This window comes from Paenibacillus profundus, assembly GCF_021369635.1.
Lineage (GTDB): Bacteria > Bacillota > Bacilli > Paenibacillales > Paenibacillaceae > Paenibacillus_B > Paenibacillus_B profundus.
Window position 1 is genome coordinate 57,672 of record NZ_JAJNBZ010000023.1, and the last position, 41,817, is coordinate 99,488.

At 46.7% G+C, this 41,817-nt stretch carries 35 protein-coding genes and 2 pseudogenes (1 of these 37 cut by a window edge); 35 read left to right on the top strand and 2 right to left on the bottom strand.

Translation table 11 applies throughout. The features are described from left to right. From LQV63_RS22115 to LQV63_RS22270, 33 genes and pseudogenes are all read left to right on the top strand, one after another. Positions 1 to 553 carry the 3' portion of a 3D domain-containing protein gene (locus LQV63_RS22115; RefSeq protein ID WP_407672949.1) on the top strand. 320 nt of this gene lie to the left of the window's left edge, so 553 of the gene's 873 nt are visible here — the last part of the coding sequence; its start codon lies off the left edge, out of view; the stop codon is at positions 551 to 553. Between the two features lie 142 nt (positions 554 to 695). Beyond that, positions 696 to 938 carry a hypothetical protein gene (locus tag LQV63_RS22120; RefSeq protein WP_233698332.1) on the top strand — a complete coding sequence of 81 codons (243 nt, stop codon included), beginning with the start codon at positions 696 to 698 and terminating at the stop codon, positions 936 to 938. Positions 939 to 1,130: 192 nt separating this feature from the next. Beyond that, complete coding sequence (locus LQV63_RS22125) at positions 1,131 to 3,005, top strand: IS1182 family transposase (protein WP_233698333.1); 1,875 nt, start codon at positions 1,131 to 1,133, stop codon at positions 3,003 to 3,005. Positions 3,006 to 3,072: 67 nt separating this feature from the next. Next, on the top strand, positions 3,073 to 4,110 hold the full coding sequence (liaF, locus tag LQV63_RS22130; protein ID WP_233698334.1) for a cell wall-active antibiotics response protein LiaF: 1,038 nt from the start codon (positions 3,073 to 3,075) through the stop codon (positions 4,108 to 4,110). Between the two features lie 7 nt (positions 4,111 to 4,117). Then, complete coding sequence (locus LQV63_RS22135) at positions 4,118 to 5,212, top strand: HAMP domain-containing sensor histidine kinase (protein ID WP_233698335.1); 1,095 nt, start codon at positions 4,118 to 4,120, stop codon at positions 5,210 to 5,212. Between the two features lie 27 nt (positions 5,213 to 5,239). Then, positions 5,240 to 5,905, top strand: a complete 666-nt coding sequence (locus LQV63_RS22140) for a response regulator transcription factor (protein WP_325175910.1) — start codon at positions 5,240 to 5,242, stop codon at positions 5,903 to 5,905. A gap of 35 nt (positions 5,906 to 5,940) precedes the next feature. Beyond that, the gene (locus LQV63_RS22145; protein WP_233698336.1) at positions 5,941 to 6,357 is read left to right on the top strand and encodes a YugN family protein; all 417 of its coding nucleotides are present in this window, start codon (positions 5,941 to 5,943) and stop codon (positions 6,355 to 6,357) included. Between the two features lie 498 nt (positions 6,358 to 6,855). Beyond that, on the top strand, positions 6,856 to 8,517 hold the full coding sequence (locus tag LQV63_RS22150; protein WP_233698337.1) for a S1C family serine protease: 1,662 nt from the start codon (positions 6,856 to 6,858) through the stop codon (positions 8,515 to 8,517). A gap of 164 nt (positions 8,518 to 8,681) precedes the next feature. Continuing rightward, the gene (locus LQV63_RS22155; RefSeq protein WP_019421812.1) at positions 8,682 to 9,368 is read left to right on the top strand and encodes a response regulator transcription factor; all 687 of its coding nucleotides are present in this window, start codon (positions 8,682 to 8,684) and stop codon (positions 9,366 to 9,368) included. A 3-nt stretch (positions 9,369 to 9,371) separates the two neighbouring features. After that, positions 9,372 to 10,850: a sensor histidine kinase gene (locus LQV63_RS22160; RefSeq protein WP_233698338.1), complete on the top strand. Its 1,479-nt coding sequence runs from the start codon at positions 9,372 to 9,374 to the stop codon at positions 10,848 to 10,850. Between the two features lie 44 nt (positions 10,851 to 10,894). Continuing rightward, entirely contained in the window at positions 10,895 to 11,845 is a 951-nt protein-coding gene (locus tag LQV63_RS22165; protein WP_233698339.1) for a 4-hydroxy-3-methylbut-2-enyl diphosphate reductase, read from the top strand. A gap of 57 nt (positions 11,846 to 11,902) precedes the next feature. Further along, positions 11,903 to 12,373: a DUF2062 domain-containing protein gene (locus LQV63_RS22170; protein WP_019421815.1), complete on the top strand. Its 471-nt coding sequence runs from the start codon at positions 11,903 to 11,905 to the stop codon at positions 12,371 to 12,373. Between the two features lie 301 nt (positions 12,374 to 12,674). Continuing rightward, positions 12,675 to 13,736, top strand: coding sequence for a 3-deoxy-7-phosphoheptulonate synthase (gene aroF, locus LQV63_RS22175; protein ID WP_233698340.1), 1,062 nt, complete (start codon positions 12,675 to 12,677; stop codon positions 13,734 to 13,736). Between the two features lie 394 nt (positions 13,737 to 14,130). Beyond that, positions 14,131 to 15,555, top strand: coding sequence for a type I glutamate--ammonia ligase (glnA, locus tag LQV63_RS22180; RefSeq protein WP_233698341.1), 1,425 nt, complete (start codon positions 14,131 to 14,133; stop codon positions 15,553 to 15,555). 196 nt (positions 15,556 to 15,751) lie between these two features. Beyond that, a complete protein-coding gene (locus LQV63_RS22185; protein ID WP_233698342.1) occupies positions 15,752 to 17,047 on the top strand; it encodes a sugar ABC transporter substrate-binding protein in 1,296 nt (431 codons plus the stop codon). Between the two features lie 102 nt (positions 17,048 to 17,149). After that, positions 17,150 to 18,466, top strand: coding sequence for a sugar ABC transporter permease (locus LQV63_RS22190; protein WP_019421819.1), 1,317 nt, complete (start codon positions 17,150 to 17,152; stop codon positions 18,464 to 18,466). Next, entirely contained in the window at positions 18,467 to 19,300 is an 834-nt protein-coding gene (locus LQV63_RS22195) for a sugar ABC transporter permease (RefSeq protein WP_233698343.1), read from the top strand. It abuts the gene before it with no gap. An 18-nt stretch (positions 19,301 to 19,318) separates the two neighbouring features. Beyond that, complete coding sequence (locus LQV63_RS22200) at positions 19,319 to 21,055, top strand: alpha-glycosidase (protein WP_407672950.1); 1,737 nt, start codon at positions 19,319 to 19,321, stop codon at positions 21,053 to 21,055. 86 nt (positions 21,056 to 21,141) lie between these two features. After that, positions 21,142 to 22,056 (top strand): LacI family DNA-binding transcriptional regulator, encoded by a 915-nt coding sequence (locus LQV63_RS22205; RefSeq protein ID WP_233698344.1) that lies wholly within the window; start codon positions 21,142 to 21,144, stop codon positions 22,054 to 22,056. Between the two features lie 25 nt (positions 22,057 to 22,081). Next, positions 22,082 to 23,434, top strand: coding sequence for an alpha/beta hydrolase (locus tag LQV63_RS22210; protein WP_233698345.1), 1,353 nt, complete (start codon positions 22,082 to 22,084; stop codon positions 23,432 to 23,434). Then, on the top strand, positions 23,424 to 24,755 hold the full coding sequence (locus LQV63_RS22215; protein ID WP_233698346.1) for an alpha/beta hydrolase: 1,332 nt from the start codon (positions 23,424 to 23,426) through the stop codon (positions 24,753 to 24,755). Before LQV63_RS22210 ends, LQV63_RS22215 begins: the two co-directional genes overlap by 11 nt. Positions 24,756 to 24,797: 42 nt before the next feature. Beyond that, positions 24,798 to 25,511, top strand: a complete 714-nt coding sequence (locus LQV63_RS22220; protein WP_233698347.1) for a stalk domain-containing protein — start codon at positions 24,798 to 24,800, stop codon at positions 25,509 to 25,511. Between the two features lie 240 nt (positions 25,512 to 25,751). Beyond that, positions 25,752 to 30,314, top strand: a complete 4,563-nt coding sequence (locus tag LQV63_RS22225; RefSeq protein ID WP_233698348.1) for a discoidin domain-containing protein — start codon at positions 25,752 to 25,754, stop codon at positions 30,312 to 30,314. Between the two features lie 434 nt (positions 30,315 to 30,748). Continuing rightward, the gene (locus LQV63_RS22230; protein ID WP_233698349.1) at positions 30,749 to 32,032 is read left to right on the top strand and encodes a helix-turn-helix domain-containing protein; all 1,284 of its coding nucleotides are present in this window, start codon (positions 30,749 to 30,751) and stop codon (positions 32,030 to 32,032) included. Positions 32,033 to 32,349: 317 nt separating this feature from the next. Continuing rightward, positions 32,350 to 32,505: a hypothetical protein gene (locus LQV63_RS22235; protein ID WP_233698350.1), complete on the top strand. Its 156-nt coding sequence runs from the start codon at positions 32,350 to 32,352 to the stop codon at positions 32,503 to 32,505. A 421-nt stretch (positions 32,506 to 32,926) separates the two neighbouring features. Next, positions 32,927 to 33,067, top strand: a pseudogene (locus tag LQV63_RS32125) (MBL fold metallo-hydrolase); the annotation flags it as partial. Positions 33,068 to 33,475: 408 nt separating this feature from the next. Beyond that, a complete protein-coding gene (locus LQV63_RS22240) occupies positions 33,476 to 33,883 on the top strand; it encodes a BlaI/MecI/CopY family transcriptional regulator (RefSeq protein WP_233698351.1) in 408 nt (135 codons plus the stop codon). Further along, on the top strand, positions 33,883 to 35,757 hold the full coding sequence (locus tag LQV63_RS22245; RefSeq protein WP_233698352.1) for a M56 family metallopeptidase: 1,875 nt from the start codon (positions 33,883 to 33,885) through the stop codon (positions 35,755 to 35,757). Before LQV63_RS22240 ends, LQV63_RS22245 begins: the two co-directional genes overlap by 1 nt. Before the next feature lie 227 nt (positions 35,758 to 35,984). Further along, the gene (locus tag LQV63_RS22250) at positions 35,985 to 36,797 is read left to right on the top strand and encodes a hypothetical protein (protein WP_233698353.1); all 813 of its coding nucleotides are present in this window, start codon (positions 35,985 to 35,987) and stop codon (positions 36,795 to 36,797) included. A gap of 124 nt (positions 36,798 to 36,921) precedes the next feature. Then, positions 36,922 to 37,707 (top strand): hypothetical protein, encoded by a 786-nt coding sequence (locus LQV63_RS22255; protein ID WP_233698354.1) that lies wholly within the window; start codon positions 36,922 to 36,924, stop codon positions 37,705 to 37,707. Between the two features lie 174 nt (positions 37,708 to 37,881). Further along, on the top strand, positions 37,882 to 38,046 hold the full coding sequence (locus tag LQV63_RS22260) for a hypothetical protein (protein ID WP_233698355.1): 165 nt from the start codon (positions 37,882 to 37,884) through the stop codon (positions 38,044 to 38,046). 140 nt (positions 38,047 to 38,186) lie between these two features. Beyond that, positions 38,187 to 38,372, top strand: coding sequence for a hypothetical protein (locus LQV63_RS22265; RefSeq protein WP_233698356.1), 186 nt, complete (start codon positions 38,187 to 38,189; stop codon positions 38,370 to 38,372). Between the two features lie 161 nt (positions 38,373 to 38,533). After that, entirely contained in the window at positions 38,534 to 38,692 is a 159-nt protein-coding gene (locus LQV63_RS22270; RefSeq protein ID WP_233698357.1) for a hypothetical protein, read from the top strand. Between the two features lie 191 nt (positions 38,693 to 38,883). Here the strand turns inward: LQV63_RS22270 and LQV63_RS32360 are convergent. After that, positions 38,884 to 39,129, bottom strand: a pseudogene (locus LQV63_RS32360) (helix-turn-helix domain-containing protein); the annotation flags it as partial. Between the two features lie 145 nt (positions 39,130 to 39,274). Here LQV63_RS32360 and LQV63_RS22280 point away from each other — a divergent pair. Beyond that, a complete protein-coding gene (locus LQV63_RS22280) occupies positions 39,275 to 40,036 on the top strand; it encodes a kanamycin nucleotidyltransferase C-terminal domain-containing protein (protein ID WP_233698358.1) in 762 nt (253 codons plus the stop codon). A 241-nt stretch (positions 40,037 to 40,277) separates the two neighbouring features. Here LQV63_RS22280 and LQV63_RS31840 read toward each other — a convergent pair whose 3' ends face one another. Then, positions 40,278 to 40,604, bottom strand: a complete 327-nt coding sequence (locus tag LQV63_RS31840; RefSeq protein WP_407672951.1) for a transposase — start codon at positions 40,602 to 40,604, stop codon at positions 40,278 to 40,280. Positions 40,605 to 40,894: 290 nt separating this feature from the next. On the opposite strand from LQV63_RS31840, the gene LQV63_RS22290 reads away from it, so the two are divergent. Beyond that, the gene (locus LQV63_RS22290; protein WP_233698359.1) at positions 40,895 to 41,779 is read left to right on the top strand and encodes a hypothetical protein; all 885 of its coding nucleotides are present in this window, start codon (positions 40,895 to 40,897) and stop codon (positions 41,777 to 41,779) included. Positions 41,780 to 41,817 lie beyond the last annotated feature (38 nt).

Below are 41,817 nucleotides of genomic sequence, written 5' to 3' on the forward strand. Positions count from 1 at the left end.
AACCAATCAGATTGCATCACCACTTGCACTTGTGTTCGTCGAACCGCCATTGAAAAAGCCATCGGCAAAGCAGCCGCAATCAGCGGTGCCGGTCTCTTCGGCGCAAATGTCGTTTACGGATTCGAATCTGGCTCCGCAGCAGCAGCAAGTGATTAAGAGCCTGAAGGTTGTTGCGACAGGGTATACGGCTGGTGTAGAGTCGACTGGAAAAAAACCGGGACATCCAGAGTACGGCATTACGTATTCGGGAGTGAAGGTGCGCAGAGATTACGTCTCGACCATTGCGGCCGATTTATCGGTCTTCCCTTTAGGAAGTATATTGTATATTCCTGGATACGGATACGGCATCGTGTCGGATATCGGTTCCAAAATAAAAGGGAAGAAAATCGATCTGTACTTCGACACCACGAAGCAAGTATACAGTCAGTGGGGCAAAAAAGAAGTGGAAGTGCAGTTGATCAAGCAAGGAAGCGGTAAAATATCGGAGAAAACGTTAAACGAATTAAATGAAGCGGTATTTAAGAACGGAAACATACCAAAATCAATGCTGTAGCTGTTGCAGAAGAACCTGACAAGTTGCATGTGCCGCCCCGCCGAATAAAGGGGAAGCTGTCATCGCATAATACTTCTTGGGGAAACGATGGTTTCCTTGACATGTCCGTGAATCCAGCGGAAACTTCAGGAGGTGAATAACGATGGTAAAAAACAACAAAGCAAACCGCATGAATCCTGCTAATGCGAAATACAATTCGGAATTCGGATCAGAATCTGTAGCGTCAGATACTGAGTTCGGAGTAGAATCTGTAGCGTCAGATACTGAGTTCGGAGCAGAATCTGTAACCGCAGATACTGAATTTGGCGCTGACTCAGTAGGAAATGCTGGAGCAATCAACAATAATGATGCAATGAAAAATATTGTGAAAAAAACGAAAAAATAGGTACATTCGCATGGATGTTATCTATAACGGAATCAAAAAGGGGCTGTCCAGAAAGTCGGTGAAAGCTGACTGATGGACGCCCCGTTTTTGTTGAATGTTAAAAAGTTGAATGTTAAAAATAGGAACAAAAAAATCACCAATTCCTGTAGAATGGAAGTTACCAGACAACCTACTCAGGAAAGGGCGATTTTTTTGCGTAATCTAACGACTACTACCGAACAGTATACCATGCAACAAAAACTTTCTCTAGAGGATATCGAATGGAAGACCGTTGCCAAACGAGACCTTGCTCCTACCTTCAAAGCATACGACAACAAACAAGCTCAGATGATTCTGGATTTGGAGATGTATATCCCGGCCCATCATGTGGCCCGTGTCATTGATGAGATGATTGAAGCAATCCCTGACCAGCAGTTATTTGCCCACTACACAGGCGGAGGCCGCAGTTCCTACCATCCCAAAATGATGCTCAAGGTGATCCTTTACGGCTACTCACAAAAAGTATATTCTTGTCGCGGCATTGAAAAGTTGCTGCGCGAAAACATCCCAGCGATGTGGCTGGCGGCGATGCAGCAGCCGGACTTCCGCACCTTGAACGACTTCCGCGGAGTGCGCCTGAAATCACTCATGGACGAGCTGTTTGAAACGATGATCCAAAAGCTCATTGCGGACCATTACATCACGATGGAGAACTACTTTCTCGATGGCACGAAGATTGAAGCGAACGCGGGCAAGTATTCCTTTGTGTGGAAAAAATCCACGCTGCGCTTCGAAGAAAAGCTCAAGGAAAAGGTACAGGCGACCCTTGCGCATATTCATACGCTCACGCAGCAAGAAGCTAGCGAATACGCGGCGGCAGAACCAGACGAGTTCCCTGCCAAGCTCGAAAAAGCAGCGGTCGTGTTGGAGGAAAAGGTCGAAGAATTAACGGAACAAATAGCGGCGGCAACTGGCAGCGAAGAGCGGAAAAGCTTACGTAAGGAACGCAGTGTCTTGAAGCAACCGCTGAAACAGATTCGAGAGGATTTTCTTCCCCGGTTCACCAAGTATGAGCAACAGAAGGCCTGCTTTGGCGACCGCAACAGCTATTCCAAAACGGATTCGGATGCGACGTTTATGCGTATGAAGGAAGATCATATGAAGAACGGGCAATTGAAACCGGGCTACAATGTACAGATGGCGACAGAAAACCAGTTCATTTTGTTTTACAGCCTTCACCAGCGCCCCACAGATACGCGCTGCTTCATTCCGCATATGGAGCAATTGGCAGCGTCTTCTTTACCGTTTCCAAAAACCGTGGTTGCGGATGCGGACTATGGAAGCGAAGAGAACTATTTGTATGCGATGGGCGAAGAAAAGGAGCCGCGTTTTGATTTTCTCATTCCCTATGGCAACTATATGAAAGAGAAGACGCGTCGTTACAAGAAGGACATCCGGCACGCTTCCAACTGGACGTATGACGAGCACGATGACCGCTTTATTTGCCCAAATGGCCGGTATGTGCGGTTTAAGAAATACCAAATGAAAAAGAACGCTTCTGGCCTGGAGCAAAGCTTTAAGATCTATGAATGTGAAGATTGCAGCGGTTGTCCATTCAAGGCAAGCTGCACGAAGGCAAAGGGGAATCGCAAGGTACATTGGAATACAGTCTGGGAAGAGCTAAAAGCTAAGGCCAAAAAAGCCCTTGAGGATGACGAGAAGTCCGCGATCTATGCGCTGCGTAAAGTAGAGGTAGAAAGCGTATTTGGTCACATCAAGGGCAATCGCTCGTTCCGTCGGTTCTCCTTACGAGGGCAAGATAAGGTTCACACGGAGTTTGGGATTGTGGCTTTAGCCCACAATCTACTAAAAGTGGCGGGCATCCGCCTCACTGCTTTCTTGAAAAAGCGACAACACAAAAAAAGTTGGGCGGAAAACATTACACTTTTCCACCCAACTTTTTATTTTGGGGACTTATTGGACAGCCCCTTTTTTCTTGGTTGCCGGTATAGTTCGATGTGTGAGCAGTCAGACAATTCCAGCGCCTCCGCCTCGAGACCGAGATCAACTTCCACCCCCCGCCGCTAGCGCAAGGACGAGACTTCGCGTACACTGAAGTTACAAGGTTGAAGTATAACGGAAACGAGGGGTAACTATGGGTGATCAACATCGCGGACGGTGGATAGGAGGGCTTGTTCTCATTGCCATCGGTGTCTTTTTCATGCTGAATCAGCTAGGTTTCATCGATATGAATATCGGAGAGCTTTTTCGTACCTACTGGCCGCTTATCTTAATTGTTACGGGGCTGAACGCATTGCTCCATGGCGGATTCTGGGGACTGATTTTGCTAGGTATCGGCGGCTATTTCCAACTGACCAACTTGGGTTACTTGTACATGTCACCCGGTGAATTTTTCAAGCTTTTATTCCCGCTTATTATTGTTCTCGTCGGAGTAAGCATGCTCTTCAAGCCGAGAAAACATGTGGATAAATGGAAGAACAAGCAGAAGAAGAAGGGCGACTGGAACGACGGCAACTGGGGTGGGGGTTATGACCCGCATTACAGTGAACCGCAGCCGTTGGATGATGATTTCGACAAGAAGTTCAACAAAGAGTTCAATAAGGATTTTGACAAGGATTTTAACAACAATGATTTCAACAAAGGCTTTAACAAAGGCTTTAACAAAGACTTTAACAAAGACTTCAACAAAGACTATGATAAGAATATGGACTATGATCCGTCTATGAAGGGAGAACCCTCGTACTCGGGGTCAATTCCTCCACCGCCTATGGGCTCATCTGGAGGCAAACGGCGAACGGTGAATAAATCCGGATTTATCGGAGATATTCATCTGGGCAGCGACTATTGGGAACTGGAACCGATGAACATTTCTCACTTTATTGGCGACACTGTGCTTGATCTGACGAAGGCGCAGGTGCCGTACGGAGAAACGAAGGTGAATGTCTCCTCTTTCATCGGCGACGTTAAGGTGTATGTGCCCAATGATATGGATTTGGGTGTCGTCGTCACATCGAGCTCTTTCTTGGGTGATGTGAAAGTATTTGGCCGCGAGAAGGATGGTTTTATTAACAATTTGCAGGTGGAGACGCCGTACTTCTATGAAGCTGGGAAAAAAGTCCGTATCGTCGTCAGCACGTTCATCGGCGATGTGAAGGTGATGAGAGTGGGGTAACGCAATCATGCTGTCACGGTGGTTCCGAAGTTCAAAAAGTGTAAAATGGGAGCTGCTCCTTACCTTTGTCATCTCGGGCTGCATTATTATGAGCGTTTTCTGGATTGGACTCGTATACGGCGGCACGTGGTATCAAGGCATGAACTGGTGGCTGTTCGGAATTTCGACTGTCATTATCGTGTCAATCATTATGGGGTATGTGGCAGGAGTGCGGCTGCAGCGGCGCTTGGATGTGCTTCACATCAGCATGATGCAGGTATTGAAAGGGAACTGGTCTGAACGGATTCCGCTTGGGGACGATGCGTCATTCGATCGTCTGTATGAGGATTTTAATACGATGGTGGGGGCCATGGAGCAGAAGCTTCGCATTTTGCAAAAGCTGTCCGAGCAGCAAGTGATGGATCGGGAGCGGGAATGCGAAGCGGTCGTATTGGAGGAGCGCCGGCGGCTGGCGAGGGATTTGCATGATACAGTCAGCCAGCAGCTCTTCGCGCTGCATATGGCCTCCTCTTCATTGCCCAAAGTGATGGAAATGGACATGGATCGGGCGCGTCAAGTGGTGGAACATCTGATTCAGATGTCGCATACGGCTCAAAGGCAAATGCGCGGCTTAATCGCTCAGCTGCGCCCGCTTGAGTTGGATGGCCGCACACTGCAGGAGGCGCTTGAGCGTTGGTTCCCTGATTATTGCCGGCAGAATGGGCTGCAGGGCAAGATTGATATTGAACTGAATTATGAATTGTCTGAAGCGAAGGAGCATCAATGCTTCCTTATGATCCAGGAAGCGATGGCGAATGTCGTGAAGCATGCGCAGGCGAAGCAGGTTACGCTGACGCTGCAGGAGACGCCGAATCAAGTGATTTTATCGGTCGGAGATGATGGCAAGGGCTTCGATCAGAAGAGCGCATCTTTTAAAGCCGGGAGCTATGGATTGACGACAATGCGTGAACGGGTCGACAAGCTGGGCGGCCATATGGATTTGATAAGCCGGCCTGGTGCGGGAACGACGATTCGGGTGCATATTCCGATATTCGAACATGAGGAGACCAAGGAAGCGCAGGAGCAATCCGAGGATTCTTCTTCTGCAGCGGACCGTGCATAGATGGTAGAAGAGACGGGGGGACAGCCGATGGGAGACCGGATGACGGTATTTCTCGTGGACGATCATGAGATGGTAAGACTGGGGCTTAGAACGTATTTAATGCTGGATCCGAGTATTGACGTATTGGGCGAGGCCAGTGGAGGCGTTGAAGCGATTCAAGCCATACAAGCGATGGCTGCCCGCGAGGAGCCGGTGCCTGATTTGGTCTTGATGGACTTAATGATGCCGGATATGAACGGAGTAGAAGCGACGCGGGAGTTGATTGCTTCATTTCCGGAATTGAAGATTGTTATGCTGACGAGCTTTATGGAAGATGAGCAGGTCGTCGAAGCGATTCAAGCCGGTGCCGTCAGCTATGTGTTGAAGACGGTATCTGCTGAGGAGCTCGTTTACGCGCTTCGCGGGGCTTCGAAGGGAATGCCTGTGATGAGCGGAGAAGTGTCACAAGCGCTGACCCGCGGATTACGTAAACGCGCTGCACAGCCGGACGATGAGGGCTTGACCGAACGGGAGAAGGAAGTGCTGCTTCTTATTGCAGACGGAAAGGCGAACAAAGATATTTCCGAGGAACTTCATATTAGCATCAAGACGGTGAAGACGCACGTATCCAATCTATTAATGAAATGCGAGCTGCAGGATCGCACTCAGCTTGCCGTCTTCGCCCACCGCAACGGATGGGTTAAAAGTGGATGACTTCGTCTATCCTATGTAACAGAGGGGGTAATGCCATGCAGCTGTTACAGGGGAAGATGACAGGACGAAAATATGATACGAATGAACTTGTGAGGGAACTGGGGCCGCTTGGCTTCAGCATCGGCGGCAATTGGGATTATGCAGGCGGCAGCTTCGACTGCGCGCTGAACGACGAGCAAACGGTGTGGCTCAGGCTGCCTTTCCATGCGGTGAATGGCACTTTCGATGCTGACTCCGCTGAAACGGTCCTTGTCCAATTAGAGCGGCCGTATGTGTTGAAGCATCAGTATCAGACTGGAAATGATCCATCGGCGGATGCGCAGTTGTTCGGCAGTCTCGTTAACCAGTTTCAATCGCCGACAGATAAGGATGCTTCGCTGCAGGAAGAGGAGTTGAAGCTTGCCCGAGCAAAGCTTGACGAAGCCGAGGATAAGCTGGACACGAACAAGTAACGTGCGGAAGCGACAGCATAATTTTATTGATATATACAATAGGGCATCAATCGGTTAAAACAGGTCTGGGGGCCTGTTTTTTTTATAAAAAATCTGATGGAAGATGTCTTTCACCTTAGAGTTGTCATGTTGCTCTTCCCGAAGAAGATATGCCTGTTCCTATCTCTTGTCTCACTCTCCCCATCATTCAGACAGGAAATCCCGCCTCGCCTCCTGAAGGATGGGGAGAATGAAGCAAAGAGGCTGATGAAGCGAATCACCGTCAGTCTGAACGCACCACTGCACGAACGGAACATTTCGTTAATTATGAAGAGTCAGTGCCTTATTATTCTCATCAAGAAAAGCGTGACATCCTGTGTTAAACAGTCCCTAGGGAACGGCTCTTTATCTTTTATCGTGTTTTATAATGATTTTAAGCTAAGTTTAAGGTTCATCATCCATTATATTAATATATCAACACGATACTTTGATACGAGTTAACTCTAGGAGGTAAGCACTATGGATGAACAACGACGCAAGTTTTTTTCAACATCCGATAAGGATTCTAATACATCATCTTCTACAGAGTCTATGAACAGACAGACTGCAGCTTATGAGGACCACGGCCGTGAGGATGAGACAGAACGCAAATCGCAAGAAGGCAGCCCTTATTATTACGCATATGGCCCTTACCAATCGGTGAAAAATACGGACTCGGCATCGACGACATCCGTGGATCCTAAGGGGCGGATGAGCGACGTGCAAGTTACCCCGCCGAATCCAGTCAAGCCGATGCCTTTCTCTAGCGTAACGCAACACGAAGCAAGCCTAGGCGGCTATGCAGGCGGGGGAGCCGGCGGTGCTGGCGGTATGCCTCCTCAGGGGGCTCAAGGCAATTGGCAGTTCAATGAATCAAAGCGCAAGCGCGGAACATCATTCTTGACGATTTTCGCTTCTTTCATGGCGGGCGTGCTTGTCGTTGGTTCACTCATGTTCGCAGCAGATAAAACAAACCTGTTTACAGGCGACCAAGCGCTCGCCGGGAATGGAACCGCCGCAAGCGAGGCGCCGAACGCCGTCGTCACGAACGGTCCAGGCACGCCGTTCCCTGATGGAGCGAGCAGCGTAGCCGAAGTTGTCAAGCAGGCAAGTCCGGCTGTCGTTAAGATTGAAACGTATGCGAGAAGCGGTGGAGGCAGCCAAGGCAGCAACCCGTGGGCGGACGATCCGTTCTTCCGCCAGTTTTTTGGGGATTCTTACGGCAGCAATGGCAACTCCAGACAAGATGCGCAGCAGCAGCTGCAGCCGCTCGGTGTCGGTACTGGCTTTATCTTTGATAAATCTGGATATATTTTAACAAATCAACACGTCGTTGAAGGCGGGGAAATGATTCAGGTGACGGTCGAAGGCTATAAGAAGCCGCTCAAGGCGGAGCTGCTTGGTCACAGCAAGGATTTGGACTTGGCCGTGTTGAAAATTACGGGCGAGGGTGACTTCCCGATCGTTCCGCTCGGCAATTCCGATGCGACGCAAGTCGGCGACTGGATGGTAGCTATCGGGAACCCTTCCGGCTTCGACCATTCGGTGACGGTTGGCGTGCTTAGCGCGCGCGAGCGTTCCATCGATGTCAATGATAACGGCAGCGCACGGAAGTACGAGCATCTGCTGCAGACGGACGCTTCCATTAACCCAGGGAACTCCGGCGGTCCGCTCCTGAACATGAAGGGCGAAGTCATCGGCATGAATGTGGCTGTCAGCAAGCAGGCGCAAGGGATTGGCTTTGCGATTCCGTCGAATATTATGAACAAAGTTGTGGATGACTTGAAGGCGAACAAGGAAATTGCGAAGGAGCCGGTTCCGTTCATCGGAGCTACACTGCAAACCATGACAGAGGACTTTGCCAAGCAAATGGGCATTTCTAATATAGATGGCTCGCTCGTCAGGAACGTCCTGTTCGGTTCGCCTGCTTATGAGGCAGACCTGCGTGCTTATGACATCATTACAGGTATGGACGGCAAGAAGTTCGCGGCCAAAGAGGATTTGATCGAAGAAATAGGGAAAAAGAAAGTTGGCGATACCGTAACGCTGCAGATCACCCGCAATGGCAAAAATGCAGATGTGCAGGTTAAGATTGGTGACCGAAATAAATTTGAGAACCAATTGCAACAGCAGCAGCCTTAAGTGTGCCATTGCGGCAGCAGCGGTAAGGGTTGATTTTCCCGCTTATGCGTGACAACATAGGAAGCACAGAACTGCGACATGCAGTTCTTGGCTTCCTTTTCGTATGGAAACAGGGTGAATGAACCTCTGCAGCCCTATATTATAAAAAAGAGAGGACTTACACGATGCGTTCTAACATATTGGTTGTGGATGATGACGAGAAGATTACATCAATGCTTCGCCGGGGGCTCGTATTCGAAGGCTATGAAGTGCGCACAGCGTCGAACGGCACGGAAGGACTGCGGGAGATTATGATGCAGGAGCCAGAATTGGTCATTCTTGACGTCATGATGCCAGAGGTAGACGGATGGGAGGTGTGCCGCCGCATACGTGAAGCGGGCAGCGCCGTGCCGGTGCTTATGCTGACGGCAAAGGATGAAGTGCAGGATCGGGTACGCGGATTGGACAATGGGGCCGATGATTATTTGGTCAAGCCGTTCGCTCTGGAGGAACTGCTCGCCCGCGTGCGCGCGCTTTTGCGCCGCCGTTCGGATAGTGAAGGGAGCTCCCATCGCCTGACCTTCGAAGATATCGTGCTCGATCTGCATACAAGGGAAGTGCAGCGGGACGGCAAGTCGGTCGAGCTGACGGCGAAGGAATTCGAGCTGCTGCATCTATTCATGCAGAACCCGAAGCGGGTGCTGCCGCGCGACATGATTATGGAGAAAATATGGGGCTACGATTACAGCGGCGAATCGAACGTGCTTGAGGTATACATTGCGATGCTGCGGCAGAAGACGGAGGAGCATGGGGGGAAACGCATCATACAGACGATCCGGGGAACGGGTTATGTGTTGAGAGGGGACAACTAGAGCATGTCGATTCGTCTTCGCCTGACCGTATGGTATTCCGTTCTGCTGGCGTTTACGCTCTTTTTGTTCGGAATCTCGATTTATACGTTCGTCGATTATAATTTGTATGATGATATTAAGAAGCGGGTAAAAAGTGAGTTCGACCGTATGTCGCTCGAACCGACGCTTGATTGGTTTAACGGAATCGATTTTGACGTGAATGAATCCGATGTGGCCCGGTTGATGAATCAAGATTTGTACATCCAAACGATTAATTTTCGCAATCAGAAGACGATCAAATCGACTAAATTGGACCGCCTCGGCTTGAAGCTGCCTTTGCCTTTGAAGCCAAACCAAATTCGGCAAGGATACCGGAAAGTTGAAGTTCAAGGGCTTGAATTTCTAGTATATGAAAATGCGATTGTATTGAGGAACGGATCGACGATTGGCGCGTTGCAGGTTGCCGCCTTTACCGGGCATGAAGCCAGATTCACCAATGAGCTGCGCAGTATTCTCGTTACTGCATCGATGGTCACCCTTGTGCTTGCCTTTTCACTAGGGCTGTTCCTGGCGCAGAAGTCGCTCAGGCCGATCGGGAATATCATTCGGGCAACGAACCGCATTCAGAAGGGTGCGGACTTGAGCGTCCGCATTCCGCGCGAAGGACCGCCAGAGGATGAGATCGGTCAGTTGACGGACACGATCAACAGCATGCTCGGCCGCATGGAGACGTTCTATAACGAGTTGGATGATGCATATCTGGCGCAGCGGCGCTTTGTGTCTGACGCTTCTCATGAACTGCGGACGCCGCTGACGACTATTCGCGGGAACGTCGATTTGCTAGAAAAAATGTGGATTAATGAGGTCGCTTCTCCAGAGACGCTCCCATTGAGTGAACGGGAACGGGAGCAGATGTCTTTGGAAGCTCTGCGCGATATTGCGGATGAATCGCGCCGCATGAGCCGGTTGATCAATGATATGCTATCGCTCGCCCGTGCGGATGCGGGTTACAATATGGACAAATCGCTCACCGAACTGAAGCCTTTAGTGGAGGAAGTCGTGCGCAGAGCTCAGTTTTTGCCGCGCAAAGCAGGGTGGGAGCTCGGTGATATTTCTGCATTGGACGATACGGTCGTCTATGGAAATAAAGATTATTTGCAGCAAATGCTGTTCATTTTCATCGAAAATGCATTCAAATATACAGATGAAGGATGCGTGCGCTTGGATGCGATTCGTCAGGATGAACAGATCGGGTTGAAAGTGAAAGATACGGGCATGGGCATGAACGAGCAGGAGGTTCCGCATATATTCGAGCGCTTCTACCGTGCAGACGTATCCCGTGGAGTCACCTCAGGAACCGGTCTAGGCTTGTCGATTGCGAAATGGATTATCGACGAGCATCACGGCTCGGTTGAAGTGGTCACGAAGCCTGGGAAAGGAACAACATTCATTGTATGGCTGCCGTTAGCATCGGTCGACGAGGAAGCTTCACTTCCGGTATAATAGAAAGGCAAGCTGAAGTGAAATCTAAGAAAGCAGGTGTACCGATGGAAGTCGTGAAAATAACACCGCGAGGCTATTGCTACGGCGTTGTCGATGCGATGGTGCTGGCCCAACAGACGGCACGCAATCTGGATCTGCCTCGTCCGATTTATATATTAGGCATGATTGTTCATAACAGCCATGTGACAGATGCGTTCAATGAAGAGGGCATTATTACGCTGGACGGAAACAATCGTTTGGACATCCTCGATCAAGTGGAGTCTGGGACGATCATCTTCACGGCGCACGGCGTGTCGCCGGAAGTCCGGCGCAAGGCGCGGGAGAAAGGGCTGACGACTGTTGACGCCACTTGTCCCGATGTAACCCGAACGCACGATTTGATTCGGGAGAAGACTGCCGAAGGCTATGAAATTATTTATATCGGCAAGAAGGGCCATCCGGAGCCGGAGGGCGCAATCGGTGTTGCACCGGACAAGGTGCATCTGATTGAGAAGGAAGAAGAGATCGAATCGCTGTCCTTGACGGCGGAGCGCATAATCATTACGAATCAGACGACGATGAGCCAATGGGATATCAAGCACATCATGAACCGTTTGATCGCTAAGTATCCCAAGGCTGAGATTCATAACGAAATATGCATGGCAACGCAGGAACGGCAGCATGCCGTAGCCGATCAGGCGAAGGGCTGCGACCTTCTTATCGTCGTCGGAGATCCGAGAAGCAACAACTCCAACCGTCTTGCGCAAGTGTCCGAGGAGATCGCCGGTGTGCGTGCGTACCGGATTGCAGACTTATCGGAGCTGGATCGGGAATGGCTGGACGGCGTGCAGGTCGTCGGGATCACATCTGGCGCTTCCACGCCGACGCCAATTACGAGAGAAGTTGCCAATTACTTAGAGCAGTACGACGAGAACAATCCGGACACATGGGAGAAGAAGCGCACCGTCAACATGCGCAAGCTTCTGCCGACCGTGAGAACGAAGTCTACAAAGTAATTTTTTATCTGGTATCTACATTAATAGGCAATCGCTGCCGGGAGAGGGAACGTGGAGATGGCCGTGAAGAGATGGTTTAAGTATCAGGCGTTGAAGCTCCTCAGAACACACGGTGGGGCTGCTCAGGTGGCCAAAGGATTCTGCATCGGACTGTTCATAGAAATGTTCACGCTGCCTACAGCCGGCTTGGCGTTCTTGCTTCTCTTCCCGTTGGTATACATGGTGCGGGGCCGGGTGGCGGCTGCTTTCATTGGCTTCGTGTTGGGAAAGGTAATCTACATTCCCGTCGCTGTCTTGAATGAAAGGGTAGGGCATTGGCTGTTGCCTTCGCATTGGACCGTGCACTTCTCCATGTTGCCGGAGTGGCTGAACCATGTGCTTACGATCAATATGTATTTAATCGTCGGCGGCATCATTGACGGCGCCATTCTCGGTATTATGCTATATTTTCCGGTAAAGCAAGGCCTTCGGTTCATGCAGGAACGCCGCAGGCAGAAGCGCCGTTGGCGTCGTGCGGAAAGCCAATAGTTAAGAAGAGCTCTCTTCCATCTCAGCTCACCTCGCAAAGGGGGAATCGAGAATCGAAGAGGGCTTTTTTTATGGCGGGATGTTATCTTTTTCACATGGTAAGAAATTGGCTTAGATAGAGGGTTGACGATTTCCTTTCGTTTCGATATAGTTACTTTAATGATTAAAAGCTTAAAAGCGTATAAGCGTTGTAGCGGGAAAGAAGTGCGAGGATACTTCGTTCGGCACTGCTAATAATGTATATGAATACTGCTTGCGCGGATAGCATTATCGAAACGATATATGGAAGGATGAATTTGTCATGATCGTAATTGTATCCAATCATACGCCGGAAGAACGAATCGCGGATCTGGTCCGCGTAATCGAGAACGCCGGCAATCAGGCTCACATATCCCGAGGTACAGAACGTACCGTCATCGGTATCGTAGGGCAAGCGGAACCAAAATTAGCAGAACAACTTAGACAGATGAAAGGCGTAGAGAACGTGGTGAAAATAACGAAATCATATAAATTGGCAAGCCGCGACTTCCATCCGGAGGATACCGTCATTGACATTCGCGGCGTTAAAATCGGCGGAGGCAATCTGGCCGTAATGGGCGGTCCGTGTGCCGTAGAATCTCCAGCTCAAATCGATGAAATCGCACGCCTCGTGAAGGCTGCTGGCGGGCAAATATTGCGTGGGGGCGCATTCAAGCCGCGCACCGGTCCTTACAGCTTCCAAGGCGTCGGCGTAGAAGGGCTCGTCATGATGGCAGAAGCGGGACGCAAGCATGACCTGCTCACGATTACGGAGGTCATGACGCCGGATTATGTAGATATTTGTGCGGAATATGCGGATATTTTGCAGGTGGGCACGCGCAACATGCAGAACTTTGATTTGCTGCGCAAGCTAGGGGAATGCGGCAAGCCGGTATTGCTTAAGCGCGGCTTCAGCGCAACCTATGATGAGTGGTTAAATGCGGCGGAATATATTTTAGCGGGAGGCAATCCGAACGTCATGCTGTGCGAACGGGGCATCCGCACGTTTGAAACGTATACGCGCAATACGTTGGATCTGACCGCAATTCCGGTCATGAAGCAATTGAGCCATCTGCCGGTCATCTCGGATCCGAGCCATGGGACAGGCCGCCGCGAGCTGGTGGAGACGATGTCGAAGGCGTCGGTCGCCGCAGGTGCGGACGGACTTATCATCGAGATGCACACCGATCCGGATCACTCCATGACAGGCGACGGGGTGCAATCGCTATTCCCTGATCAATTCGCGAACTTGCTGCGTGAATTGGAACAACTCGCGCCGCTGTGCGGCAAGACGTTCGATACGGAGAAGAAGGAGCCGGCTCATTTCGCAACATGGGTGAAATAGCGGCATCGTCCTTTTTTAGCATAAACATAGAGCAAAAACCGGTTCTTATCCTTTTAGGATGAACCGGTTTTTTTGTCGTTGTGATGAATTTTAACACAATAAATATGTAGAAAAGTGCAAATTAAAAATGGGTAGCGCAATTGTTGTTCTCAATAGGGAATGTACAAAATAAGCTCTTTACTTCTTTGGATAATAGGATAAAGGCTGATTTTTTACATGAAAACAATGGAAAAAACGGTTATGTGTAAGGTTACCTGACATGAAAATAAAAAATACCTGACATGACTATTGACGAAACCTCCTGCTGCAAATTATAATTACATCAACCAAAAACTACAAAGTGAACAATTGATACGTTAGTAACGTTTAATGTTCGGAAACAGGAGGAATTATCATGTCGGTGAACGCAGTGTTGGAGTTGATTCAAGAGAAGCATATACAATATGTGGATTTCCGTTTTGTTGATTTAATGGGCCGCACACATCATATCAGCTTGCCTGCAACAGAGGTGGATGAGGGGACGTTCGAGAACGGCGTTGCGTTTGACGGTTCATCCATTGCCGGCTTCCGCGGCATTGAAGAGTCCGACATGGTGATGATGCCGGATGCCGACAGCGTGTATGTCGACCCGTTTACCGCGCATCCGACGCTGATTGTTATGTGCAATATTTACACGCCCGATGGCGTTCGATATGACCGGGATCCGCGCAGCATCGCACAGAAGGCGGAAGAGTATTTGCAGACGTCTGGTGTAGGCACGGATGCTTACTTTGCTCCTGAATCCGAATTTTTCATCTTTGACGATGTGCGCTATGAAAGCACGATGAACAGCTCTTCCTTCTATGTCGATTCGGAGGAGGCATCCTGGAATACGAACCGGAAGGAAGAGGGCGGGAACCTCGGCTTCAAGGTACACACGAAAGGCGGCTATGTTCCCGTGGCCCCTGTAGATTCTCAGCAGGATCTGCGCAGTGAAATGTGCCGCTTGCTTCAAGAGGCGGGTCTGCGCATCGAACGTCATCACCATGAGGTGGCGACGGCAGGCCAAGGCGAAATCAACTTCCGCTTCGATTCGTTAACGCGCACGGCCGACAATCTGATGAAATACAAATATATCGTGCACAACACAGCGCGCCAATTCGGCAAGGTCGCGACCTTCATGCCGAAGCCGCTGTTCGGGGATAACGGAAGCGGGATGCATGTGCACCAATCGATCTTCAACGGCGATACTCCGCTGTTCTATGAACAAGGCGGCTACGCGAACATGAGCGAGATGGCGCTGCACTATATCGGAGGTATTCTGCACCATGCTCCGGCCTTGATCGCGCTCACGAATCCGAGCACGAACTCATTCAAGCGTCTGGTGCCTGGCTATGAAGCTCCGGTCAATCTCGTCTTCTCGAAAGGCAATCGCTCGGCAGCGGTGCGTATCCCGGTTGCTGCTGTAACGCCGAAAGGCTGCCGCGTCGAGTTCCGTACGCCGGACTCCACGGCGAACCCATACTTGGCGTTTGCCGCGATGCTGATGGCGGGCTTGGACGGAATTAAGCGCAGGCTGGATCCGACCGCACTGGGCTATGGTCCGTATGACCGCAATATTTATGAGTTGTCCGATGCGGAGAAGCGAGAAATTCGCAGCGTGCCAGCTACGCTGGAAGAATCGCTCGACGCTCTGGAAGCCGACTGTGAATTCCTCGTGGAGGGCGGAGTGTTCACGAAAGAGTTCATCGATAATTACTTGCAAGTAAAGCGTGCGGAAGCGAAATCCGTCGCCATTCGCATCCATCCTCAAGAATACAGCCTTTATTTCGACTGCTAATCTAATTGTAGATGGAACACCCCGCGTCCGGCTTGGATGCGGGGTGTTTTTGACAAGCGGGTGTATGTGGCGCTGCAACGCTGGATTTTTGGCTTTATGAAGCCAATTGTTTAATTTTTGTTGACTCGTTGCACAAAGAGAAGTTATCATATTAGTGAAATTACTTAAACGTTTAAGTTGACTGGAGGGGAAAGGCATGTCAAAACGATTTTTGATTTCCACATTGATGGCAGCTCTTTTCAGTATGTTACTGCTCACGGCTTGTGGGTCACAGGATATGAATCTGCCTGCCACGCAAGAGCAAGGGAACGAAGGACAGCATAGCGCAACACAAGGGGGATTACAGCCAGAGCAAGGGGCTGAATTGCTTGTGTGGGAATCCAAAGGCCCAGAATTGGATTTTCTGAAAGCGGTCGCAGCCAGTTTTGAACAAGAGTATGGAGTAAAAGTGAAGGTAGAGGCGGTTCCATCCATAGACTCCGTTACGAAGCTAACAACAGATGGGCCTGCTGGGATTGGGGCCGATGTCTTTTCAGCACCGCATGATCATTTAGGCAATGCCGTGATGGCAGGGCTTGTACTGCAAAATGATGTTTTTGACGAACATGCGAAAAATGAATTTATGTCCTCGGCGATTGAAGGAGTCAGTTATGAAGGTGTGCTCTATGGCTTTCCAACCGCAATTGACACGTATGCGCTGTATTACAATAAAAAATTGTTGAAGAAGGCTCCCGCAACCTATGATGAACTGATTCAATTTGCCCAAACGTATAACGATCCGAAAAATAAAAAATACGCCTTCATGTGGAATGTAGGCCAGCTGTATCAATCTTATTCTTTCCTGGCCGGTTACGGTGGATATGTATTTGGGAATGGGGGGACGGATGCCAACGATATTGGCCTCAATAGCGAAAAGTCCGTTGCAGGAGCGAAATATTTGCAATCGCTAAAAAAAATACTGCCCATCAACATTAACGATATCAATGATAATATCATCACCGGTTTTTTCGTGGAAGGGAAAACAGCCGCTGTAATCAATGGACCATGGTTAATGACGGATTTGACTAATGCGAATATGGATTATGGGGTAGTTCCATTGCCTCTATTGCCTAATGGAGAACATCCAAACAGCATGTCAGGCATTAGAGCTCTGTATGTAAACTCGTACACTGAATATCCTGCTGCAGCGAAGCTGTTTGCGAGTTATGCAACAACGAAGAAGAATGGGACCAAGCGGTTTGAAATGACAACTCAGCTGCCTCCAAGAAAAGACATTATGGATGAACCGATCATTGCGGAAGATGCGAATGCGCTGGCGTTCCTGGAACAAGCGAAGCATTCTACCCCAATGCCGTCCATACCTGAAATGGGAAATGTATGGGTGCCCGCAGGGGCTGCCTTGGCTGCGATGTGGAATGACAATCAAGAACCAAGCGTTGTCTTGAATAAAGCAGTAGAGCAAATTAAAACAGCAATGCAGACCAAAAAATAATAGAGGCAACTAAATAGTGCGTGTTCAAAAAGGGACTTATTGAACAACCTCTAATAGGCAGTCTAATAGGTACTCAAAAATTCGACTAAGGCGGTCTTCCGTATGGATGTAACAACAGGTGCGCGTCGGCATCGGACAAAAGCCGCTATTTTTTCCGCGGTATTTATAGGTTTGGGTCAACTTTACAACAAGCAATATACGAAGGGCCTGCTGTATATGATTATGGCCCAATTGTTCTTCTGGAACTACTATCCTATTGCTTATCAAGGGATTAGAGGGTTAATCACGTTAGGCGATGTGCCTACCAAAATCGTAGCCGGTAATGTTATTAAAGGAGACCATTCCATTTTTATGCTGATACATGGTCTCATCACCTTGGTGCTTATTCTTTTGTTTGCAGGCTTCTATGCTATGAATATTTACGATGCCAAGAAAAACGGTGAGCTGAGGGACGAAGGAAGGCCTGTCCCGGGGTTTATCGAATCCGTAAGGCGAGCAAAATTACGCAATTTTCCTTACCTATTGCTGCTGCCCGCCACTTGCTTCGTGCTTTTCGTTACGGTGATGCCGTTAGTTTTTAATGTGTTGATAGCATTTACGAACTATTCGGCGCCGAACCATATTCCTGACCGCTCCTTAGTGGATTGGGTAGGGTTTAGAACGTTTTATGATTTATTTGCACAAGAGTCATGGCGCACGACCTTTTTTGGGATTTCCGTCTGGAATGTAATCTGGGCTGTGGCTTCTACGCTGTCTGTCTTTTTTAGCGGTCTCTTGTTGGCGCTGATGGTGAATCACCCTAAAATTAAATTCAAAAAATTTTGGCGGACCATCTTTATTTTGCCGTGGGCAGTCCCGCAGTTTATATCGATTTTGGTGTTCAGAGTGCTGTTGAACGGCTCGTTTGGCCCTGTGAACGATATAATCATAAAGCTCGGATTATCACCGGTGCCTTGGCTTTCCGATCCGACGATGGCGAAAGTCACGATTATTATCGTGAACTTATGGTTCTCGACTCCGTTCCTCATGGCGTTGATGTCAGGCGTGTTAACGACAATGCCGCGTGATCTGTACGAAGCGGCCTCTGTGGATGGCGCCACCGGATCGCAAAAGTTTTTTAAGCTCACCCTTCCGCTTGTGCTAGCGGCGACGGCACCGATATTGATTATGCAATTTGCTTTTAACTTCAATAACTTTAATTTGATTTACATGCTTACGGATGGCAGCCCGAATCATCCTGATTACTATTACGCAGGCAGCACAGATATTTTGATCTCGTGGATTTTTAAGATGACATTGAATCAAAGCCAATTTAATATGGCTTCTGCCGTGTCGATTATTATGTTCGTCTTTATTACGGTATTTTCCTTGTGGAATTATAGACGGATGAAGACAACTCAAGAAGAGGATATGGTCTAAATGTCTAAATTACTAAACAACTTGGTCGTAATAGGCATTTACATGGTGTTTGCAGTGCTGCTGATTACGACGATATATCCGTTGATTTGGGTTGTCGGAACTTCGCTTAATCCGGGAAATACCCTTATGGTTAGCACGATGTTTCCTGACCAGCCCACGATCGCGCACTATGTTGATCTAATAAGAAACACCGATTTTGTGCTTTGGTTTACCAACACGATAACGATCGCCATTGCAAATGCGGTATTGTCGACGGCGCTTGTGGCGGCGACGGCATATGCCTTCTCCCGGTTTCGCTTCAAAGGGAGACAGCAAGGATTGATGACGTTGTTAATATTGCAAATGTTTCCGGGCTTCTTATCGATCATGGCGATTTTTGTGCTGTTGCTGCAGACGAAGCTGCTGGATACGCATTTGGGTCTCATCCTCATTTATGCCGGCGGGTCCATCTCGATGGGGACATGGGTGATGAAAGGCCATTTCGATACAATCCCGAAAAGTCTGGAAGAAGCGGCTTATATCGATGGGGCAAGTCATACGGAGACGTTATTTAAAATTATTTTGCCATTATCATTACCGGCGATTACCTTTGTCGCATTGAATAGCTTTATTACGCCGTTTATGGATTTTATATTACCGCAAATTGTGCTGAGATCATCTGAAAAAATGACGTTGGCGCAAGGCTTGTATAATATGGTGGCCAATGAGACGAATTCAAGCTTTACGACGTTTGCTGCCGGTGCTGTCCTCGTGGCGCTGCCGATTACGTTCCTATATATGTACTTCCAAAAATATCTCATCCACGGAATCACGGCGGGTGCGGACAAAGGCTAAAAAAGGAGAAAATATGTCATGCAATTAGAAGCTATCTATCACAGACCCGGCAATTCGTATTGCTATCCCTATGACGGCCACACGATTCATATTCGGCTGCGGACCAAAAAAGACGACCTCCAAGTTGTCAAAGCTCTCTATGGAGATAAGTATGATTGGGACAATACCGTTCGTGAAGCCGAGCTTCATAAGCTGGCTAGCGATGAGCTGTTCGATTATTGGCAGACGGAAGTCGATCCTCCGCACCTGCGGCTCAGATACGCGTTCGAATTGGTTGCGGGCGAGCAGACGGTTTGGTACACGGAGAAGGGGTTTTTCAAGGAAAAACCGACGGATCCGCTCCAATTTTTCGACTATCCATTTCTGTGGTCGAATGAGGTGCTGCAACCGCCTGCATGGGTGAAGGATGCAATTTTTTATCAGATTTTTCCCGATCGGTTCGCTAATGGGGATCAGACGAATGACCCTGATCAGGTTCGTCCGTGGGAAGATTCCAATCCAGGTCCGCAAGACTTTTATGGCGGCGACCTGCAAGGCGTATTGGACCGTCTCGATTACATTAGCTCGCTTGGCGTCAATGCCATTTATTTTACACCTTTATTTGAAGCGAAGACCAATCATAAATACGACACGACCGATTATTTAAAGGTGGACCCGCAGTTCGGCGATACCGAATTGCTGAAAAAGCTGGTGAAAGCGTGTCATGACCGCGGTATTCGCGTCATTCTGGATGCGGTATTCAATCATTGCGGCTACTGGTTCGCTCCGTTCCAGGATGTGCTCAAGCAGGGAGAAGCATCGCGCTTCCGGGATTGGTTCCATATTAAGCAGTTCCCGCTTGCGCGTACGCCTAGACCTTCTTACCACTGCTTTGCGTTCGAATCCCATATGCCGAAGCTGAATACGGTACATCCGGAAGTCAGAGCATATTTGCTGGACGTTGCGCAATATTGGATTAGAGAATGCGATATTGACGGATGGAGATTGGACGTTGCGAACGAGATCGACCACGAGTTCTGGCGAGAGTTCCGCAAAGCATGCAAGGGTGTAAAGCCAGACTTCTATATTTTGGGTGAGATTTGGCATGATGCGATGCCATGGCTGCAAGGCGATCAGTTTGACGCGGTGATGAATTATCCGGCCACCGAGGCTATCATTGATTTTTTTGCGAAGGGTACGATTGATGCGGAACAGTTTTCCTTTCAAGTGAATAAGCTCTTGGCCAACTATCCGCAGCAGGTCAACGAAGCAACCTTCACGGTTCTTGGAAGCCACGATACACCTAGATTGCTCACCGTTGCACAGAATGACAAAAAAGCAATGCTAGCCGTATTATTTCAGTTTATCTTCCTCGGCGCTCCATGTATATATTATGGAGACGAAGTGGGGATGACGGGCGGGCCAGATCCGGATTGCAGGAAACCGATGGTGTGGGAAGAAAAGAAACAAAACCGGGAACTTCTTGATTTTTATCAAGAGCTGATTTCATTCCGCACCAACCATCGCGCACTGCAAGAAGGTTCCTTTCAAATTATATATGCGAACCATCGACAGCTTGTTGTACAAAGAAAGCATGCAAGCGAGCAACTGTACATTTGCTTTAATAATAGCGAGCAGGAGGAGACATTCTCCTTCGAATGGATGCAACAGGATACTGCACCTATAACGGTGCTGGGCAACGGAACCTATACGATAGAGAAGGACGAGATTACGGTAAGTTTGCCTGCATTCGGCTGGATGATTGTAAGGAATTGAGACCGATAGAGCAGCTAAATTGACACGGAAAAGGCGGTATGCTTTAATTGACTTAAACGTTTAAGTTTAAGTGAGGTCGGATAAATATGAAAAAAACGACGATTAAAGATATCGCCAAAGAAGCTGGTGTATCCATAGCCACGGTGTCCTATATTTTAAACGATGTGAAGACGCAATCCATTTCCGATGAAACGCGTGTGAAAGTTCTTAAAGTGGCACAGCAGCTTAAGTATGTAACCAATCGGACGGCTCAATCTTTAAAAATCAAAAAGACCGGATTAATCGGCATTTTATTATTTAAAGACAACAAGCCAAGTCCTTGGTCTGATTTGAAATATGCCAAAACGATATACAGAATTGAGCAGCTATGCAGCGCGCTAGGCTACCATGTCATCTTGATGCAGATCGACAGCACGGCTCCATCTTATAAGGTCATTATGGAGAGAAATTTGGATGGCGTGTTTTTAATTAATGTGGACCAAGCGCGATTCTCAACGATTACTCCTTATTTCGGGTTCGGCATTCCCGTATTTGTCATAGACAGTTATATCGAAGATTCGCTCTTTCACAAGATTATGCCAAACATTGAAGCAAGTTTTCAATTCTCTCACACATTGCTCGGTGAGGATCCACAATTTCTTATTATGGATTCATACAACAATGAAAAATGGATGGATGCAATCAAGCAGGCATCGGGTTTGTCCGAGGAGCGGATTTATGTTTATGAGAGTCTAAGCGGCATGCGCGCTTTTTCAGCACAATTTGACGGGCGCCCCGGTATCGTTATGAACGAATTTGTCGCCAATGAGGCAGCCAAAACCAATCAGAATATCATTGCATGGTGTACGTGCCATTGTCCGGAAATTCTGAGTGAAGATATGGCGAAGGTGTCATTCGATATGAGTGATTACACGGCAATTGTACATTTGATGGACAGTTACATTCATGATGTGGAATACGCAAACGAGGAGAAGTTTATATTATTGTCGGTCTCCTCGTAATTATTTGGTATGAGGAGAATGTCTAGTGGGTTCAGCACGGTTAATCGAAATCAACCAGTTTTATTCAAGCATCCTTGATAATACGAGAGATATGTTTATTTACTTGCCCCCTAGCTATGAAATGAATGAACAGCAGCGTTATCCTGTCCTCTATATGCATGATGGTCAGCATGTTTTCTGTGCGGATCATAAGGGGGAATCCTGGGACGTTCATAAAGCGGTAGACCAATTGGTGTCTGAAGGAAAGATGAAAGAGATTATTGTTGTCGCGATTTCCCATGTGGAAGATGCGAGGATTGCGGAATATATGCATGCGAATCCGGATGGACACAATGTGTTCCATACGGCCAATCAAGGCGAACTGTATGAACAATTTCTCGTTCATGAAGTCAAGCCCTTTATTGATCGGGAATACCGGACCTTAACGGGCAAAGAACATACGGCCTTGATGGGATCGTCTGCTGGCGGATTAGTATCTTATAATATCGGTTTCCGTCAACCCGATACATTTGGCATGATAGGAGCGCTATGTCCTTTCTTTGTAAGTGTGAACCCGGACACGATGGAAGATAGATGGTTAAGCAACGTCTATACGGAGAAGAAGGATCTCAAAATTTGGATGGATGTAGGAGATTCCGAAGGCTTTACGGTCATGGAAAAGCATGTGCGGCAAGTGGTGGATGTGCTCATCAAAATCGGCTATGAGCCGGGGAATGATTTGATGTACTACTATGCAGTCGGCTCCGGTCATTCGCAGAAAGATTGGGCGGCCAGGGTACACGCGCCTCTTCTTTACTTTTTCGGAGATATCGGCAAGCCTGTTCATATAGAACTGCGTGGGCCTGAGACAATAGGTATACAGGGGCCCAAGCGGACGTTGAACCCGGTTGTTCATTTTGATAGCGGCTTTGTCATGACGGATATAAACGCAACGTATAAAGTGGCCGATTCCGATGTTTTAGCGGTAACAGCAGACGGAACACTAATTCCGAAGGAAGCAGGGAAGACAACTGTATCCTATGACAATCATCATGTAAAAGCTCGTGTGGACGTCACCGTCGTTCCGTATATTTCCGATACGGCCACAGTGAACGTCTTCGTTAAGGTCCCGGAATTTACGCCTCGTACAGAAAAGCTCTATGCCGGTATCGAATTGCCGATGATTGATGAAGGGCTTTATGGGGGAACGTTTGAGGTGCCGCGGGATATGTCCTTTGAATTTCGAATTTCCCGAGGCTTAGGCAAGCATGAAACCGATCGTCACGGCCAGGAAGTGCCTTATCGCAAATTTACGGTCACGGATGGATTGGTCTTGCATTACGAAGTCGAGAATTGGGTGGATTCCATGGTGAGTAAAGGTGATGAATATGAAGCATAGTTCAAGCATATTGAGAATTGAAAATTTTCACTCCGGCTATCTGGATAACAAGCGGGAACTATTCGTATATCTTCCTCCCGGCTATCATCATGACAAGAGCAAGCGGTATCCGGTATTGTACATGCATGATGGGCAAAATATTTTTCATCCAGCCTTCAACGGTTATTCATGGAATGTGCATGTCGCCGTCGATCAGCTGATTGCCGATCAGATCATCGAAGAAATCATTGTAGTCGGCATTCCCAATATGGGGCAGGAGCGGGCCGATGAATTCACCCATGACATGGAGGGCATTCTCCATCAAGCCGATAAAGTTCCGATTCGGCCGCGAGGTGAGCGGTATGAGCAATTTATCATCGATGAAGTGAAGCCTTATATCGATGCTGTGTTTCGTACGAAAACAGAGCCGGAGCATACCGCTTTAATGGGTTCCTCACGAGGGGGACAAGTCACGTACCATATTGGATTGCGCCGTCCCGACGTGTTCAGCATGCTTGGCATCGTTTCCCCGTATTTTTATTGCGTGGACCCAACGACTCAAGAAGAAGTGCCAATGTACCACTCTTTCGCTGTAAAACAGCCTATCGCTAAAATATGGATGGATCTAGGCAGCAGTGAAGGACTGTTGGTGATGGAAAAGCATGTGCGGGAAGTGGCCGAGAAGCTTCTGAACCTAGGTTATGAAGCAGACGACGAGCTTGTCTATCTCTATGAACCTGAAGCTGCTCATGTGGAAAAAGACTGGGCGGCAAGAGTGGCTGCGCCGCTCATCCACTTTTTTGGCAATAAGGGCAAGGCATGTTCATTGACTCTGCATGGCAGTGAAGAGATTGGAATCGTGGGTCCTCAATGCCGGTTGAATCCGATTGTGGAGTTCGATACGGGATTCAAGCTGTCTCTATTAAGAACGGCTTATCAAGTAGAGGATGAGCGCATCGCAGAAGTTCGGGATGATGGAACCATTATCCCCTTACAAGAGGGGGAAACCAAGGTAACGGTTCAATACGACGACTTGGAAGCTGCGATAACGATTCGTGTCATCGCGGAAATCAAAGCACATATAACGCTCGATATCGTCGTTCATGTCCCGCCGAATACGCCTGAAGATATCAAGCTGTATGCGTGGTTTCCTTTGAACTACAACCCGAGCAACCGCACGTATTCCAATCGGCTGCAAATCCCGCTGCATACGGAATGGGTATTCCAGGTCAGCCGCGAGGATGGAATCGTCGAGGTCGATGCAGCGGGGAACACGGTGGAGCGCCGATATAAAGCGTTAGTTGACTCAAAACTCGAAATATACGTAGAGCGTTGGTCTTAGATGATAGCATCGGGTTAACGTAACCCCAAAGATTTTTGTATATTGGAAGGAAAGATAACAATGAAGAAACTAGTTACTGGATTCATATGCGGCGCGATCTTTTTCTCAGGAATTGCATTCGCTGCATCAAACTTTACGGCCAAAGTCGAAGAACATAAAATTTACATTAACGGACAAGAGAAAGCGCTGAGCGACAAACCCGTGTCCATCGAGGGCAACCTCTATCTTCCGGTTCGGGAACTGGCCGATGCGATTGGATATCGCGTTGCCTTTGAAAATGGCGACATCAAGCTGACTTCTAAAAAGAAGGATGAGCAGAAAGAAAGTACCTCTTCCGGCAGTACCGATACGAAGTTTGACTTTCAAAAATTGCCTATTACACAAACCGTAAAGGATGTAGAGGTTACGGTTCATTCGGTAAGGCTCACAGAGGGGAAAACGGACTTCGAAATTACAATCAAAAACAACACGGCTGATGAAAATATTACACCTGTATTAGGCAATACCGAGGTAGGAGCAAACTATAGCAACGAGGGCAAATCATATGAAACGGTTGGGATCTCTCCGGCAAATCCCGACTTTGAAGACGGGTCCATCAAGCCCAAGAAGGAAAAACATGGCTGGGTAAGCAATCAAGGCTTGGCGGACCGTGATGTCAAAAACTTGACGTTCAGTCTTTCCGTAAATGGAAAAAAGGAAAAGAGAACCTTTAAGTTTTACATTGACTGCAAAGATCTGAAATTCCGCACTCTCTAAAAAAAGGAACTGCTTTTTTTCGGCTTCTCTTTCATAATGGAGCATCACCCTGAATAAGATGGGATATCTACCTTTTACGTGTTACCCGAGCGGGGCATGAGTGAAAAGTGTAAACTTTTTGCTCATGCCTCTTTTTGTGTTGCAACACGTTTTCTGGAAATTATAGGATTAAAAAAAGGGGGGTGAAGGACCAATAACTTGTACTCAACCAAACCGATATCAAGATGATATGGAGGGACTATGAAGAAGACGATACAATTGAAAGTGATTTCGTTACTGCTCAGTCTAATGGTTGCAATGACGACGACCTTGACCGTTGCCCAGCCGATGACAGCGCTGGCGAATTCCAGTGTGCAAGATGCCGTGCAAGATATCGCATCAGGACAGGCGGACACGCCTCCTGCAGTAGCAGTCCCAGATGTTCAGGATGGGCCGCCGCCAAGCGTCACGGATGCCGTCTATGACAAAGATGGCAATATGCTCCCGAGCGACTCTCCAGATGATGCATCCGCTGCGTTCAGCGGGACGAATCTAGCCTTGAACAAGCCGGTCTTTGCTTCTGGCAATGAAGTGGATTATCTTAATCCTGAATTAGCCGTAGATGGGAAGCCCAATACGAGATGGTCTTCTGCGAAGCAAGATGATCAATGGTTCTATGTTGACCTTGGAGAGCGGAAGGCTATTGATCGCGTAGTCATTCGATGGCAGACACGGGCCGATACATACAAGATACTCGTATCTGATGACGGGGTGCAGTGGTCGAATGTGAAGGCCAATGATGGCATGATCCAATGCAATGGAGGGACCGAGATCATTGATTTCACTCCGCGTCAAGCCAGATATGTGAAATTCCAGGGCGTGAAGCGGGCACCTGTCGATGGCATACTGTATGGCTACTCCTTTTATGAATTTGAGGTGTATCAATTGAATGACTTGCAATCCATCGTAGACAAAATAGCAGCAACATTGACGGTGCATGCCGGTCAGGCGAAGCTGGATTGGTCTGCGGCTGAAGTGCCGGAGGGGTACCGCGTGGGCGTGTACGGCAGTGACCGATTGCCTGTCATTGATCGAGAGGGCAACATTCGCACGCCGTTGGTGGATGCCAAGGTGAATCTTCTCGTTCAGGTAGAGGATGTAAACGATTCGAATCGGAAGCTCCTGTCGGGAAATATCGCCGTGACAGTTCCAGGGCAGTACAAGCAGACCTCGGAGCGAAATGCAGAGCCGGACGTCATTCCATCCTTGAGAGAATGGTATGGGGGCTCAGGCAATTATACTCTGACCGAATCTTCGCGCATTGTCGTGAACCCGCAGGACGAGTCAGCGCTGCGCAAGGCAGCCGAATCGACACGCGAGGATCTGTTGGATCTTACGGGATACGAGCTTGAGATTGTCTATGGGCAACCGCAGCGTGGAGATCTGTACTTGTTGATAGACCCGTCATTAACGTGGCTTGGTGAGGAAGGCAATGTGTTTGAGGCAGGCGAGTATGTGTCGATTACCTCGGTGTCAGCGAAGGGGGCTTTCTTCGGTACGAGAACTGCGCTTCAGATCATCAAGCAGAACAAGGATCGAACCATCCCTCAGGGGGAAGCGAGAGACTATCCGAAGTACGAGAAGCGCGGACTGATGATCGATGTCGCTCGCAAGTTCTATACGATAGATTTCCTTAGAAGCTACGTAAAGCTGATGTCTTGGTACAAAATGAACATGTTCCAAATTCACTTGAACGATGATGTCGGCACGCCGTTTGCAGATGGAACGACGGCAGCTTACCGGCTGGAGAGCACCACATATCCGGGACTGGCCAGCCCGAACGGTTATTATACGAAGCAGGAATTCAAAGACCTTCAGCTTCTAGGCATGGATTATGGTGTCAACGTCATTCCGGAAATTGATACGCCAGGGCATTCCCGCGCATTTACCTCCTATGATCCTGCACTTGGGAACGAACGCTCCTTAGACATTTCCAAACCGGGAACCGTTGCTTTTGTGAAGAAATTGTTCGATGAATACTTGGATGGAAGTGATCCGACCTTCGTCGGGCCTGAAGTGCACATTGGTACGGATGAATATTGGGGACCAGATGTTGAAATTTTCCGGCGGTACATGGATACACTCGTGAAGCATATTAACGGCAAAGGCAAGCACCCGCATTTATGGGGCGGATTGACGGAGTACAACGGATCGACACCGGTAAGTAATGAAGCTACGATGGACATCTGGTATGAGCCTTATGGCGCGCCGCAGCAGGCGGTAGATCTCGGCTTCGACGTGCTTAACGTTCAGAATGTGTTCATGTATATCGTTCCAACATTATATGGCGATTACTTGAATTCCCAGTTCCTGTACAATGAATGGGAGCCGATCAAATGGGAGACTGCGACGCTGCCATTCGGCCACCCGAGCGTGAAAGGAGGCATGTTCGCCTTATGGAACGATGTGTCTGATGCCAATGGCTTATCGATGGACGACTCGCATGAGCGGTTGCTGCCTGGGATCCAAGTCGTGTCGGAGAAGATGTGGACCGGCACGAGAGACGACAAGTCTTTCGAGCGGTATGTGAAGCGGGCGGAGGCCATTGGCGATGCACCGAATGCGAATTTATCGCATAAGATCGTCGTAGATAATGAAGAGAATCGTGTCATTCAATATTTGTTCGAAGATCAATTCAAGGATCAATCAGGCAACGGATTTGACGGTGAGGGCGTCAACGTTGAAATGACAGAAGGGAAATACGACAAGGGTGTTCGCTTGAACGGAGGGAAGAGCTACATTGAGACACCGATCGTGGCGCTCGGATTCGGCTGGACCCTCTCGATGTGGGTGAAGCCGGACAAGAACAATCCGGATGACGCTGTGCTAATGGAGTCTCCTGCAGGCAAGTTGAAGCTCAAGCAGGGCAAGACGGGCAAGCTTGGATTTACGAAGGAACACTATGACAGCACGTTCAATTACGTCGTTCCGGAAGACAAGTGGACGCATATCTTCCTGCGGGGTGACAGTAAAGGCGTTACGCTGTTCGTCAATGTGGATGAGTACGTGGAGCGGCTTGAGAACACTTATCCTCATCTGCAGACGCTGGTGCTGCCAACGCTCAAGATCGGCAGCGATACGAACGCATTCAAGGGTGTTCTGGATAATGTCATGATATACAATAAACCGATTGAGCTGCTTAGCAGTGATAATGTGGCGCTTCATAAAGCGACGGAGTCTTCCGCGACTGAGTTCCCATATTATTCATCTGACATGGCGGTAGATGGAGTTGTATCCATAAGCTCCAGATGGTCCAGCGCTTATGTGGACGATGCGTGGTTCATGGTTGACTTGGGTGAGTCGAAAGAAATCAACAAAGTCATTATCAAGTGGCAAGCAGGTGCAGAGAAATATCAGCTGCTCGTGTCTGATGACAAGCAGAACTGGACGAATGTGTCCGGTGATGGCGGAGTCATCACTTCCAAAGGCAACTTGGACATCATTACATTCGATCCGAAGGTTGCGCGATATGTCAAATTCCAAGGTGTAAAGCGGGCGACTGTCTTTGGTTATTCCTTCTTCGAGTTCGAAGTGTATCAGCCGGATGAGGTGAAGGAGTACCAGCAAGCGATTAAGGAAATGGAAGAAGCTCTGCTGAAATATAACGGAAGCAGCCGATTAAGAGCGCTGTTGCTGCAGGTTCTGAATCGTTATCCGTATGATGCGACCCGTCCGGTTCAACCAATCAAGGATCTGATTCAACAATGGAAGGACTCGGTCGTTCCAGGCAACAATGGCGGCGGGGGCAATGGAGGCAGTGGAAGCATAGGAGGCAGCAGCGGCGGCGGCGGTGTGACTTCGACGGCCCCGGCTGTGGAGAAAGAAGGGCAGCTGACGCTGAACGCGGGGCAGTCCGGGACATTCGGAATAGGCAATCAATTCAGCATATCTATTCCTGCCGACGCCACGGACGAAGAACTGCGGCTGACGCTGCGGCAAGTGTCCAATCCGTCCTCTGTTGTCAGTGACAAGGAGATGCTCGCCAGTGAAGTGTACGAGGTGTTGTATGACGGACGCGCCTTCGCTAAGCCGGTGGCGGTTACGATGGCATTCGATGCCGGCAAGCTCGGACCGGCTCACAAGGCGTCGTTGTTCCAATATGATGAAGCGAACAAAGCGTGGAGCGAGGCAGGAGGCAGCGTAAGCGGACATTTCATTACCGCTGAGGTTAAGAAGCTCGGGATATTTGCCGTATTTGCCGTGGTGGATGATACGGATGATGCGGATGACGTGGCGGCCTATACGGACATAAGCGGTCATTGGGCGGAACAGGGCATACGCGCTGCGGCGCGGAAGGGGATCGTCGGCGGTTACCCGGACGGATCCTTCCAGCCCGATGCTGCGGTCACGAGAGCGGAATTCATCGTCATGCTGGCCAGGGCGATGCATTGGCAGAACGATGGCGTGGAGCTGAAGTATAAGGATGCAGCGAGCATTGGAGCATGGTCGAGCAAGGCGATTGCCCAAGCGGTCGAGGCGGGCATCGTGAACGGCTTCGCGGATGGCACGTTCCGTCCTAATGCGTCTATCAAGCGTCAGGAGATGACGGTCATCATCGCGCGGGCGCTGAAGCTGAGCGCGGAGAATGAGGCGGCCACAGCTTTTGCAGATGACCGGGATATTCCGGAGTGGGCACGAGGCGCTGTCGCTGCGGCGGTCAAAGCGGGAATTGTTGGCGGCCGGGGCAGCGGCAAGTTCGCGCCGCATGAGACGGCAACCCGGGCGGAATCGGTTGCGGTCATGATGAAAGCGGCGGAACGGTGAGACCATTTCATTGATAGTAATTGCAAAAGCCCGTGTCCTCATGGATGCGGGCTTGCTGTCGCTATGTCTCTCCCACTAGAAATATCTGGTACTTCGGGTTGTTCCCTGCCGGATGGAGAGACGACATTCGAAGTTCGATCTTTCTCTGATCGCTGAGGAAGTCCTGAACGGTATGGTTTTTCGTATTGAGTATGCTACCAAGCTATAATGTTAAAGGGTAAAGATAATGGTGATGTTGTTATAGTGACTGTTATAGCGAAACGTAAGTATAGACAAACCATGAATAAACTACACAAAGGACGAAACACCTTTTGAGTGTTCGTCTTTTTTGATGTTGACATTTTCACAAAATGGATAATGAGTTAAGAAATGTTTACTCTTCGTGAAAGCGGTGGTAAAATATAGGTGGTCAATAAAGATAAGGAGGGCTGATATTGGAAGTAGCAGTCGTTAAAACAATCGGGGAACTCATACGTGATACAAGACGCTCACTAGATATAACACTAACACAGTTATCAGAGTTGTCAGGCATTCCTAAAGGGACGATATCAAGAATTGAGAATGGTGATGTCAAACGACCAGAATTTCAGACCGTACATCCACTGGCAGCGGCGTTGACGATATCCTTTGAAACACTGATCGATTATTACGTTGAAGTCGAAAAAAGATCAGAACATTTAATGCGCATCTATCAGGCAACAGTCCGTCAATGCAGTGATGTCGAGTTAATTCGAAAGGCTGCAACCAAGTACCTTGAATCATCGAATGAAGACAGCTTAGATTTAACAGAAAAACTTTATCGAACGATTGACTCCGTCGAGGACACCTCCATTCAATTATCTTTGCTTAACCTCATCATTGACTACGCGCGCGCGCATGGAATCATGCCATTCATTGCAAAAGGTATGTACCAACGATACCTTGTTGAACGTAATGATTTCAGTAAATTGAAAGAAACCTACTACAGCGGAAAGTATGTTCTTCATTACATCGATTTCTTGCCACAAAATGATCGGATTGAGCTACACTACAAATTAGGGATTCATGCTTACAATTTGAGACTCTATGGTGAAAGCATTGACCATTGCAAGAGAGTAATTACGAAAGACAACGGCGAAAGCCCCTATAAAGTAAATGCGCTAGGAATCCTCAGAGATGCGCATTTTAGTATTGGAGAATACAAAGAGGCTGAATTGTACTCTATACAGTACAAGCAATTCAATCACCCACATACCAGAGAGAATATTGTGCTAATGGACGCACTATTCAATGCAAAGAAGGGTAATGTCGAGCAAGCGATTGAACAGCTCTTAGCATTCCTTGAGACTTGTAGTGAAGTTTCCTCCATACCTGCAACCAGACAACTCCTTCAATTGTACCTAAAGCAAAACGATCTTAAAAGCGCGAAAGACCAACTAGAAACTAGCAAAATAAACCCGTCCGTACTAGACAAGAGTAACCCTTTAATTTGTTCTAGATATGCCGACTACCTCCAAGTTAAAGGGGAATGTTATTTAGCATTAGAGGATTATGAAAAATGCATAGCTCATATGGTGGATGGGGCTTCATACTACTCCAAAGTAAACGATACGGTCAAAGAAAAAGAATGCCTTAACACGGTTATGCGTATCCACTTAGAGCATAATGTCTCCCCGCAGCCTACATTTGAAAAGTTAAGCACTTACTACATTAAAAGCGCTAAAGAAATGGAGGGTTAAGCATGAAGAACTTAATCAAAAAACTATATTTTAAATCCCTTCTCTACACAGTTATATTTGTAACAACGGCGGCGTCTTTCTCTGGTGACTCTGGGAGTATTCACCCTTGGTAGTAATTGTAGTAGCACCTTAAAGGTGCTTCTTTTTTATTTCACCGTTTCTTTTTTTTACTATTTTCTAGAATATATGAAACATATTATATTTGTTATGTTACTTTTAGATTCACATGATTTTGACACAATGAAATATATTTTTGCATATATAACAAAAAATGGTTTGATTCAAAATGAAACGAGTCATTAATGCAGTTCCAATTTATGAACAACTATATTGCAGTTGGTAAAGACAAATTTAGCATTGATCCTACTGCTAAAAATGTAGTTGGGGCTGACATATATGCTCACTACGAGAAAGGGATCAACAACCTCAATGACGCAGTTAGCCAAGGTTATATTATTGTAGAGAATGGGTAAGTCAGAGTACCGGAGCGAAGTGAATTCCAAACCAACCTTTCAAGTAATGCGTATTGGTGGGGAGTTGCGATTACCTTTAGTGACTCAGAAACTCGTAAGCGCAATTCGTAGAGGAGGAGAGTTATGGAACTCAGTCAAATCGAAGCGTTATTAATCACCATTTCTTTTCTTACTCTGTACACATTAATAGTCGTTCTAGGAATTCACTTCATCTTTAGAAAGAACATTTTGGTAAGGAATTATGTTTTCTTGGGGCTTGTGGCATTAGGTGTTCTGACATCGTATTACAACACTATTTTCAAGAATAGCGATAATTGGATTCAATCTGTTCTCTTTACAATCATATTTATTGGTCTTTCTCGACAACAATGGATTTACAGAAAAAAGATGAAAAAATAATACAACATTAAGGATCAAATCCATTCATGAGCCAACAACACTCGATATAGAGGAAGCTCGACTTTCGTTGAAAAAATATCTGGATCTTAACATTGAATCCGTAATATGTTATCGCGGAGGACTAAGCAAGGGAAGAATTAATGATCAAATTCGAATATTATAGATTAAACACAGCAGTTGTACCGACCGTAGACACACTACACTATCCACAACATCATTGTTGGACTGAACTAACGGAGAACGATAGCTCTCCGAGCAACTTTTATTACTTTAGAGAAAAGTAATTATCCGAAAAGCTGCTTCACCTTAAAAAGAGCATTTTACATCAATTTGAAGTTGATATTTCCTTAGAACATTACTATAACTACGATATACGTAAGTGGGGGACTCATTCGATCACCCATTTGGACATAAACGATCTCAATGAATTAGCTCAGCTCGCATACTCTCATCGTGTTGATCCATTTATATATCAAGAGTACCAAACATGTTGACTTTACCAAACTACAGTTGTAGCATGATTTATAACTACATACGTAGTTTTTTTAAATTAATTTTGGAGGTTTCATGCATGAATCAAATACCGCCCATTACGGATGCAGAGTTGGAAATTATGCGCGTCTTGTGGACAAATCCGAATTGCCCTTCGAGTGAGGTCGTAAAAAAAATGATGGATCGAATGGGGTGGAGCCCGAATACGACTCGGACGCTCCTTAGTCGTCTGGTGCAGAAGGAAGCGGCGGGTGCGAAGCTGGAAAAGGGTTCGAAGCGCACCCAATTATTTTATCCGATCATCAGCGAGCAGGAGTACCTGCGGTCCGAAACCAAATCCTTTATGAAAAAACTGTATGGCGGAGCATTGAAGCCAATGTTGGCCAACTTTTTACAGGATAAAAAGCTGAATGCGCAGGAAATCGAGGATCTCAAGGCTTTATTTGATGATAACCGCGGTGACGAACCGGAAAAGAGAGATAGCTAATGAGTCCAACACTGCATGAATGTTTATTATCGTTTTTCGGCTGGGTGCTCCGCGGGTCCTTTATGGCCAGTATCCTGATCTTACTGGTTCTTATCCTGCAATTGTTATTGAAAAACAAGCTTGAAGTCAGGTGGAAGTTTCTGCTTTGGGTACCTGTAGCGATTCGTCTGTTGCTACCTTGGGCGCCGGAATCTTCACTTAGCCTATACAATGTTTTTTCATTGGAGGCCATAGTTCCCGTTAATCAACCACAAACTCAAAATCCATCAGCTTGGTATAACTTGTGGAAGGGGGCAGGTAGAAATAGCGAAGTGGCAACTCCAGTAGAGAATTTTTCTGACTCGGAGGAAAGCAACCTTTTAGGAGGGAAAACGGGAGTATCGGATTCGTCTCATGAATCAGGTACTGTATGGGACATACGCTTCTGGTGGAGCGGGCTCAAGCAAATGGGCTTCACCAATATGCTGATGTCGGTTTGGCTTTTGGGTGTCCTGCTTTTTGCGGCGAAAACGGGCTGCGACCAGTTTCAATTGAAGCGAGCCCTGCGCGCGAGCAGAAATATTGAAACTCCTTTTTTATCGGCAGTGTTCCGCGAAACGAAGCAGCTAATGGGCGTAAAGCGTGATGTGCGGTTTGTAGCAAGTGAGTGCATTCCTGGGCCTGCCGTAGTCGGTTTTCGCAATCCTGCGATCGTTATTTCGCCGAGTCTGATCGTCACGCTGCGAGAGGATCAGCTTCAGTGTATTTTGGCGCACGAATTTGGGCACATACAGCGACGGGATGTGGCGGTGAATTGGATGATGCACATTCTACTCATTCTCCATTGGTTTAATCCATTGTTGTGGCTTGCTGTACATAAAGCAAGGCAGGATCAGGAGATGGCCTGCGATGCATGCGTGCTGGATCGGTTGAGTTTACAGCCACCTCTACAGCATAACCATACATACGGGCAGACCATCATCCATGTGCTAGAGCATTTTCATTTGTCAGGCAAACAACATCAGCCAGGGCTTGCCGGATTGTCCGCGACACATAAACAAATGAAAAAAAGATTGTTAATGATCAAGCGATTTCATAAAAAATCCTATCATTTGTCCATGTTGGGGATGGCGATTATTGTTGCACTTGGCAGCGTGACGCTGGTAAATGCGAAGGGAAACGATGTTGGGGCCGCACCGTCCCGTACTATAGGCGAGATCGTCCTGAAAACAGGAGCCGAAAATCCAAAGGCTGCAAGTGAAGGGGAGAAGCTGGAGAAAGCGGAGAAAGAGAGAATCGCCAAATTGCTTGAAAAAAATCCGGATGATACGTATATCGTATATGTCAGTAATGAATTAAAGGAAGGAAAAGGAGGTCGAGAAGTTTCTCTCATGGGAGGCTCGCCTCCAGGCTTCGATACCTATGAGGGTTACCTCAAAAGAGCATCGACCTTGAAAGAGGCGGTGCCGCAGCAACCAGCCGACTTGCCGGAGGGCTATACCTTAAGCAAAGCAAATATTTATTTCGTGTTCACTTCTAAGGATTTTGCACCAGTGAAAGCCGAGGCTAAAAAATTGGACAAACTGATATATTCCAAGAAAATTAACGTGACAAAAAGCCACCACATCGGGTTAACGTACACGAATGGAGAAGACTATATCTCATTTCAGAGTTTTCATTTTGACGAGGAAGATTTAAAAGATAAGAAGAGGAAAGAAAAGGAATACACCTATACATCCGCTAAAGACAGGGAAAAGGAAGATCCGAAGCACGAAGGAAGAAACTATCTTAGCTGGGAAAGAGGTGAAAAAGTTTTCCAAATCGTAACCAATAAGGGTAATCCGTTGACGGAAGAAGACCTGATCAAGCTAGCGAAAACGGCAGTAAAAAAATAGCTTTGTAAACGGAATGTTTGTTGTAGAAATGATGAGAATATTATATGGATTCGTCTTAGTTCTTGCGTACAAGCCCATGCAGTCTGAAATAGAATGCATGGGCTATCTTTTTGTGGAAAAATTTTTACATCAATGATGTTGACATTTATAAACTACAGATGTAGTATATTAGTAAACTACAGTTGTAGTTTATTGGTTGAAATCAAAAATGAGAGGAGTACTACAAAATGAAAGCAGCATCAAAAGTAGCAATCACAGCATTAAGCAGTATTTTATTACTGGGTTCTTCGATGAACCTAACGGCAGAGGCGGCCCCATCCCGTGCTTCAAGCGACATCACCTTGAAGACGACAGCTGCTAAACAGGAGGCGTCAAGTGAAGGTGAAAAGTTAGTAGAAGCAGAGAAGGATAAGATTAACAAATTGCTGGAAGAAAATCCGAATGATTCGTACATTTTATATGTCAGCAATGAATTAAAGAAGGAAGAAAGCAGTATTCCGGAAGGGTGGATTTCTTTTTCAGAAGTTTCTTTTATGGGAAGCCCCCGATCTCAAAGCTTTGATACCTATGAGGCTTACCTCAAAAGAGCATCGGCCTTGAAAGAGGCGGTGCCGCAGCAACCGGCTGATTTGCCGGAGGGTTATAGCTTAAGTAAAGCGGATATTTATTCTGTGTTTACTCCCAAGGATTTAGCAGCAATAAAAGCCGAGGCTAAAAAGCTAGGAAAACAAATATATTCCAAGAAGATGAACGTAACAAAAAGCCACCACATCGGGTTAACGTACACGAAAGGAGAAGACTTTATCTCAATTCAGAGTTTTCATTTTGACGAGGAAGATTTAAAAGATAAGAAGAGGAAAGAAAAGGAATACAACTATATATCCGCTAAAGACAAGGAAAAGGAAGATCCGAAGCACGAAGGAAGAAACCATCTTAGCTGGGAAAGAGGTGAAAAAGTTTTCCAAATCGTAACCAATAAGGGTAATCCGTTGACGGAAGAAGACCTGATCAAGCTGGCGAAAACGGCAGTAAAAAAATAGATTTGTAGACGGAATTATTGTACAAGCCTATGCAGCTTAAATAGAATACATGAACCAAGTTTACCCTCATAAACTACATTTGTAGTTTATGAGGGTAAACTCAAAATGAGAGGAGCGCTATAACATGAAAGCAGCATCAAAAGTAGCAATCACAGCACTGAGCAGTATTTTATTGTTGGGTTCTTCGGTGAACCTAACGGTAAAAGCCGCCCCATCCCATGCTTCAAGCGACATCTACTTGAAGACGGCAGCCGCTAAACCTAAGGCGATAAGTGAAGGGGAAAGGTTAGAAAAAGAAGAGAAGGATAAAATAATCAAGTTGATGAAAGAAAATCCGGATGATACGTACATGTTATATGTCAGCAATGAATTAAAGAAAAAAAAAGGCGGCCAGGAAGTTTCTCTTATGGGGGGCTCACCCCCAAGCTTCGATACATATGAGGCTTACCTCAAAAGAGCATCGACCTTGAAAGAGGCGGTTCTGCAGCAGCCAACTGACTTGCCGGAGGGCTATACCTTTAGCAAAGCGAATATTTATTTCGTGTTTACTCCTAAGGATTTTGCAGCAGTCAAAGCCGAGGCTAAAAAGCTAGGCAAACAAATATATTCCAAGAAGATAAACGTAACAAAAAGTCACCACATTGGGTTAACGTACACGAAAGGAGAAGACTTTATCTCAATTCAGAGTTTTCATTTTGACGAGGAAGATTTAAAAGATAAGAAGAGGAAAGAAAAGGAATACACCTATACATCCGCTAAAGACAAGGAAAAGGAAGATCCGAAGCACGAAGGAAGAAATTATCTTAGTTGGTTTGAAAATGGTAAGTCTTTTCAAGTTGTAACCAATCCGGGCAATCCGTTGACGAAGGAAGAGCTGATCAAGCTAGCGAAAACGGCAGTAAAAAAATAGGAAGCACTATTTCATAGTGGCGAACCGAAGCTGATTCGATATCGACGAAACCCTCAGGGAAGACGCAGGACAAAATGTCAAACCTGAGGGTTGTTTTGTGTTTTTTTAAAAGATTGAAAGTCATGTTACAAATCGAATGGTGGAAATTGTTGTATAAATGGGGCATATTACATAATGGAACAAAAAGGAGCGATTTTAAATGTAAACGACAACGCCTTGAAGACGGCGGCCGCTAAACCAAAGGAACTAGAAAAAGAAGAGTTCACTAGACTCGACAAACGGCTAGAAAAAAATCCGCAAGATATGTACCTCGTATATAGCAGCGCAGCGGCCTGCTGACCTGCCGGAAGGCTATACTTTTGAAGAGGCTTTTATTATGGGGCCGTACCTCAATGAATATGCAGCGGCAATGAAAGCCGAGGCCAAAAAGCTGGGCAAAAAGATCCATTCAAAGAAGCTTGAGTGGAAGAGATACGAACTTGATTACGTTGACTTACAAAAACGGAAAAGACTATATCACAATCGCAAGTTATTCTCTTGATGAGAAAAAGAAGAAACCAAAAGGATATGTCTGTAAAACTGCTCAGGAGGCGGAAAAGAAAAATCCGAATCTCCATCCCAATCTCAGAGATGCAGTGATAAAAAAACTCGCTAAGTTGGATTGAACAGGGCAAGGAATTTGCGATTTCAACCAATCCGGGCAATCCATTGACGAAGGAAGATCTGATCAAGCTGGCGCAAACGGCAGTCAAAAAATAGATTCTATTCCCGTCGTATCGGGCATCGTTATTCTACTGTCCACAGCCTAGGACTGTGGGTAACTTCTTTGGATGAAGATGATCTTGCCTATTCGATCAAAGTAATGGAGACTGCGCTGCAAAAGAAGGGGTTCGCAGATATGAGCGGCTACAGGTTTGGAGATGAAGTGGCGAAGGCACAAGGCTATGCGCCTGTTGGTTTGTATTATGGTCCTTATCCTGGCTAGTATTAGTAAAGAGCAGACAGATGAGAAGAGAAGAACATATGAATACATGGGTGAAAGTACGATTACTTTTCTAAGCGTCGTCGTCTTGTTAGGCTCCATGAATGCTGCCGCAAGGGCAGCAGCAAGCAATCCGGCGATAGAAACGGCAACCGCGGAAAATTAACTAGCCCCAGACTGAATGAGTTGTCTGTCTGCAGTTCTTCCGCCAGTTGCGAAGGGAACTTCCCTCTGGGCTTGCTCTCTCTTCTACGATCCTGACTAGCTTGATGGGAGGACTTCGCTTCGTAAGTCTGATTCACGAACCCACGCTTGATCTCACGAGCGATGGTGGAATGGTGACGGCCTAAATGGCGAGCAATGGCTCTTGCAGACCAACCTAGTCTATTTAATATCTCTAGTTGTCCACGATCAATTATGCTAAGATGGGAATAGTTCATGCTGGGTTCTCCTGTATCTATGGTGGTGTGGTAACTTCCATTTTACACGAAACCAACATGGGTTTTCTTTTTTCTAGGTGTCGCACTTCATATTACAATCCGTCATACTAAAATTATTGAAAGTCTTAAAGGAGAGTATTTGTTTATGTTAACTTACCCGGCTGCCACAACTAGAGAAGAAAAAATACATATCATCGGCCAAATTAAAGATCGGCTCCTTCAACAGCATGGCGAAACCATTCTGGCGATCGGACTGTACGGCTCGATTGCTCAGGGGATTGACGGTCCGTATTCCGATATCGAACTTCTCGTGGTCACGAAGGATGGGATATCCCTACCTGATTATGAATTTATATATCTCCCATTCAAAATTGAAATCAGTATGAACCAAAAGCATGAAGTTTGTCAATGCGCCACTGCCGTAGATGATTCCTGGGCCATTAAAGCCGGAGTATATACTCATTTGGAAGCGATTTATGACCCGACCGGATTGCTGGACCAGATCCGTGCTTTGTCAAAACAGATTTCCAAAGAGGCGATCCGGGAAACTATGAGAGAGTTCATGATTTGGGAGCCTTACGAAACCATGGGCAAAATACGCAACAATAAAATTGCGGGAAATGACAGCTACCTGCCTCTTGGAGCAAAAGACCTGGCTTGGCAGACCGCCAAGCTGATTGGACTTGCCAACCGAACCTTCTACAACACGAGAGCCCAAACATATGAAGAATCCCTGCGGATGCCGTCCAGACCGTCTGGATACGATGAGCTCGTAGAATTGATGATGCGCGGCCAGCTACATGATACAGAGGTGGTTTATAAGCGGTGTGAATGTCTGTGGACTGGATTGAATGAGTGGTATGAGAAGATGGGGATTGATTATAAGGTGAAGGAATTTCCTTTTTAAGCTGCTTTTGTTGCAATGGCGACCTAGTCACGACGGGTGAATTCCTTCAAAACATAACCGACTTTCTCCTATATATCGCATTGGTGCCGCGTAAATTGCGGCTTATATATTTAACGATATAAGTTCTTGTCCATAACGAAAGACAAGAACTTGTATCGTTAGCCGGAAATGACAAGAACATATACGGCTATTCGTAATTGAGATGTGTTATCAATTAAACCACGCCTGTTTATTAACCAAATTATGTAATGAAAATGAGCTTGTTCTGGCCATCCGTTTGAAGAATGTGAAAAAGCCTTAACCGCCATTCAACTGGCAGTTGCCCAAGATCAAGCAAACGTGCGAATGACAGTGCCACATGTCGTGAAAGGATTGAACTTGTTGCATCATACAGCGATTTTAACAATACATACACCATGAGGGCCGTGTACAATTGACCATAGACTGCATTTTCTGACGTACCAAATAGAGTCGGCACGTTCAAATGTTGCTTGATCCATCGAAAAAAGACCTCCACCTGCCAACAAGCTTTATACATCTGCGCAATTTGTTCGGCTGTCACCTGCATCAAATCGGAATTATTTCTTTAATAATCGTTCATGTGATGGAAGTTCTTTCAACTGCTCTCAACTAGTATGGTGTGCCTTCAAGGAAAAAGCTAGTATCGATATCGATAAAGACGGCGGGTTCGGTGTGTACCTAAGGGACATTCGGGATTCAAAGCTTAAAAAGGCGTAACTAAAAAAACTCATGGAACTTAAGGAAAGCATTGAGTGTATTGCCCAGTAATCCAAATGATTAATAGATATCAGAAGATCAAGAGGTTAATCTCTATACTTTTGTAATGGGAGATATTAAATGAATCTACTTAATGATAATAAACCCTTAATTAGTAGAGCATGCTTATTATTTGTCACTTTGGTTCTTATTATTGCAGGGTGCAGCAGTTCCAAGACTGATGAAACAAATTCTAAGATTGAACCGGTAGCTGCTATTTATTATTCCACCGATCTTCCAAATGAAAAAATAGGCGATGGATTAAGTTACTTGTTCCTCATCGATCAACAAGGGAAGCATATGACAATAAAGAAGCGGGGATTGGAGTTAAACTCGATCATTCCTTATAAGGGGGCACTACTCCTTAATCAGAAAAATGAGCTTCTTTCCATAAAACAAGATAGCGACTTGATTAAGTCAACATCATTTGAAGAAGATTGTAAGGTTTACGCTGGTTATGGACAATCTTCTGGACAAGTGAACGATCAGAATACGTTTTATTCTATTTATAACCAAAGTTTTAGCAGTGATAGGAAGCATTACATTTCCAAAATAAGATGGGGTGACCAAACGAATAACTACTGTAAAGATATTAATGAATATATTGAAGTATCGGGAGATGACGGTAGCAGCATTTATTTCATTTCGTCTGAAACTGAAGATGGTAACAAAAAAAGTTTTCATAAGCTGTCCTTAGAGAACGATAAGTTGATTATGACAAAGACATTTCTTGAACAAGTGAAGACGGATGGAAGATTCATGTTTACTAAGTTGATACCATATAGCAATGACATGGTGGGTATATATGCAGACTTAGTTGGAGCTAAAGTCGAATTAAATCTGATACAAATCGACAAGGACAATAAAACCCCTTTAAAAAAACACCCCTTGGTACAATACGACCGTAGTAATTCGCATTATTATTTCTTCAACAAAGAAAGCATTTATGTGAGCATTTTGCAGTAATCTAAGCCCTTGCTACACAAGGACTTTCAGCAATAAAA

Bases quoted from the DNA above. Each gene is read 5' to 3' on its own strand.
- LQV63_RS22120 (WP_233698332.1), top strand. From the start codon at position 696: ATGGTAAAAAACAACAAAGCAAACCGCATGAATCCTGCTAATGCGAAA.
- liaF (WP_233698334.1), top strand. From the start codon at position 3,073: ATGGGTGATCAACATCGCGGACGGTGGATAGGAGGGCTTGTTCTCATT.
- LQV63_RS22135 (WP_233698335.1), top strand. From the start codon at position 4,118: ATGCTGTCACGGTGGTTCCGAAGTTCAAAAAGTGTAAAATGGGAGCTG.
- LQV63_RS22140 (WP_325175910.1), top strand. From the start codon at position 5,240: ATGGGAGACCGGATGACGGTATTTCTCGTGGACGATCATGAGATGGTA.
- LQV63_RS22145 (WP_233698336.1), top strand. From the start codon at position 5,941: ATGCAGCTGTTACAGGGGAAGATGACAGGACGAAAATATGATACGAAT.
- LQV63_RS22150 (WP_233698337.1), top strand. From the start codon at position 6,856: ATGGATGAACAACGACGCAAGTTTTTTTCAACATCCGATAAGGATTCT.
- LQV63_RS22155 (WP_019421812.1), top strand. From the start codon at position 8,682: ATGCGTTCTAACATATTGGTTGTGGATGATGACGAGAAGATTACATCA.
- LQV63_RS22160 (WP_233698338.1), top strand. From the start codon at position 9,372: ATGTCGATTCGTCTTCGCCTGACCGTATGGTATTCCGTTCTGCTGGCG.
- LQV63_RS22165 (WP_233698339.1), top strand. From the start codon at position 10,895: ATGGAAGTCGTGAAAATAACACCGCGAGGCTATTGCTACGGCGTTGTC.
- LQV63_RS22170 (WP_019421815.1), top strand. From the start codon at position 11,903: ATGGCCGTGAAGAGATGGTTTAAGTATCAGGCGTTGAAGCTCCTCAGA.
- aroF (WP_233698340.1), top strand. From the start codon at position 12,675: ATGATCGTAATTGTATCCAATCATACGCCGGAAGAACGAATCGCGGAT.
- glnA (WP_233698341.1), top strand. From the start codon at position 14,131: ATGTCGGTGAACGCAGTGTTGGAGTTGATTCAAGAGAAGCATATACAA.
- LQV63_RS22185 (WP_233698342.1), top strand. From the start codon at position 15,752: ATGTCAAAACGATTTTTGATTTCCACATTGATGGCAGCTCTTTTCAGT.
- LQV63_RS22190 (WP_019421819.1), top strand. From the start codon at position 17,150: ATGGATGTAACAACAGGTGCGCGTCGGCATCGGACAAAAGCCGCTATT.
- LQV63_RS22195 (WP_233698343.1), top strand. From the start codon at position 18,467: ATGTCTAAATTACTAAACAACTTGGTCGTAATAGGCATTTACATGGTG.
- LQV63_RS22200 (WP_407672950.1), top strand. From the start codon at position 19,319: ATGCAATTAGAAGCTATCTATCACAGACCCGGCAATTCGTATTGCTAT.
- LQV63_RS22205 (WP_233698344.1), top strand. From the start codon at position 21,142: ATGAAAAAAACGACGATTAAAGATATCGCCAAAGAAGCTGGTGTATCC.
- LQV63_RS22215 (WP_233698346.1), top strand. From the start codon at position 23,424: ATGAAGCATAGTTCAAGCATATTGAGAATTGAAAATTTTCACTCCGGC.
- LQV63_RS22225 (WP_233698348.1), top strand. From the start codon at position 25,752: ATGAAGAAGACGATACAATTGAAAGTGATTTCGTTACTGCTCAGTCTA.
- LQV63_RS22235 (WP_233698350.1), top strand. From the start codon at position 32,350: ATGAACAACTATATTGCAGTTGGTAAAGACAAATTTAGCATTGATCCT.
- LQV63_RS22240 (WP_233698351.1), top strand. From the start codon at position 33,476: ATGAATCAAATACCGCCCATTACGGATGCAGAGTTGGAAATTATGCGC.
- LQV63_RS22245 (WP_233698352.1), top strand. From the start codon at position 33,883: ATGAGTCCAACACTGCATGAATGTTTATTATCGTTTTTCGGCTGGGTG.
- LQV63_RS22250 (WP_233698353.1), top strand. From the start codon at position 35,985: ATGAAAGCAGCATCAAAAGTAGCAATCACAGCATTAAGCAGTATTTTA.
- LQV63_RS22255 (WP_233698354.1), top strand. From the start codon at position 36,922: ATGAAAGCAGCATCAAAAGTAGCAATCACAGCACTGAGCAGTATTTTA.
- LQV63_RS22260 (WP_233698355.1), top strand. From the start codon at position 37,882: ATGGAACAAAAAGGAGCGATTTTAAATGTAAACGACAACGCCTTGAAG.
- LQV63_RS22280 (WP_233698358.1), top strand. From the start codon at position 39,275: ATGTTAACTTACCCGGCTGCCACAACTAGAGAAGAAAAAATACATATC.
- LQV63_RS31840 (WP_407672951.1), bottom strand. From the start codon at position 40,604: ATGCAGGTGACAGCCGAACAAATTGCGCAGATGTATAAAGCTTGTTGG.
- LQV63_RS22290 (WP_233698359.1), top strand. From the start codon at position 40,895: ATGAATCTACTTAATGATAATAAACCCTTAATTAGTAGAGCATGCTTA.